Origin of the sequence: Streptomyces sp. NPDC002588, from assembly GCF_040295925.1 — a bacterium.
In the GTDB taxonomy this organism is placed as follows: domain Bacteria; phylum Actinomycetota; class Actinomycetes; order Streptomycetales; family Streptomycetaceae; genus Streptomyces.
In genome coordinates, this window is sequence record NZ_JBEOWF010000057.1 from 1 (window position 1) to 55,944 (window position 55,944).

Annotated in this window: 56 protein-coding genes and 1 pseudogene; 32 read left to right on the forward strand and 25 right to left on the reverse strand. The window is 70.0% G+C overall.

What is annotated here, in order from left to right:
- Positions 1-90: 90 nt before the first annotated feature.
- Both ABT057_RS42530 and ABT057_RS42535 read right to left on the reverse strand, forming a co-directional pair.
- The gene (locus ABT057_RS42530) at positions 91-498 is read right to left on the reverse strand and encodes a hypothetical protein (RefSeq protein ID WP_352349521.1); all 408 of its coding nucleotides are present in this window, start codon (positions 496-498) and stop codon (positions 91-93) included.
- A gap of 108 nt (positions 499-606) precedes the next feature.
- The gene (locus tag ABT057_RS42535) at positions 607-1,629 is read right to left on the reverse strand and encodes an aldo/keto reductase (protein WP_352349523.1); all 1,023 of its coding nucleotides are present in this window, start codon (positions 1,627-1,629) and stop codon (positions 607-609) included.
- Between the two features lie 184 nt (positions 1,630-1,813).
- On the opposite strand from ABT057_RS42535, the gene ABT057_RS42540 reads away from it, so the two are divergent.
- Complete coding sequence (locus ABT057_RS42540) at positions 1,814-2,656, forward strand: helix-turn-helix transcriptional regulator (RefSeq protein ID WP_352349525.1); 843 nt, start codon at positions 1,814-1,816, stop codon at positions 2,654-2,656.
- A gap of 95 nt (positions 2,657-2,751) precedes the next feature.
- Here the strand turns inward: ABT057_RS42540 and ABT057_RS42545 are convergent.
- Positions 2,752-3,006, reverse strand: a pseudogene (locus tag ABT057_RS42545) (IS5/IS1182 family transposase); the annotation flags it as partial.
- A 51-nt stretch (positions 3,007-3,057) separates the two neighbouring features.
- Positions 3,058-3,633, reverse strand: a complete 576-nt coding sequence (locus ABT057_RS42550) for a TetR/AcrR family transcriptional regulator (protein WP_352349527.1) — start codon at positions 3,631-3,633, stop codon at positions 3,058-3,060.
- A 93-nt stretch (positions 3,634-3,726) separates the two neighbouring features.
- On the opposite strand from ABT057_RS42550, the gene ABT057_RS42555 reads away from it, so the two are divergent.
- On the forward strand, positions 3,727-4,359 hold the full coding sequence (locus tag ABT057_RS42555; protein ID WP_352349529.1) for an NAD(P)-dependent oxidoreductase: 633 nt from the start codon (positions 3,727-3,729) through the stop codon (positions 4,357-4,359).
- Between the two features lie 954 nt (positions 4,360-5,313).
- Here the strand turns inward: ABT057_RS42555 and ABT057_RS42560 are convergent.
- The gene (locus tag ABT057_RS42560; RefSeq protein ID WP_352349531.1) at positions 5,314-8,142 is read right to left on the reverse strand and encodes an AfsR/SARP family transcriptional regulator; all 2,829 of its coding nucleotides are present in this window, start codon (positions 8,140-8,142) and stop codon (positions 5,314-5,316) included.
- A gap of 307 nt (positions 8,143-8,449) precedes the next feature.
- On the opposite strand from ABT057_RS42560, the gene ABT057_RS42565 reads away from it, so the two are divergent.
- The 6 genes from ABT057_RS42565 (at position 8,450) to ABT057_RS49310 (ending at position 12,821) form a co-directional block, all read left to right on the forward strand.
- The gene (locus ABT057_RS42565; RefSeq protein WP_352349533.1) at positions 8,450-8,989 is read left to right on the forward strand and encodes an RICIN domain-containing protein; all 540 of its coding nucleotides are present in this window, start codon (positions 8,450-8,452) and stop codon (positions 8,987-8,989) included.
- 203 nt (positions 8,990-9,192) lie between these two features.
- Positions 9,193-9,525: a hypothetical protein gene (locus ABT057_RS42570; protein WP_352349535.1), complete on the forward strand. Its 333-nt coding sequence runs from the start codon at positions 9,193-9,195 to the stop codon at positions 9,523-9,525.
- Between the two features lie 250 nt (positions 9,526-9,775).
- Entirely contained in the window at positions 9,776-10,444 is a 669-nt protein-coding gene (locus tag ABT057_RS42575; protein ID WP_352349651.1) for an IclR family transcriptional regulator, read from the forward strand.
- Between the two features lie 227 nt (positions 10,445-10,671).
- Complete coding sequence (locus ABT057_RS42580; protein WP_352349653.1) at positions 10,672-11,145, forward strand: 2'-5' RNA ligase family protein; 474 nt, start codon at positions 10,672-10,674, stop codon at positions 11,143-11,145.
- 351 nt (positions 11,146-11,496) lie between these two features.
- On the forward strand, positions 11,497-12,225 hold the full coding sequence (locus ABT057_RS42585) for a DUF4145 domain-containing protein (RefSeq protein WP_352349537.1): 729 nt from the start codon (positions 11,497-11,499) through the stop codon (positions 12,223-12,225).
- A gap of 74 nt (positions 12,226-12,299) precedes the next feature.
- Positions 12,300-12,821: a hypothetical protein gene (locus ABT057_RS49310; RefSeq protein ID WP_502974063.1), complete on the forward strand. Its 522-nt coding sequence runs from the start codon at positions 12,300-12,302 to the stop codon at positions 12,819-12,821.
- Between the two features lie 55 nt (positions 12,822-12,876).
- Here ABT057_RS49310 and ABT057_RS42595 read toward each other — a convergent pair whose 3' ends face one another.
- The 6 genes from ABT057_RS42595 to ABT057_RS42620 all read right to left on the reverse strand — a co-directional run bounded on the left by ABT057_RS42595 (position 12,877) and on the right by ABT057_RS42620 (position 18,421).
- Positions 12,877-13,731, reverse strand: a complete 855-nt coding sequence (locus ABT057_RS42595) for an alpha/beta hydrolase (protein ID WP_352349539.1) — start codon at positions 13,729-13,731, stop codon at positions 12,877-12,879.
- Between the two features lie 142 nt (positions 13,732-13,873).
- Entirely contained in the window at positions 13,874-14,686 is an 813-nt protein-coding gene (locus ABT057_RS42600; protein ID WP_352349541.1) for a helix-turn-helix domain-containing protein, read from the reverse strand.
- Between the two features lie 9 nt (positions 14,687-14,695).
- The gene (locus ABT057_RS42605) at positions 14,696-15,724 is read right to left on the reverse strand and encodes an SDR family oxidoreductase (protein ID WP_352349543.1); all 1,029 of its coding nucleotides are present in this window, start codon (positions 15,722-15,724) and stop codon (positions 14,696-14,698) included.
- Positions 15,725-16,133: 409 nt separating this feature from the next.
- Positions 16,134-16,913, reverse strand: a complete 780-nt coding sequence (locus tag ABT057_RS42610) for an SDR family NAD(P)-dependent oxidoreductase (protein WP_352349545.1) — start codon at positions 16,911-16,913, stop codon at positions 16,134-16,136.
- Positions 16,914-16,927: 14 nt separating this feature from the next.
- Complete coding sequence (locus ABT057_RS42615) at positions 16,928-17,539, reverse strand: nuclear transport factor 2 family protein (protein WP_352349547.1); 612 nt, start codon at positions 17,537-17,539, stop codon at positions 16,928-16,930.
- A 36-nt stretch (positions 17,540-17,575) separates the two neighbouring features.
- Positions 17,576-18,421: an NAD(P)-dependent oxidoreductase gene (locus tag ABT057_RS42620; RefSeq protein WP_352349549.1), complete on the reverse strand. Its 846-nt coding sequence runs from the start codon at positions 18,419-18,421 to the stop codon at positions 17,576-17,578.
- Positions 18,422-18,633: 212 nt separating this feature from the next.
- Between ABT057_RS42620 and ABT057_RS42625 the strand changes: the two genes are divergently transcribed.
- Complete coding sequence (locus ABT057_RS42625; RefSeq protein ID WP_352349551.1) at positions 18,634-18,978, forward strand: hypothetical protein; 345 nt, start codon at positions 18,634-18,636, stop codon at positions 18,976-18,978.
- A gap of 430 nt (positions 18,979-19,408) precedes the next feature.
- Here the strand turns inward: ABT057_RS42625 and ABT057_RS42630 are convergent, their stop codons facing one another.
- The 7 genes from ABT057_RS42630 to ABT057_RS42660 form a co-directional block, all read right to left on the reverse strand.
- Positions 19,409-19,675: a hypothetical protein gene (locus ABT057_RS42630; protein ID WP_352349553.1), complete on the reverse strand. Its 267-nt coding sequence runs from the start codon at positions 19,673-19,675 to the stop codon at positions 19,409-19,411.
- Between the two features lie 44 nt (positions 19,676-19,719).
- Positions 19,720-19,905 carry a hypothetical protein gene (locus tag ABT057_RS42635; protein ID WP_352349555.1) on the reverse strand — a complete coding sequence of 62 codons (186 nt, stop codon included), beginning with the start codon at positions 19,903-19,905 and terminating at the stop codon, positions 19,720-19,722.
- Positions 19,906-19,997: 92 nt separating this feature from the next.
- Entirely contained in the window at positions 19,998-21,269 is a 1,272-nt protein-coding gene (locus tag ABT057_RS42640; RefSeq protein ID WP_352349557.1) for an Nramp family divalent metal transporter, read from the reverse strand.
- Between the two features lie 154 nt (positions 21,270-21,423).
- Positions 21,424-22,152 (reverse strand): GntR family transcriptional regulator, encoded by a 729-nt coding sequence (locus ABT057_RS42645; RefSeq protein ID WP_352349559.1) that lies wholly within the window; start codon positions 22,150-22,152, stop codon positions 21,424-21,426.
- Positions 22,153-22,199: 47 nt separating this feature from the next.
- Complete coding sequence (locus ABT057_RS42650) at positions 22,200-22,907, reverse strand: alpha/beta hydrolase (protein WP_352349561.1); 708 nt, start codon at positions 22,905-22,907, stop codon at positions 22,200-22,202.
- A gap of 1 nt (position 22,908) precedes the next feature.
- Positions 22,909-23,985 carry a maleylacetate reductase gene (locus tag ABT057_RS42655; RefSeq protein WP_352349563.1) on the reverse strand — a complete coding sequence of 359 codons (1,077 nt, stop codon included), beginning with the start codon at positions 23,983-23,985 and terminating at the stop codon, positions 22,909-22,911.
- 90 nt (positions 23,986-24,075) lie between these two features.
- Complete coding sequence (locus ABT057_RS42660) at positions 24,076-25,032, reverse strand: VOC family protein (RefSeq protein ID WP_352349565.1); 957 nt, start codon at positions 25,030-25,032, stop codon at positions 24,076-24,078.
- A 190-nt stretch (positions 25,033-25,222) separates the two neighbouring features.
- On the opposite strand from ABT057_RS42660, the gene ABT057_RS42665 reads away from it, so the two are divergent.
- From ABT057_RS42665 to ABT057_RS42710, 10 genes are read left to right on the forward strand one after another with little or no spacing between them, the layout of a single operon-like run.
- The gene (locus tag ABT057_RS42665) at positions 25,223-26,053 is read left to right on the forward strand and encodes an N-acyl homoserine lactonase family protein (RefSeq protein ID WP_352349567.1); all 831 of its coding nucleotides are present in this window, start codon (positions 25,223-25,225) and stop codon (positions 26,051-26,053) included.
- Positions 26,050-26,979, forward strand: a complete 930-nt coding sequence (locus tag ABT057_RS42670) for an NAD(P)-dependent oxidoreductase (RefSeq protein WP_352349569.1) — start codon at positions 26,050-26,052, stop codon at positions 26,977-26,979. Before ABT057_RS42665 ends, ABT057_RS42670 begins: the two co-directional genes overlap by 4 nt.
- Positions 26,976-27,374, forward strand: coding sequence for a cupin domain-containing protein (locus tag ABT057_RS42675; RefSeq protein ID WP_352349571.1), 399 nt, complete (start codon positions 26,976-26,978; stop codon positions 27,372-27,374). Before ABT057_RS42670 ends, ABT057_RS42675 begins: the two co-directional genes overlap by 4 nt.
- 6 nt (positions 27,375-27,380) lie before the next feature.
- Entirely contained in the window at positions 27,381-27,818 is a 438-nt protein-coding gene (gene pcaC / locus ABT057_RS42680) for a 4-carboxymuconolactone decarboxylase (protein WP_352349573.1), read from the forward strand.
- On the forward strand, positions 27,811-28,722 hold the full coding sequence (locus tag ABT057_RS42685) for an NAD(P)-dependent oxidoreductase (protein WP_352349575.1): 912 nt from the start codon (positions 27,811-27,813) through the stop codon (positions 28,720-28,722). The genes pcaC and ABT057_RS42685 overlap by 8 nt, the downstream gene beginning before the upstream one ends.
- A 2-nt stretch (positions 28,723-28,724) precedes the next feature.
- Positions 28,725-29,471, forward strand: a complete 747-nt coding sequence (locus tag ABT057_RS42690; RefSeq protein ID WP_352349577.1) for a carboxymuconolactone decarboxylase family protein — start codon at positions 28,725-28,727, stop codon at positions 29,469-29,471.
- Positions 29,472-29,500: 29 nt separating this feature from the next.
- On the forward strand, positions 29,501-30,355 hold the full coding sequence (locus ABT057_RS42695) for an SDR family NAD(P)-dependent oxidoreductase (RefSeq protein ID WP_352349579.1): 855 nt from the start codon (positions 29,501-29,503) through the stop codon (positions 30,353-30,355).
- Positions 30,352-31,440 carry a zinc-binding dehydrogenase gene (locus tag ABT057_RS42700; RefSeq protein WP_352349581.1) on the forward strand — a complete coding sequence of 363 codons (1,089 nt, stop codon included), beginning with the start codon at positions 30,352-30,354 and terminating at the stop codon, positions 31,438-31,440. The genes ABT057_RS42695 and ABT057_RS42700 overlap by 4 nt, the downstream gene beginning before the upstream one ends.
- Before the next feature lie 21 nt (positions 31,441-31,461).
- Entirely contained in the window at positions 31,462-32,568 is a 1,107-nt protein-coding gene (locus ABT057_RS42705; protein ID WP_352349583.1) for a zinc-binding dehydrogenase, read from the forward strand.
- A 46-nt stretch (positions 32,569-32,614) separates the two neighbouring features.
- Positions 32,615-33,343: a GntR family transcriptional regulator gene (locus ABT057_RS42710; protein ID WP_352349585.1), complete on the forward strand. Its 729-nt coding sequence runs from the start codon at positions 32,615-32,617 to the stop codon at positions 33,341-33,343.
- A 14-nt stretch (positions 33,344-33,357) separates the two neighbouring features.
- On the opposite strand, the gene ABT057_RS42715 is transcribed toward ABT057_RS42710, so the two are convergent.
- A complete protein-coding gene (locus ABT057_RS42715; protein WP_352349587.1) occupies positions 33,358-33,768 on the reverse strand; it encodes a nuclear transport factor 2 family protein in 411 nt (136 codons plus the stop codon).
- Positions 33,769-33,808: 40 nt separating this feature from the next.
- Positions 33,809-35,050: an acyl-CoA dehydrogenase family protein gene (locus ABT057_RS42720; protein ID WP_352349589.1), complete on the reverse strand. Its 1,242-nt coding sequence runs from the start codon at positions 35,048-35,050 to the stop codon at positions 33,809-33,811.
- 209 nt (positions 35,051-35,259) lie between these two features.
- Between ABT057_RS42720 and ABT057_RS42725 the strand changes: the two genes are divergently transcribed.
- From ABT057_RS42725 to ABT057_RS42745, 5 genes are read left to right on the forward strand one after another with little or no spacing between them, the layout of a single operon-like run.
- Positions 35,260-36,426, forward strand: coding sequence for a flavin reductase (locus ABT057_RS42725; protein ID WP_352349591.1), 1,167 nt, complete (start codon positions 35,260-35,262; stop codon positions 36,424-36,426).
- 30 nt (positions 36,427-36,456) lie between these two features.
- Positions 36,457-37,698: an acyl-CoA dehydrogenase family protein gene (locus tag ABT057_RS42730; protein WP_352349593.1), complete on the forward strand. Its 1,242-nt coding sequence runs from the start codon at positions 36,457-36,459 to the stop codon at positions 37,696-37,698.
- 58 nt (positions 37,699-37,756) lie between these two features.
- Positions 37,757-38,764 (forward strand): alpha/beta fold hydrolase, encoded by a 1,008-nt coding sequence (locus ABT057_RS42735; RefSeq protein WP_352349595.1) that lies wholly within the window; start codon positions 37,757-37,759, stop codon positions 38,762-38,764.
- Positions 38,761-40,338, forward strand: a complete 1,578-nt coding sequence (locus tag ABT057_RS42740; protein ID WP_352349597.1) for an FAD-binding oxidoreductase — start codon at positions 38,761-38,763, stop codon at positions 40,336-40,338. The genes ABT057_RS42735 and ABT057_RS42740 overlap by 4 nt, the downstream gene beginning before the upstream one ends.
- Complete coding sequence (locus tag ABT057_RS42745; RefSeq protein ID WP_352349599.1) at positions 40,335-41,156, forward strand: SDR family NAD(P)-dependent oxidoreductase; 822 nt, start codon at positions 40,335-40,337, stop codon at positions 41,154-41,156. Before ABT057_RS42740 ends, ABT057_RS42745 begins: the two co-directional genes overlap by 4 nt.
- A gap of 71 nt (positions 41,157-41,227) precedes the next feature.
- Here ABT057_RS42745 and ABT057_RS42750 read toward each other — a convergent pair whose 3' ends face one another.
- Together ABT057_RS42750 and ABT057_RS42755 are read right to left on the reverse strand one after the other, a co-directional pair.
- Positions 41,228-42,829, reverse strand: coding sequence for an FAD-binding oxidoreductase (locus ABT057_RS42750; protein WP_352349601.1), 1,602 nt, complete (start codon positions 42,827-42,829; stop codon positions 41,228-41,230).
- Positions 42,826-43,764, reverse strand: coding sequence for an NAD(P)H-binding protein (locus tag ABT057_RS42755; RefSeq protein WP_352349603.1), 939 nt, complete (start codon positions 43,762-43,764; stop codon positions 42,826-42,828). The genes ABT057_RS42750 and ABT057_RS42755 overlap by 4 nt, the downstream gene beginning before the upstream one ends.
- Before the next feature lie 255 nt (positions 43,765-44,019).
- Here ABT057_RS42755 and ABT057_RS42760 point away from each other — a divergent pair, with 255 nt between their 5' ends.
- The 5 genes from ABT057_RS42760 (at position 44,020) to ABT057_RS42780 (ending at position 49,760) form a co-directional block, all read left to right on the forward strand.
- On the forward strand, positions 44,020-45,561 hold the full coding sequence (locus ABT057_RS42760; RefSeq protein ID WP_352349605.1) for a sugar ABC transporter ATP-binding protein: 1,542 nt from the start codon (positions 44,020-44,022) through the stop codon (positions 45,559-45,561).
- Positions 45,558-46,535 (forward strand): ABC transporter permease, encoded by a 978-nt coding sequence (locus tag ABT057_RS42765; RefSeq protein WP_352349607.1) that lies wholly within the window; start codon positions 45,558-45,560, stop codon positions 46,533-46,535. Before ABT057_RS42760 ends, ABT057_RS42765 begins: the two co-directional genes overlap by 4 nt.
- 2 nt (positions 46,536-46,537) lie before the next feature.
- On the forward strand, positions 46,538-47,581 hold the full coding sequence (locus tag ABT057_RS42770) for an ABC transporter permease (protein ID WP_352349609.1): 1,044 nt from the start codon (positions 46,538-46,540) through the stop codon (positions 47,579-47,581).
- A 99-nt stretch (positions 47,582-47,680) separates the two neighbouring features.
- Complete coding sequence (locus ABT057_RS42775; RefSeq protein WP_352349611.1) at positions 47,681-48,967, forward strand: substrate-binding domain-containing protein; 1,287 nt, start codon at positions 47,681-47,683, stop codon at positions 48,965-48,967.
- A gap of 13 nt (positions 48,968-48,980) precedes the next feature.
- A complete protein-coding gene (locus ABT057_RS42780; RefSeq protein WP_352349613.1) occupies positions 48,981-49,760 on the forward strand; it encodes an SDR family NAD(P)-dependent oxidoreductase in 780 nt (259 codons plus the stop codon).
- 30 nt (positions 49,761-49,790) lie between these two features.
- On the opposite strand, the gene ABT057_RS42785 is transcribed toward ABT057_RS42780, so the two are convergent.
- Complete coding sequence (locus ABT057_RS42785) at positions 49,791-50,540, reverse strand: GntR family transcriptional regulator (RefSeq protein WP_352349615.1); 750 nt, start codon at positions 50,538-50,540, stop codon at positions 49,791-49,793.
- 530 nt (positions 50,541-51,070) lie between these two features.
- Between ABT057_RS42785 and ABT057_RS42790 the strand changes: the two genes are divergently transcribed.
- Both ABT057_RS42790 and ABT057_RS42795 read left to right on the forward strand, forming a co-directional pair.
- Positions 51,071-51,547 (forward strand): hypothetical protein, encoded by a 477-nt coding sequence (locus ABT057_RS42790; RefSeq protein ID WP_352349617.1) that lies wholly within the window; start codon positions 51,071-51,073, stop codon positions 51,545-51,547.
- 377 nt (positions 51,548-51,924) lie between these two features.
- A complete protein-coding gene (locus ABT057_RS42795; RefSeq protein WP_352349619.1) occupies positions 51,925-52,305 on the forward strand; it encodes a transposase in 381 nt (126 codons plus the stop codon).
- Between the two features lie 172 nt (positions 52,306-52,477).
- Here ABT057_RS42795 and ABT057_RS42800 read toward each other — a convergent pair whose 3' ends face one another.
- Positions 52,478-53,929 (reverse strand): MFS transporter, encoded by a 1,452-nt coding sequence (locus ABT057_RS42800; RefSeq protein WP_352349621.1) that lies wholly within the window; start codon positions 53,927-53,929, stop codon positions 52,478-52,480.
- A gap of 222 nt (positions 53,930-54,151) precedes the next feature.
- Positions 54,152-54,913 (reverse strand): SDR family NAD(P)-dependent oxidoreductase, encoded by a 762-nt coding sequence (locus ABT057_RS42805; protein WP_352349623.1) that lies wholly within the window; start codon positions 54,911-54,913, stop codon positions 54,152-54,154.
- A 165-nt stretch (positions 54,914-55,078) separates the two neighbouring features.
- Between ABT057_RS42805 and ABT057_RS42810 the strand changes: the two genes are divergently transcribed.
- A complete protein-coding gene (locus ABT057_RS42810; protein WP_352349625.1) occupies positions 55,079-55,657 on the forward strand; it encodes a TetR/AcrR family transcriptional regulator in 579 nt (192 codons plus the stop codon).
- The last annotated feature ends 287 nt before the right edge of the window (positions 55,658-55,944 follow it).

Genomic DNA, 55,944 nt, shown 5'->3' on the forward strand with positions numbered 1-55,944 from the left:
CGGCGGTGGGGGCCCCTCCCGCTCGAGCGAAGTCGAGAGTGGGGGAGCGTGCCGGGCGTCGCGACGGGGCGAACGTTGCCTGCCGCGGCACTAGTTCCGGTGGAAGGCGTCGCCGCCCGTTGCGTGGTCGCGAAACTCGTCCAAGGCGATTCCGGTCACTGTGAGATCGGCGAAGGCGGACAGCAACGGAGCTCCCTCAGGTGCGTCGTTCGCGTCCTTCCACAGCTGGTCGGAGGCACGCAACTGCTCCTTGTACAGGTCCCTTATGCGGCCCACGTCGTAGGACTGTCGCATTGCGATGCTCGTCTCGCGTGCGTCCTCGGCGCTCAGGCGGTTGATGTCGTCGTGAGAGAGAGGCCGGCCTGCATGCTCAATAGCCGCGCCGAGGCGCTTCATCTCGTGAAGGACGTGCAGATGGCGGTCGTACCGCACCCTTGCGAGGTGCTCAGGCGCATAGTCCCGACCGTTGATCGAGCACTCGAGTTCGAGTTCGCGCATGGTTCTGCCTTTCTCGGGAGCCGCCGATCGGTCCGGGGGGCCCTGCTCGGCACGGCGGAGCAGCGGCTCCCGAAGGCGTCGGCGGCCCTGCTGTCGGTGGTGGGACGGTCAGGCGGCGGTGCGTTCGCCGGCGGGGCGTCGGCGGAGGCGGGTCTGCTGGAGAGCGGGCGGCAGGTAGGCCTGGTCGAGCGTGCCGACGTCGCTGCCGGGCGGGACGATCTCGTCGATCCGGTCCAGGATGTCGTCGGTGAGTGCGACGTCGGCGCCGGAGAGGAGGTCTTCGAGGTGGCTCATCGTGCGCGGCCCGATGATCGCGCTGGTCACGCCGGGATGGGCGATCGTGAACGCCATGGCGAGGTGGGTCAGTGGCAGTCCCGCTTCCTCGGCTAGTGAGATGAACTGCTCGACGGTGTCGAGGCGGCGTTCGTCGTTGAGGTGCTGGAAGAAGCCGGCGCGGCGGAGTTCGTTCTGCCCGCCCTTGCGGACGCGTCCAGTGAGCAGTCCCTGCCCGAGGGGACCCCACACCAGCGTGCCCATCCCGTAGCGCTGCGCCGTCGGCAGCACCTCGCGTTCGATGCCGCGGTTGAGCAGCGAGTACGGCGGCTGCTCGGTGTGGAAGCGTTCCAGCCCGCGCCGCTCGGCGGCCCATTGGGCTTCGACGATGTCGGACGCCGGCATCGTGGACGTCCCGATCGCCCGGACCTTCCCGCTGTGGATCAGGTCGGAGAGTGCGGACAGTGTTTCCTCGATGTCAGTGGTGGGATCAGGCCGGTGGATCTGGTAGAGGTCGATGTGGTCGGTCCCCAGGCGGCGCAGCGAGTTCTCGACCGCGGTCACGATCCAGCGCCGCGAGGCGCCCTGCTGATTGGGGTCGTCGCCCATCGGCATGCTCACCTTGGTCGCCAGGACGACACTGTCCCGGCGCCCCTTGAGTGCCCTGCCGACGACTTCCTCGGAGTCGCGGTAGGCATCGGCGGTGTCGATGAGATTGATTCCCGCGTCCAGCGCCTTGTGGATGATGCGGGCCGAGTCGTCGGGGTCGGGGTTGCCGACCGACGTGGCGAACATCAAAGCGCCGAGCGCATAAGGGCTGACCTTGATGCCGGTGCGGCCGAGCGTGCGGTACTGCATGCGAACCTTGCCTTTCCTCGCAAAAGTGTCCGGTGCTCGTCTCGTCGCAACCTGCGGGAGGACACCGCCGGTGCGCCGAGCCGGCCTCCAGCCTGTGACGGTGCGGGAGTCGGCGGAAGAGACGCCCTTATCCGGGGACGGGCGGTCCCTGGCTGCGCCCGGCCGTTCCGGGCATGGTTGACGAGTGGACAGAACCGAACTGGGCGACTTCCTGCGCCACTGCCGTACCCGCCTCGCCCCCGCCGACGTGGGGCTGTCGCAGGGCGCGCGGCGCCGCACCCCTGGACTGCGCCGCGAAGAGGTGGCACAACTGGCGGGCATGTCCAGCGACCACTACACACGGCTGGAGCAGGCCAGGGGCTCGCGCCCGTCCCGCCAGATGCTCGCCGCCGTCGCCCGCGCGCTGCGGCTGTCCGGCGACGAACGCGACCACCTCTTCCATCTGGCCGGCGAGGAACCCCCACGGGGCAGGCCGGCCACCGAGCATGTCCGCCCCGGCCTGCTCCTCGTCCTCGACCGGCTGACCGACACTCCCGCCCAGTTGGTGAGCGACCGCGGCGACATCCTCGCGCAGAACGCGATGGCCAAGGCGCTCCACGGTGACGCGTCCGCCCGCCCCGAGGCGGAGCGCAACGTCGCCTGGCGCTACTTCACGGACCCGTCCGCGCGGGAACTCTTCCCGGCCGAGGACCGTGACCGCGCCGCCCGCGCGGCGGTGGCGGATCTGCGCGCCACACTCGCCCGCCGCCCGGACGACGCGCGGCTGGCGGGGCTCGTACGCCGGCTCCGCGCCCGCAGCGAGGAGTTCGCGGCGCTGTGGGCCACCCACGATGTCGCCGTGCGCCGTACCGACGTCAAGCGCTTCCTGCATCCGGTCGTCGGCCTGCTGGAGTTGGACTGCGAGGTACTGCTCAGCCCGGAGCACGACCAGCGGCTGATCGTCTACACCGCCCGCCCGGGCAGCGAGTCCCACGAGCGGCTGGAACTGCTACGCGTGGTCGGCCTCCAGGACCTGACCCGCAGCTGAACCACTACGCCGGCTCCGCCGACGCCCACAGCAGCGACACAGCCCCGGCCCCCGCGGCCGGCCGCCAGCACGGCCCCCGCCATGGCGGCCTCCCCACGTCGGGCCATGACGCGGGTCCTTGCCCAGTACACGCGCGAGGCCGCGGAGGCGGGCCGGTGCTCGTAGTCGCGCACGAGCCGCCGGTGCAGTATCAAGATCCCGTAGGTCTGCTCCACGCTCCACCGCTTCGGCTGCGGCACGAAGCCGGCATCCCGCGGGTTCCGCTCGACGATCACATCGATCCCGAGTGAGGCGCCGTGGTCGACCACGGCCGTCTTGAATCCCCGGTCGACCAGTGCCTTGCGGACCGTGACTGCATGCTCGGAGACCCGGTCGCGAACCCTCGGTGACGGTGTCTCGGGTTACAGCAGCGGTCTGACAACCGCCCGGGCGAGGGCCTCGGCGTGGGAGCGTGGGGCGGCGTCAGCGTCCGTGCCCTGGGCGTAGTAGCGCAGGAACGCCTCCTGGAAGCACGCGCCGATCAGCAGGGCCGCGGACGAATCCGGGTCTGCGCCCCCGGCGATGCGCCCGAGGTCTTGCTCGGCCCGCAGGTAGGCGGCGAAGCCGGAGACCGCTTTCTCGGGGCCGCCGCCGTGCCGACTCATAGCCACCCGGTGGGCCGCCATACGCTCCGGGTCCGCCAGGAGCGCGCCCAGCATCGGGATCGACCGCTGGTAGAAGTCCAGAACCGCGTGGGCAAGTTCGGCGAGGTTCTCCTCGATGTCGCCCTCGCCCGGGCGGACCGAGACGCGGGACAGGCCGGGCACTCGTTCCTCGAGGACGGCGAGCAGCAGCCGCTCCTTGTCCCCGAAGTACTTGTACAGGGTGGGCTCCGACACGCCTGTTGCCTGCGCAATCTCCTTGGTCGTGGCGTGCACGACGCCGCGGGTCCGCAGGATTTCCGCAGCCGCGTCGAGGATCCGCTCCCGTGTGCTCATGGCCTTCCTCCCTTCGCCGTTTGACAGGTTAGTGAACACTAGCGCACTCTGTGGGCTAGTGTTCACTAACCTCGTTTGGACTGGAGGGTCAGCATGCGTATCACCGTTGTCGGCGCCACTGGTGGCACAGGGAAGCACCTCGTGCGGCAAGCGCTGGACACTGGTCATCACGTCACCGCGGTCGTGCGGAACGCGGCCCGACTGCGGCAGGTCGGCCAACCGCGGCTCGACGTCGTGACCGCCGACGTCATGGATCCCGAGGCGATTGCGGAGGCGGTGGCCGGACAGGACGCCGTCGTATCGACCCTGGGCCCCCGAGCCAAGGGCGATACCTCGGTGTGCAGCGACGGCGCTCGCGCAATCATCACCGCGATGCGGGCCACCGGCACCCGCCGCCTGATCGTCGTCACGGCGAGCGGCCACATCGTCGACGACGGTGACGGGCCGTTCACCCGGACCGTGGTCAAGCCCATGCTGCGGCGGTACCTGCGGGACGGTTTCGCCGACTTCGCCCGTACCGACCAAGCCGTCCAGTCCAGCGGCCTGGACTGGACGATCATGCGACCGCCGCGCCTCACCGACGGCAAAGCCCGCCCCTACCGCACCGCCATCGATCGCAACGTGCGCGGGGGCATCACCCTCGCCCGGGCCGACCTCGCCCACGCCATCCTCGCCACGCTGACCGACCCGGCCACCTCTGGCCACACCATCGCCCTGGGATACTGACCAGGAACCAGCGGCCTGCTGCCCCCGAAGCGCCTGCGACGACCGCATCATCGCGCGCGTCGACAGAGCAACTGGTGCGCCCTTCACCGAGCATGGCCGTCCGGCCGATTCCCTCCTGCGCAAGCGGACACGTTGCTGCCGGGACTCCCCGGAACGACTCTCAGCCGCTTCTGGCAACTCTTTGAAGCCGTCGACAACACCCTCACCTGACTCGCGGTTGCCAGCTCGGCCTCCGGAGCCATCTGGAGACGACCCCCACACCCGGGCGTGATGCGTACGGGCAGAACGGCAGGGGGGAGAGGTTCCGTATCGCAGCTGGGCGGCGGCGCAAGGTGGGTGCGGTACGGCAGATCGGCGGACGGATCGCTCCGGAGCACCGCAACGGTGTTATGAGCCAGGTCGTCGCCTCCCGGTCTCCGTGCCCGGTGTGAGGGTCGGGCAAGCTGCGCGTCACCACGAACTGCCAGGAGTGCGAGGTGTGCCGACAGGCGAAAGAGGGCTCTCCTGCCGCATGTGTGGGTGCCTTGACCTGGGGGAGCCGTTCGAAAAGGTCGCAGATGCCCTCGGTCTTCAGTGCGGTCTGGTCGTGCTGCTGGGGTCGTGTCCCCGGTCGTGGTGTAGCCGATCACGGTCCGCCGCTTCCGCTGTGGAGCCGTCCGGTACGTGCCGCTGCCGGCCGTCGCGCGATCACCGCCGGTCCCGGACCGGCGAGCTTCAACAGGACCTCCGGCGAGGACGATTCGGGCCGCAACCTGGAGATTCCGTCAGCTTGATCGGCTACACCGCTCGGCGGGACGCCATCCGTGCCGGCGGCCGGGCCGGATACCAGTCGCGCGTCCAGCAGCGTCGTGACCAGGCGGTAGCCGTCGTCGGCACCCCAGCTGAAGACGCTCAGTGACACACTCGCCACACCTCGCACCGGCGTCACCCCGAGGCGTACGAATGGCTGCCGTTCTATACGGGCGGTGCGAGGGGAACGCCGACCGGGTACCGGTCGAGGTTGTGGAGGAGTTTGGCGCGCAGCGGGGCCGCCTTGGGGTGGCCGAGTTCGTTGAAGATGCTCAGGGCTTGGTTCCAGGCTTTGTGGGCGGCGGTGGGGTTGGCGGCGGTGTGTTGGGTGTCGCCGCAGTCGGCGAGGCTGGTGGCTTCGTGGTAGCGGTCGCCGGTTTCGCGGAACAGGTGTATGGCTTGGCGGTAGCAGTCGAGGGCTTGTCCGTACTGGCCGAGGTGGTGGTGGATGTAGCCGAGGCTGTCCCAGGCGTAGGCCTGGCCATCGAGGTCTTGGGTCTCTTCGGCCAGGGCAAGGGCCTGTCGGCAATGAGTGAGGGCCTGCCAGTGGTTGCCGAGTCTGGCGTGATAGCGGCCGATGTGGTTGAGGGCTATGGCCTGTCCGCCCGGGTTGTCGGCGGTCCGGTAGTGCGTGAGGGCCTGGTGGGCGTGGCCGAGTGCCTGATGGTAGTGGCCCTGGTTCAGGGAGATCCGGCTGAGTTCCTGGTGGATGCGGGCCTGGCCGGCGTGGTCGCCGAGTTGGCTGAACAGGTCCAGCGCGATCGCGTAGTGGGTGTGGGCGTCGTCGGGGTGGTCGAGCCGGGACTGGATGAATCCGAGTCCGCGGTGGGCGTGGGCCTGTCCGATGCGGTCGTTCTGGCGTTGTGCGGCGTCCAGGGCGGCGGTCTGGGCCGCGGCCAGCGCGGGCCAGTTTCCTTGGCGGTCGAGGAAGGTGGTGAGGGTTGCGGCGAGTTGCCAGACGTGGGTGTCGAAGCCGGTGGGGGTCTGCTTGAGGGCGGACAGGAGTACGGGGTGCTCGGCGGTGAGCCAGGTGAGTGCCTGGTGGTGGTCGGTGGGTTCCTCGGGGAAGGCGCCGGGCCGGGCCGGGGCAAGAGCGATGGGGTCTCGTGTGCAGGTCAGCAGCGAGTCGGCAGTGTGGGCGGTGTGCAGGTAGTGGTCGAGCATCCGGTGTGCCGCCGATCGCCGGGTTGTGTCGCTGTCGTGCGTGGTGACCAGTTCGGTGGCGTAGGCACGGAGCAGGTCGTGGAAGATGTACCGGCCCGGGGTGTGCTCGGTGAGCAGGTTGCCGCGGGTCAGCTCGGTCACCAGAGCGCGGGCGCGGACCTGCGGCACACCGGCCAGGGCGGCGACTGCAGGCAGGGCGGTGTCGGGTCCGGGGTGGAGGCCGAGGAGCCGGAAGAGCCGGGCGGCGTCGGTGTTCAGTGCTTGGTAGGACCAGGAGAACACGGATCGTACCTGGGTGGCCGGGTCCCCGCCGTCCAGGGCGTCTAGGCAGCTGTCAGCTTCGCGCAGTTCTTGCGCGAGGGTGGTGAGCGGGATGCGGGGCTGGGCGGCGGCGCGCGCTGCCACGATCGCCAGCGCCAGCGGCAGTCCGGCGCACCGGGTGACGATCTCGTTTGCGGCGGCGGGTTCGGCGGCCGTGCGGTGGGGGCCGAGACGGCCGGTCAGCAGGTCCCGGGCCTGGCCGGGGGTGAGCAGGTCCACGGACAGCAGGTGGGCGCCCTCGGTCGCGGCCAGGCCGGTAAGACGGTTGCGGCTGGTGACCAGTGCCAGACAGCCGGGGGCGCCGGGCAGCAGCGGGCGGACCTGTTCGGCGTCGCGCGCGTTGTCCAGCACCACCAGCACCCGTCGGCCGGCCAGCAGACTCCGGTACAGGCCCACCTGCGCTTCCAGGGCGTTCGGGATGCGGGCCGGAGGCACTCCGAAGGCGTCCAGGAAGCCCCGTACCGCCTCGGCCGGGCCCAGCACCAAACCGCCGGCGTCGAATCCGCGCAGGTTCACATACAACTGCCCGTCGGGGAAGGCTTCCCGTACCCGGTGAGCCCAGTGCACGGCCAGTGCGGTCTTGCCCACCCCGGCGGTGCCCGACACAGCCGATATGACCACCGCGGCAGGCGGCACCGGACCGGCCTCGGCGCACAGGAGGTCGTCGAGCTGGGCGAGTTCACTGTCGCGGCCGGTGAAGGCCGCGACGGACAGCGGCAGTTGAGCGGGGACCGTGCGCTGCATCGCCTGTGTTCCGGGCAGCGGGGCGAGGGCGGTGTCCTGCCGCAGGACGGCGGTCTGGATGTCCCGCAGCGCCGGCCCGGGGCCGGTGCCCAGTTCCCGGGCCAGCTGGCCGCGGATGCGGTGGTAGTGCTCGAGGGCTTCGGCGGAACGGCCGCTGCGGTGCAGTGCGAGCATCAGCTGGCCGGCCAGACGTTCGTCCAGCGGGTGCGCCGTGGCGCGGGCCGACAGCTCGGGCAGCAGCGCGGCGTGCTGTCCCAGGCGTAATCGCAGGTCGTTCAGATCCAGTTGGGCCGCGATCTGTTCCTGGACCAGTGTGTCGCGCAGGGCGTTGATCCAGGGAGTGTCCAGGGTGGCGAAGGGCTCCGCGCGCCACAGTCGCAAGGCCTGTTCGAACAGGGCCGCGGCGCGGGTGTCGTCGTCGGTGGCGCGGGCCTGTGCGACCAGGCGGCGGAAGGAGTGCATGTCCACAGTCACGGTGCCGGCGGTGGTCAGGACGTAGCCGCCCCGCTGCCGCGCGATGACCGCCTCGCCGGTGGCGGCCAGGGCCTGTCTCAGCCGCGAGAGGTAGCTGTGCAAGGTGGTACGGGCCTGACGGGGAGGATGGTCCCCCCAGACCTGGTCGATCAGCTGATCGGTCGTCACCGGATGGTCGACGTCCACCAGCAGCACCGCCAGCACACCCCGCTGGCGGGTATGGCCCAACACCACGGGTCGGCCGTCGACGAAAGCCTCGACGCTGCCCAGCACACCGAATTCCACCGTCATCCTGACCGCACTCCCCGAGGCTGGACACCGCACACCTGTTCTTACCCGCTCCGGATGGCCGATTCAACGATTGTCCAATGTTTGTCCCTGACCGGCCTGCCACCTTGGTGCGAGACAGCAAGTGCTCCGGAGGAATCATCTCGCTCGGCTGCCAAGCCGGGGCGCCCGCACAGTTCCATCCCGGACCGGTGGAGAAGTATCGACCCGATTCCATCGGAATGCGGGCGATCAACTCGAAGCGGGGTTTCCTTCCCACCGAAAGGAACCAGAAATGATTGCAGGGAAGATGCGAAGCGGAATGGCTGTCATGACGGGGGCTTTCTTGATCGGCGCTGGCACAGTTGCCGCCGCGACGGGGGCCAGTGCCACCGTCCCGGCCTCGGGGTCCACAGTGGAGGCCTCCGCCCGTGTCGCGGCTCCCGCAGCCGCGACCAGCTACCACGAGATCGTGAATCTCGCCTACAACCAGTGCATTGAAGCGCCAGGAGGGGCCCTCAACGTAAGACTCCGGCTGGCCGACTGCAACGGCTCCAGCACCCAGAAGTGGGCGTTCGTGGCGGCGTCCACGGCGAACACCTACTACATCGTCAACCAGGCCGGCGGCTACTGCATGGAAGTCAACAACGGCACTGCCGACCCCGGAGAGACCGTCGACGTGTACACCTGCAACGGGACGGCTTCCGAGCGATGGGTGCAGAGTTTCCGCGTCGTCAACGCGGTTGTCTATCAACAGTTCACGCACGAGGGAACCACTATGTGCCTCGACACGGTCAGCGGTCCCGGCAGCCAACTCATGCAGTGGAACTGCGACCCGAACAACGACGCGCAGACCTGGCTCGTGAAGTAGTCATCGCCGACGCCAGGCGGGATACGCACCGCACGCAGTTCCTGATGGTCAAGGCTGTCGAGCGTGGTTGCCCACGACGTCATGGGTTCGGGCGCCGTTGATCCGGGACCTGTTGGGGTGCCCGCGCTACTCCCGACCGGCCTGAAGGCGTCGGGATCCTTCGCGCAGCCCTCCTGGAAGGCGGTGAGGGTGGGCCACCACAGTTGGCGGGCGCCGACGAGGCGGCGATGGACCGTCAGCAGGTCACCCTGGTCCGGATCGACGAGGCCACCGCGCGGCTGCGCTTCAAGCTTCCGCTCTGCGCGGCCCCCGCTACGGGGAGGCAGTGGGCCTGGCACGTCCTGGACATCCGCCTGCCCGCCACCGTCGACAACGATGCGGTGCTGCACACCCCGACCCTGCGCCCCACCTGCACGGGCCGCATCGTCGTCGGCCTGCCCCGCTCGCGCCCGGCACCCGCCCTCAAGGCCACCAGTCACACCGTGGGGACCGAGGCGGGTGGGACGGACGGGGAGTCGGATTCGGCGTCCGGCTAACGACGGGGCGGTCTCCCGGCCGGGCGGCGACGGCGGTGGGACACGAGCGGGCGCGGACCCCGCTGTGGACACGGTGACGGGAGCCGTCCGCTTGTTGATCGCATATCAGTACGTATTAGGGGGAGCGGAGTTGAACGAGGGACGTGGAGCGACAGCACCGAAGAGCGGGGCGTTGTCGGCGGGCCGGCCGAATTGGCTTTCCTGGCCCGACTCCCGTGCGGTGTCCTCGCCGGATGTCGGCCGGCGGGGTGTGCTCGATGGCGCTTTCAGGCTCTTGGGGGCGGTGAAGCGGGCCGGCGAGGCGGGGCTCACCACGCTGGCCTCGGAGAGCGGGCTGCCCAAGACAACCGCGTACCGGCTGCTGGAGCAACTGGTCGAGCTCGGGGCGGTGGAGCGGTGCAGTGCCGGTTACCACATGGGGCCGCGGACGTTCCAGCTCGGGCAGGGATGGCAGCCGCATCGCAGGCTGTGGTCCGCCGCGCGGGAACCGGTCCGTCGACTGGTGGGTGCCACGGGCGCGACAGTGGGGATCAATGTGCTGCGGGACGGACAGACCTTGGTGGTCGCCTCCGTGCCGGGCCAGGCCGGGGCCCTCACTCCACCGCAGAACAGCCTGACCTGGCCCTGGTTCACGGCGGCGGGCAAGGTGCTGGTGGCGGGGATGCGTCCGGCCCTGCCGCCGGACGCGCTCCCCGCGTCCTGGCCGCGGGAGGCGGCCGCCATCCGGGAACGTGGTGTCGCCTTCGACCGGGAGGAAGTGGCGGCGGGCGTGTGCTGCGTGGCGGTGCCGTTGTACGACGACGGAGCCCCGGTGGCATCACTGTCCGTCATCGTCGATCCCTCGCACCGCCTGGAACGGCTCGCCGACATCGCCCAGTTGACCGGTAGGGCGATCAGTGCCGGGCTGCACGGACGGTAGACCGCGGTCGGCCACGAACCCGGCCGTCGCCCGGGGCGAGCAGGCTCGCCGACCCGTCAGGTGGGCAGCCCCTGGTGAGCCGCGACGGTCAGGACTCCCGAGATCCGAACGGCTCAATAATCGGACGGGTGGCGTGTCGCTGGGTGGCAGGATGCCGTGTCGTGGCAGATGACAGCTCCGGTACTTTTCAGGCAGGCCAAACGGGACTCATAGTGAAGAGCCCGGAGGTGGAATGTGCGGTCCGTGGATGGCGTGAACGGCTTGATCCCTCAGCGCAAGCCGGTGTTCCAGCACATGTGACCGTGCTCTTCCCGTTCCTCGAAGAGAGCCGCATAGACGCTCTCGTCTACTCGGCCATCGCCGACACCCTGAACAGCCACCGGGCCTTCGACCTGCGATTCGAGAGGTGCGGACATCTCCCCGAGGTCCTGTATCTCGTCCCGGAACCGGACACGCAGTTGCGGCAGCTCACCCAAGCGATCGCTGATCGGTGGCCAGAGAATCCGCCGTATGGTGGCCAGTTCGCCGAAGTGATCCCGCATCTCACCATTGCCCAGGGTAAAGGGCCCGCCGTTCTGGAGGAGGTCGAAGCCGACGTCCTGGGCAATCTCCCCATCACTGCTCATGTCTCGTCGGTCGAACTGATCGTTCACGACGGCACGAAGTGGCAGGAACGGGCGTCCTTCGCACTCCGAAAATGACGAAGTGGAACGGTGCCTCTCGTCAGTGCGGTGCGCTTCGCTGTCCGCCATGGATCTCACGCAAGCGACCGTCAACGATCTGCTGGCCCAACTCGGCCCGGGCGACGGCTGCATCTACCTGCCCAGCTACCCGGACCCGCGGGAAGCTGACCGACCTCCTCGCCGACAGGTACGGCGCCCCGCGCGCCCTTGTCCTCGACGGCTTCACCGATCCGACAGTTGATGAGTCTCGGGGCGCGGCTCTCCTCGCCCCTTCGAGGACTGGGCCGTGAGTGTTGTCCGGCTGCGCGAGCAGCGCCCGTTGCGGAATCGGCTGGTCATCGCCGTGAGCGAGGCGGGAGGATGTGGCGCATGGCTTCCTCAAACGTGTTCGCGGAACAGCTGAAAATCCAATCCCTAGGACAACGCCGTGCCTTCTGCCCGCATCAGGAATGTGCGGTCGGCGTTGCCATGACACTGAGGGACCGACGCACGGTTCACCCGCACGTCTCCGGCAATCTGGGCGTCACGAGCACCGGCCTTTTCGTGTGTGAGGAACTTTGGACCTGCGACCTGTGTAGCCGGGCGATTGTCGAGCTCGTTGGGTACGAGGGGCTGACTCCGGGTGGGTCGGTTGCGGATGCCGATGCTTCCGAGGAGAGATGGCGTCGCCAGCTGTGGCCGGAGCCGGCGCCACGCGAACTTTCCCCTGACGCCCCGGAGATGGTGCGCACCCTGTACGCCGAGGCGTCGAGGGCCGAGAACGCTCACGGCTTCCGTCTGGCCGGGGTCGGCTACCGGGCGGTGGTCGAGGAGATCTGCAAGGACCAGGGTGCGACCGCGTACAACCTGCACGGAAAGATCAAGGAACTGGCCGACCGGGGCCTGCCACAGGACGTTGTGGATGCGATGCACGAGGCCCGCGTAGTCGGCAACGACAGTGTCCACCACAACGTCGAGTACGCGGCCGACGAAATTGCCGACCTTGCGGAGATCATCGCGGAGGCCGTCGAGATCCTCTACGTCGAGCCGGCGAAGCGTAAGCGCATGGCCGCCGCCCGCAAGGCCCGTAGCGACGCGGCCAAGGCACCGCGGCCGTGACCCCGTGGACTCCGGACACGCTCCCCATGTCCAGGTTCCACGGGAGCGGTCAAATCCGTTGAACGGGGCGGCTCATGTCAGACAGTCAGAATGCAGTCGAACCGGTCACCCGCAGAAGCTACGCCCAGGACTGGGCGAGCTGGACGAAGTTCTGCGCCGCCTCCGGGGTGCCCGTGCTCGCTGTCACCCCGGGCACCCTGGTGATGTTCGTCGAGTGGCTGTGGACCCAGCCCGGCGGGAAGAAGGGGATCTTCACCGCGCCGTCGACCATCGACCGACGGATCTCCGGCACCGTGGTGTCCGCCCGCGCCGCCCACGACGTGCAGATGGAGGACGGCGTCGCCCGGCTCGCGCGCAACCGCGTCAAGCAGCCGGCGAAGGAGATGGAGGAGAACGGGGAGACCCGCGGCCGGGGCCGGGCCCCGCCGCTGCTCGTCGAGCACCTGGTGAAGATGACATGGCCGGCGGCGATCCTGCTCTCGTACTCGCCCTGCTCGTCAACCACGGGCAGGAAGTGCTCTACATACCGGGCCGCGTGGTCAACCGGGGCAGCGACGGCTACCGAGGCGAGGGCAAACGCCATACCCAGGCCGTGATCGTCCTTGCCCGCCGCAGGGTCAACGTCCTGTGGGCTCTGATCCGGGACAGCCCTTAGTTCGGGCGATCATCGGACCGCCACAGCCAGCGCAAGGCATCGGGTAGCAGGACGCCACCATGGTTGGGGCTGTGGCCGCCATCACCCAGGACGAGGCGGAAGTCGTAGCCGGCTTCTGCGAGCGCTGCGGCGACCCGCAAGTTGGAGGCCAGCCAGTTCGCTTCGGGCTCGTTCCAGCGCAGGTCACGATGGCCCGCCTGCAGGAAAATCCGCAGCGGCTTGCGGGGAGCGCGGGGAATGACTTCGGGGTACGGGTTGCCGTCCGGCATCTGCGCGAAGCTGGACAGGTACCCGATGACGCGGCGGAACCTGTCCGGGCGTAGCCACGCCGCGGTGAAGGCGCAGTTGCCGCCGCTGCTGCCACCGCAGATGCCCCACTGATTCGGGTCCTCGGCGATCGAGTAGTGCTTCCTGACCTCGGGGATGATCTCGTTCAGGAGGAAGCCGGCATACGAACCGTCGTATGCGTCGTACTCGGTGTTGCGGTTCTTCGGATCCTCAGCGTCGGGGAAGACGCCAGGGTCGACGAACACGCCGATGGTGACCGGGATGTCCCCGCGGTGGACGAGGTTGTCCAGGACTATCGCGCCGCGGACCTCCCCTCCGGGGTCCAGGTACCACCATCCGTCCTGGAACACCATCAGCGACGCCGGTTCGGCGGGGTCGTACCGCGCGGGCACATGGACCCAGAACTTCCGTGACGTGCCCGGGTAGGTCGCGCTGTCGTTCCAGTCAAACTCGATCGTCTCCCCGACGGGCACGTCCGGCTGTGGAGCCGAGTCGGGGCCGTGGGCGTAGCGAACGTCCGACTGGTCGACCGGAATCGGCTGGTAGGGCACCTCGATCGTCACGCGGGCCAACATAGGAGAGATCGCGACCGTCTCAAAGGGGTTTAAGGACCCACCCCGGACGGCTTCACTTCTCCATTGGGAAGCCACCGCGGTCTCGGCTTCGGTGCCGGGTCCGGGCGAGGCGTGCTGTCAGTGCCCGGGTTCAGAGGCTGGTGAGCAGTTGCAGGCGCTCGGCGCTGGGTGAGCCCTGGTCGGCGTGGTAGACGACGAGGAGCTGCTGTGCCTCTGGCCTGAGGAGCTTCTCATAGCGCAGTTCCAGCTGCCCGACCAAGGGATGGTTGAACCGCGTGTGGCCGGCGGCGCGGCGGCGCACTTCTCGTCTGGCCCACAGCGTGCGGAAGCGTTCGCTGGCGACCGTCAGCTCGCCGATGGTCTCCAGGAGTTCGGGATCGGCGTCGTCGATGCCGAGGGTCGCGCGAAGTCCGGAGACGGCTTTGGCAGTCACGTCGTCCCACTGGGGATAGAGGCTGCGCATCTCGGGCTCGAGGAACACGGCTCGCAGAGGGTTGCTCCCCACGGCGAAGAACGGACACAGGGCCACGGCCAGGCGGTTGGCGGCGACGACGCGGCCGGCTGTCCCCTGGGCGTAGGCGGGTGTGAGAGGCCAGCTGTCGAGCAGGGGCTGGAGGTCGGCTTGGCCCGTCCGGGAGCGGGGACGGCGTCGCCGGGCCGGGGGCGTGGGGTGGGCGAGGCGGTGCAGGTAGGCGGCGGCGTCGTCGTCGAGTTGCAGCGCCGCGGCCAGGCTTTCGAGGATCTGGTCGGAGGGGTGCTGGTTGCGGCCCTGCTCCAGGCGCAGGTAGTACTCGGGGCTGATGCCGGCGAGGTGGGCGACCTCCTCCCGGCGCAGTCCCGGGACACGGCGGCGCTCTCCGGCGGGCAGGCCGGCCTGCTGGGGGCTGAGCTGTTCCCGCCGGGCCCGCAGGAAGTGGCCGAGGGTGTCCGCCATGTCGTTCATCCTTCGACGTTAGTCGGCGAGCAGGCTGAGCCGCACCAGACTGCGTGCACTCGCGACGACACTCTCCTCGTTCGAGCGCGGTGCCCAGCCCAGTTGCTCACGGGCCTTGGCGTTGCCGGCCCGGCGGACCACGCCCAGCTGCGGCACCGTCTCGCGCAGCTGCGGGCTGACCGTGGACAGCAGCCGCAGCAGCCAGGCGGGGGCCGACCGGGTGGGGGCTTTCGCGGCCGCTTCGCCCAGCCGGGAGCGAAGAGCGAGCGCGATCTGCTCGAATGAGATCGGTTCGCCGGCCAATGCCAGGTACCGCTGCCCGGCGGCAGCCGGCGAGGTCATCGCCTTGATGTGCAGGTCGGCGACGTCCCGGACGTCGACGGTGTTGGTCCAGATCGGCGGCGCGGCGCGCATGGCGCCGGTGAGCATCGCGTGGATGATGCGGATCGAGCTGGAGTAGTCGGGACCGAGTACCGGACCGAAGATCCCGACCGGGTTGATCGTGGTGAGTTCCAGGCCGTTGCCCTCGGCGGCGATGAAATCCCACGCCGCGCGCTCGGCGACAGCCTTCGACTTGACGTAGGGGGTCACGCCGGGCCCGTCCAGGCTCGTCCAGTCGGCTTCCGAGAAGACCCGGTCCGTCGGGCCGTGGCCGTAGCCGACCGCGGCGAACGAGGACGTCAGGACCACCCGCCTGACGTCGGCGTCCCGCGCGGCCCGCAGCACCCGCAGCGCACCGTCGCGGGCCGGGGCGATCAGTTCGTTCTCGTCCTTCGGACGGGAGCCGGGGAACGGCGAAGCGATGTGCAGAACATAGTCAGCCCCCTCTGCGGCCCGGTCCCAGCCGGCGTCGGAGGCCAGGTCCGCCTCGACGTAGGAGACCCCCTCCCGCCCCGGCGCCTCAGCCACGGAGAGCATCTTTTCGACGTCGGGTTGCCGCTTCAGCGAGCGCAGCGTGGTCGTGACCTTGTGCCCCGACGCCAAGAGCCGCGCGATCGTGTGGGAGCCCAGGAAGCCGGTCCCACCGGTAACGAGTACGTGTGCCATGACGACAGCATCACCGTGCACGACCGCTCGGTTCCAGATCCTGCTGTTACTGGTACCCGCGGGGACAGGCATGACGGCCGCGTCGTCAGAAGAGATCTCCAAACCGAGGGATACGGCTACTGCTCGAACTTCCGCGCACATCAGCCTCGTTCGGGTGATCGCTCCGCAGTCGGCGCATAGGAGAAGGGCCTCATAAGGAGGAGGCCGGCAGCCCTTCGTCCTCGGCGGTACGCCGGCGCAAGTGGCACGCCGCGTCGCGGTGGCAGTTCTGCATGATGACCTGCCGCAGGGCCTCGGCCTGCGGGCCGGGCCGGTGATCCGGCCCGTGGCGGAGGTGTTCGAGCAGCCGACAGACGGCAGTTCCCCTGTCGCCCGGCCCCGCATGGCCGGGGCCGGGCGAGGGTCTGGTTCAGCTGGCCCGGTAGCGGGAGGCGAGAGCGGGGCTCTGGCCGGCGAACGCGGCGAGGTCGGCCTGGAAGACGGCGTCGAGCAGGCCGGCATCCTCGACGCCGGGGGCGCAGACGACCTCGCCGAGTTCGAGGCCGCGCAGACCGGCGGTGACGACGTCCTCGGCGCTCATGCGGGGCACGACGCTCATGTCGAGGCCCTGGCGGGTGTGGAACTCGGTGGCCACCACGCCCGGGCACAGCACCTGGACCTGGACGCCGGTTTCCTCCAGTTCGGCGCTGAGGGTCTGGGACATGGCGACGAGGTGGGCCAGGCTGCCGGCGTAGACGGCGCGGCGGGGCATGACGGACTTGTCGGCGGGGCCGCTGAAGGCGATCATCCCGGCCACGTTGATGATTTGTCCCTCGCCGCGTTCCTGCATGCCGGCGACGGCGGCGCGGGTGAGCATGGTCGGTGCGACGACCTTGACGTGGACGAGCTCGCGGGCCTTGTCGGCGGGCAGCTGGGCCAGCGGCATGTAGTGAGCCACGCCTGCGTTGTTGACGAGCATGGTCAGCGGCTCGGTGCCGCAGATGTCGGCGACGGTGTCGACGCCGATGTCGGTGGACAGGTCCGCGGCGACGGTGCGGACCTTGACATCGGGGTGGGCGGTGGCGAACTCCTCCAGGCGGTCCTTGTTGCGGCCGACGACGATCAGGTCGTAGCCGTCGGCGGCGAGGCGTTCGGCGAAGGCCTTGCCGATGCCGGAGGTGGCGCCGGTGACGAGGGCGAGCTTGCTCATGGGAGTGTTTCCTTTCAGAGGGTGGCCGAAGCGGCCGGGGTGGGGTCCTGGCGGAGCCAGGCGTGTTCGGCGCGGTACTGGGCTGCGACGGCCTCGGGCCGGTCGTCGCCGAGGTGGTGGTCGCCGACCGGGTAGCCCTTGCGGTTCAGGTACCAGGCCAGGAACCGGTAGGAGGGCCTGTAGCGGGCCAGCTCGTCCGGGTCGACGGTGAGCCGGGCGCCCGGCAGAACGGGGACAAGGGTGTCCTTCTCGTAGACCGAGGTGATCCGGGCGATGCGCCACAGGCCGTCGGTGCCGCGCTCGGCCCGGTACTGCGAGCGGCAGGCGGAGGCCAGATCCGCCTCCGTGCCGTCGACGTCGATGCGCCACTCGATGATCAGCGGCAGTTCGGCCAGGGCCCGGTCACCGTGGACGCGGACGGCAGGCGGGCTGAGCCGGTGCACCGCGTAGTCGCCGCGCCCGGCCATGGCGCGGGTCCGGCGGACGAACTCGGCCCCGCTGCCGGTGAACCAGCTCATCTGGACCACGGAGTCGTCGGCGAAGCAGGCCGCCATCTCGTCGTACCAGCCGCGGTCCCGGCTCTGGCGTTCGCGCAGCACCAGCTGCGTCACGTCATCGGCCGACATAGGGGCCTCCTTGTATGAAGTGAAGGCGGTCGCGGTTCAGGCACTCAGGCGGTGCACGAGCTGCGTGAGCCCGTGTGCGCCGGCCAGGCCGCGCTCGGTGACCGGGGTGGAGTCGATTCCGGCCTGGCGCATGGTCTGGTCGAACAGCTGCATGTCGAGGGCCTCGACGGCGGAGAGGTGGTCGACGTTGTCGGGCCGCACCATGGTGTTCAGCAGGGACAGGGCCGCGCTGGCGGCGCTGCCCAGCTTCAGGACCTCCACCAGCCGGGCGGGGTCCAGCTCAAGCCGGGTGGCCAGTTCGACGATGTCGGCGATCGCGGCCTGGTTCATCATCAGCAGCGCGTTGTTGAACAGCTTCGCCGTCTGACCCGCCCCGGCGTCACCGAGGTGCACCATATGGCGGGAGAACGAGCGGAACACCGGCGTGCAGCGTTCGGCCGCGAACTGCGGACCGCCGACCATCACGGTCAGCCGGCGCTCCTCCGCCGCCGGGCGGCCGCCGCTGACCGGCGCGTCCAGCACCTCAACGCCGCCCTTCGCGCACAGCTCGGTCAGGCGGACGGCGTTGCCGGGCAGGCCGGTGCCATGGTTGACCACGATGGCGCCGGGACGAAGGTCTTCGAGTAGCCGATCGGCAAGCTGCAGGACGTCGTCGTCGGTGCCCACGCACAAGCAGACGATGTCGCAGGCGGCGGCCAGCTCACCGAGCGTGTCGTGCCGCTGGTGGGGGACCTCGGCGAGGCCGTCCAGGGAGGTGGGGCGCCGGGCCCAGGCGTGCAGGGGGAAGCCGGCTTCGGAGATCGCGGTGGCCATGGGCAGGCCCTGGTCACCCAGCCCGATGAACCCTACGACGGGTCGTTCAGGGAATCGTGCTCGTGTCATGCCTCCACGGTCGGCGAGGACCCTGCGACCAGCCAGTAGACCGGATTTCCTGGGAATGGCAGTACCAGGCTGGTCATCGACTCCGCCGACTACATCATCCGGCTGGAACTCCGGCGGCAGCCGTCCGGCTCGGGTCGGGGTGGCCGGCCCGTGCAGGGCCGTCCGGAACACCTCGGTGAACAGTGCCGGGTGGCGATCGCCATCATGGGGATATGACCAACCCGAACATGGCCACCGGCAGTATCTGGCGGCTCCACCACGGCGACCAGGAGATCGCCCGGTTGACCGTGACCGGCGCCGACATGCCCTGGACTCACGCCGAGGTCGAGACACTTCCTGGCTTCGAAGACTTCCGGCTCCTCTTCACTGAGCAGGAGCGGGCTGTCGACGAGGAGGACTGGGAGCGGGCCGACGCCTGCTACACCCAGATCCGCAGTGCGCTTACCCTGACGTTTCCCGACGGCAGCCGGGTTGCTGAGTTCATGCTGCACATCCACGACGACGGCACTGCCGGCTGGCGCTGGCACGACGAGCCCTTCGACGCGGAGAACCAGTGAAGCGCCGCGTTCGCTGCTCTGGGACGAGGAAGCCGTCTGGTTCCACTTCAAGCTGGATCCCGATGGCTACGTGATCCGTGATCCGTGATCCGTGATCCGGCAAGGCGAGTTTCAAGAGCCCGGAGACAAGGCTTTCGCCGCTGCCTCGCCGACCGAATGGCAAGAAGCCCAAAGGGCCGGTCGGTTCGCTGACTACGAGAGTGTCTACGGGTCTGACCGCGCAGTCGCCTGTCGCCGAGTGGGAGGGACCCGCCCCGCAGTGGTTGTCGGCCGACAAGTCCGAGATCGTGCGGTCGACTGCCCGCCGGCAGCTTCAGGATCGTCAGCCGTGACACCCTGTCTCGCGATCCTGACAAAGCCCTGCTCAGGCGGCGCAAACTCGCGCCGTGATCAGGAGGAGGAGGCGCCCCTACACGGCCTGCGGGTCTTGTCATCCCGCAGGTCGACGGCCCCGGGTGCGCCGGCGCAGGTGTCCTGCGGCGTCACGGTGGTGGTTCTGCACCATGATCTGGCGCAGGGCCTGGATACGAGGACCGGACGCGCGGTCTGCTCCGTGCCGATAGAGGTGTTCCAGGAGCCGGACGGCGTCGTTTCCAGTGGCAAGGATCCTGGTCTTGGGCTTGGTGGGGTTCTTGTCCTCTTCCAGTGCGGCGCGGACTGCCTCGGTGATCAGCTCCAGGCGGGTCGGGTCATACACCGCGGCCAGGACATGGGTGGAGTCGGGCGCTGAGTGGTGCGCTCCTACACCAGGCCGGCCTCCTTGAGGCGAGCCGGCGCGAGGTCGAGGAGGCGGTCAGCACGGTCGCCTTCGGCGAGACGCTCGCGGAAATCGGCCGGCACGCTATGAGGGAACCCGGCGTCATCCAGCTCCATGGCCATCGCGTGCTTGAAATGGACAACGGGCACCTCGGCAACCGCATCGGTCATCGGAAACCGCATCGGTCATCGGAACCACCCGAGCATGCCCGTTGACGACGTTGCCGCACCACGCAACTCCAAGATCCCCGACAGGGTCAAGCTCAGCCGAAGAAGACCTGCCGCAGCAGATAGACGTTGATCCCGGAGATGAGCAGAGCCGCCACCCATCCCATGAACGTCGTCACGGGCCGGTTGACCAGATCGCCCATCAGATCCCTGCGACGGCTGATCAGAACCAGCGGGATCAGGGCGAAGGGGATACCGAACGAGAGCACCACCTGAGACATCAGCAGGATGCTGTCCGGCGACACGCCGAGCGCGAGGACGGCCAGCGCGGGTGCCATGGTGATGGCCCTCCGGAGGAACAGCGGTATCCGCAGGCGCAGGAAGCCCTCCATGATGACCTGCCCCGAGTAGGTGCCCACACCCGACGAGGAGAGGCCGGAGGCCAGCAGGGCGGCGGCGAAGGCCAGCGCGGCGCCACCGCCGACGAGTTGGGCGAAGCCATGGTGCGCGCTGGCCAGACTGCCGTCGAAGTCGTCGGCGGCACCGTGGAAGACGGCGGCCGCGACACAGAGCATGGCGAGGTTGATCAGCCCGGCCAGGCTCAGGCCCAGCGTGGTGTCGACGCGCAACGTGCGCAGGGCGCGCCTGCGTTCGGCCGGCCCTTCCGGCCGCTGCCGCTGTGCGGTCAGGGCGGAGTGCAGGTAGATGACGTGCGGCATGACCGTCGCGCCGATGATGCCGATGGCCAGCACGACCGAGTCGGTGCCGTGGAAGACCGGCCGCATCCCCGAGGCCAGCTCCGAGGGGGACTGGCCGCCGGACGCGACGACGGTGTACGCGAAGCCCAGGGCGATCACGCCGAGCAGGAAGACGATCGCCAGCTCGAACGGCCGGTAGCCCCGCCGCTGGAGAGCCAGGATCGCGAAGCTCGTTACGGCCGTGATCAGCGCGGCAGGCAGCATGGGCACGCCGAAGAGCAGGTAGAGGCCGATCGCCGCCCCCACGAACTCCGCGAGGTCGGTGGCCATGGCCACGACCTCGGCCTGCGCCCAGAGCCCCACGACGACCGGGCGGCGGAAACTGTCCCGGCAGAGTGTCGGCAGGTCACGTCCGGTGGCCAGGCCCGTCTTGGCGGACAGGTACTGGATGAACATCGCGACCGCACAGGCCGAGACGAGGACCCACACGAGCAGATAGCCGTGCCGGGCCCCCGCCTGGAAGTTGGTGGCGAAGTTGCCGGGATCGACATAGGCGACGGCGGCGACGAACGCGGGGCCGTAGAAGGCGAGCCGGCGACGCCGGACTGCTCGGCGGAGGGCGGGGGCCGGTGCGAGGGCCGGGGCTGCTACTGGGGTACCGGTGCTCATCAGGGGCTCCTGCGAGTCGGGAAGGGGTGAGGGGTACGCCGACCGGCGCTGAACGACCGCCCCACTACGTCAGACGGTCTGTACGTATGATTGTCATACAAGAATGAAGGTCATGGCAATGGGCAGGAGGGAGAGCCTCATGAGGTGGGCCCGTTCAGTCCCGTGCGGTGCCGGGCTCGTAGGTGCCCAGGGCGGCCAGCGCCCGGAAGCCCGCCTCGTAGGAGCGGGTCACATGGTCGAAGCAGGCCTGGACGGCTCGTTCGGCGTCACGGTCGGCCAGGGCCTCGTAGATGGCGCGCAGCTCGGCTCCGGCGACACGCGCACGGCCCGGCGAGCACAGCGAGGCGCACATCAGCACGATGATCCGCGCTCGCAGTTTGACAAGGGCATCCAGTGTGACCATCACGCCGGAGGCGCGCAGCAGCAGGCCGTAGAAGTTGTCCCTGGCCTGCAGCAGGGCGGAGGGGTCCGGCGGAAGTTCCGCCAGCTCCTCGAACTCCAGCAGGGTGCCGTGCAGTGCCCGGATCTGGGAGTCGGAGGCCTGTGCGACGAAGCGGCGTACCGTGACCTCCTCCAGGGCGCGCCGGACCTCGTCGATCTCGGTGGCCTCCTCCGGAGAGGGCACACATACGGCACAGCCCTCGTCGAGGGGGGTCAGCCACCCCTGCTCGGAGAGCTCGCGAAGGGCCTGGAGCACCGCGCTCCGTGAGACGCCGGTGCGCACCATGACAAGGTTGACGTCGAGGGGCTGCCCGGGCGTCAGCCGCGACCAGCAGATGTCCTCGCGCACCGTCCGCAGGACGCGCTGGCGGGAGTCGGCCATCACCGCGGCCGACTCCAGGCGCGACTGGGGCTTCCTTGCCCACGAACCTTCGTGCTCCACGGCAGCGAGGCTACGGCCAGCTCGTCATACAATCAATGGCTCGTGTCTCACGATTTCGGCGGATCCGCCACCATCTCGACCCGTTCCAGCAGGCGCGTGCGCAGCATACGCCGCAGCCGCACGACCGAGTCCTCGTTGAGATGGTGCAGGGGATCGTCGTACGTGGTGTACTCGATCCTCGCGCCCAGGGAGGCCAGGGCACCGGCCGTCTGTTCGGTGCGGGCGAGCGGGACGAACTCGTCCCGCTCCGCGCACAACAGCACGATTTCGGTGCCGGGCAGGCCGGTTCCCGGTACCGCGGACCACTGCCTGGCCTCCGGCCCCAGGTGCCCCCCGGTGTGCAGGAACGCCCCGGCGCACGACGGCTGGTCCCGCAGCAGGTACTCGGAGAGCAGGCAGGCGCCCTGGGAGAAGCCGAACAGGACCACGTCCCGGGATGCCCAGCCCGCTCGGGCGAGGTCTGCGAGGTGGGTCCGTACCGTGTCGAGCGCGTGGTCCAGGCGTGGCTGGTTCTCCGACAGGGGGGCCATGAAGCCGGACGGGTACCAGGTGTCGTGGTCCGCTCCGGGGATCACCCAGGTCACGCCGGGAAGGTTCACGCGCTCGTACTGCTCGACCATGAAACCCGGGCCCTGTCCCCGTCCGTGCACCGCGTAGACCACCAGCCCGGCATCGGCGAGGGGAGCGCCGCGCAGCAGCGGGGGACCGGCGAGGTGCGGGTTGCCGGGCACGGTGGTGAAGGGTGTCGTGGCCATTTCAGGTCGCCTCGCTGTCCTGTGGGGGTTTTCCGGCCCACGCCCGGGTGAGCAGGTCGGTCAGGTCCTCGGCGCCGGCCGGGACGGGGTTGTTCGCCGGCACGTACGGCAGGATCAGCCGGACCGCCTCGGGGATGTCCTCACGCCGCAGCCCGTGGTCGGCCAGAGCGCGCGGGGCGTCGAGTTCCTCGCGCAGCGCGTTCAGCCCGGCCACCGGTGTGGCACTGTCCAGCGCTGCGGCGATCCGGCGCGCCGCATCCGGCGCGCCCGGCGCGTTGAGCTCCAGTACGTACGGCAGCACGGTGGCGTGGGTCTGTGCGTGCGGCAGGTCGTACGCGCCGCCCAGCACATGGCAGATCTTGTGGTGGAGCCCCGATCCGGCGGAGGCGAAGGCCACCCCGGACAGGTAGCAGCCGTACAGCGTGGCGTCCCGGCCGTCGATGTCGTCCGGTTCCCGGACGATCCGGCGCAGCCCGCCGGCCACGGCCCGCAGGCCCTCCATCGCGAAGGCCTGGTTGACGGGGTTGGTGCGCGGGGCCCACATGGAGTCGACGCAGTGGGCGATCGCGTTGAGCCCGGAGGCCACCGACAGGCCGATGGGCAGCGAGAGGGTGAGTTCCGAGTCGTACACCACGGCGACCGGAAGGACCACGTCGTCCGCGCCGGTGGTTTTGCGGGAGGCCTCTGTGAGCCCCCAGACGTTCGTGGCCTCGGAGCCCGCGTACGTCGTGGGGACGGCGACGATCGGCAGGCGGGTGGTGAGGGCGACCGCCTTGGCCAGTCCGGTCGTGGACCCGCCGCCCACGCAGACCACCAGGTCCGCGCCGCTCTCCTTGGCCGCGGCCCGGGCTGCCTCGGCCTGCTCCACGGGGACGTGGGGCCGTACGTCGTCGTGCCGCAGTACGACCGGTAGGCCCGCGGTGATCCGGTCGGCGATGCCGGCCTCGGCCGGGGCGGCGATCACCATGACGCCGCGGGCGCCCAGCCGGTCGACCTCGGCGGCGACGTGGTGTGCCGCGCGGCCGTACCCGAAGAGGACGCGCTGGCCCAGTGTGATGTTCTCGAAGGTGAGGCTCACTGTTGTGTTCCTGGTGGGGAGGGTCGGGGACCCGGGCGTGGTGGACGCGCCCGGGCCCTGGGCGATCGCGGGGAGCGGCTACGTGGAACGTCAGTCGGTCGTGACCGGCTCCAGGCGCGACAGGATGCTCTCCCGCTCGTTCTCGAACTGCGGCGGCAGCATGAAGTTCTTGCCGAGCTCCTCCGGGGACTCGTCGCAGTCCCAGCCGCCCGCGTCGTCGGTGACCGCCAGCTCGAACAGGGCGCCGCCCGGGGTCCGCACGTAGTGGGACTTGAAGTAGGTGCGGTCCTTGAGCTCGGAGATGTCGGTGTAGCCGGCGCCCTCGATCTCGAACTTCACCGCGGACTGGTTCTCCAGGGTGTCGAGGTTCCAGGCGAAGTGGTGGTACGTGCCGGCGCCGAAGTGCCAGGTGCCCTGGTCGTCGGAGCGGTTCCCGCGCAGCTCGACGAAGTTGCCGTAGCTCTGTGTGCCGACCTGGAAGGAGGCGAGGTCGCCCTCCTCCGAGACCTTGCCCTGGGAGAAGAAGGCGTCGTTGCCGAAGTCGACCATGCGGTCCTGGTCGTACACGTGCAGGCCGATGCCGTGGATCCCGTGGACCGCGGCCTCGGCGGCCACGCCGTTGCCGGTGAAGCCCTCGCGGGGGTCGTCCTCGTTGCCCACCAGGACGTATTCGATACCGGACGGGTGGTTGAAGGCGACCCGGCCGCGGCCCAGGGCCTCGGAGCGGGTGGCCTCGATGTCGTGCTGCCCCAGCCGCTTCACCCAGTAGTCGAGGGAGTCCGCCGGGACGGAGAGGAGAACCTCGCGTGCCTGGTTGGTGCCGCGCTTGCCGTACACCCCTGCCTGCGCCCACGGGAACGTGGTGACCACGGAGGAAGGGTCGCCGTTGGCGTTGGAGTAGTAGAAGTGGTAGATCGGCGCGGAACCGTCGTACAGCACGGTCTTCTTGATGAAGCGCATGCCCAGGACTCGCGTGTGGAAGTCCACGTCCTCCTGCGCGTGACCCACGGAGAGTGTCACGTGATGGGAGCCGACGAGATACGTCATTGCTCGGTTCTCCTTGTCTGCGGAAGCTGGCCGTATGATTGTCATACGATATGACGGCCATATGTCAAGGGGAGTGTGGGGAAACCGGCACAGCTCATCGAGGGGTTTCGCTTGGGCGGCCCGTTGTCAGGGGTGCCTGATCTGCGCTAACGTGCCGACAAACATTGTCGGACAATCATACGGGGTTACCGTGAGTCAATCGCTCGCTGACGACACGTACGAGGTCCTCATCGTGCGTTACGCGTCCCGTACGACCACGCGCGGCCTGGTCTTCCTCAACCACCACCTGTACGGCGAACCGGACGGTCCGATCGGGATGGACTACTACGTCTGGATCGTGCGCAACGAGTGGCGCACGATCGTCGTCGACACCGGGTACAGCGACCTCGGCGGGCACAACCGGCAGCGGGGCCACCTCATCCATCCCCGGGAGGCGTTCCGTCGGCTGGGCGTGGAGCCGGCCGAGTCCACCGTGGTCCTCACCCACGCGCACTACGACCACGCGGGCAACGTCGACCTGTTCGCGGACTCCAAGGTGATCGTGCCGCGCACGGAGTTCGACTTCTGGACCGGCGACTGCGCACGGCGCTTCCAGTTCCACCACACCGTCGAAGAGACCGAGATCGACCATCTGCGGACCGTGCACGAGCAGGGCCGCATGGTGTTCCACCGCGGACACCAGGAGATCGCGCCCGGGGTGGAGCTGATCGAGCTGGGCGGCCACTCGCCGGGCCAGGCGATCCTCACGGTCAGGACGAACGAGGGCCTGGTCCTTCTCGCCTCCGACGCCACGCACTACTACGAGGAACTGGAACGCGACCTGCCGTTCCTCGTGGTCGCCGACCTGGAGGCGATGTACCGGGGCTTCGACTACATGAACGGACTCATCGCGGACCGCGACGCGATCCTCGTCCCCGGCCACGACCCGGCCGTACTCGACCGCCACCGGCGACTCGACGGCCCGATGGGGGAGTTCACCGCGGTGATCGGCGGTCCGCGAAGCGAAGGAGCAGCAGCATGACCAGCACCACAGCGCCGCCGGTGGGCTTCATCGGCCTGGGCAACATGGGCGGGCGGATGGCCCGCCGTCTGGTGGACGCCGGATACGAGATCCTCGGCCACGACACCCGCCCGGAGAACGTCACCGCGTGCGGCGCCACCCCCGCCGTGTCCGTCGCCGAGGTGACGCGGCGGTGCGACGTCGTCCTTCTCTCCCTGCCCGAGAGCAAGGTCGTCGAGGCGGTCGTCCTGGGGGAGGACGGTGTGCTGGCAGGCGCCCGGGAGGGCCAGGCCGTCGTGGATCTCAGCACCTCGGCGCCCGCCTCCACCGTGCGTCTGCACGGCGAACTCGGCCAGCGGGGCACCACGTTGCTCGACGCCGGGATCTCCGGCGGCGCGGCGGCGGCCGAGAAGGGCACGCTCACCCTCATGGTCGGCGGGGACGCCGCCACTCTCGGCCGGGTGCGCCCGCTGCTCGACGCCTTCTCCGCCGACGTCTTCCACTGTGGAGCCGTCGGCGCGGGCCACACGGCCAAGCTTCTCAACAACTTCCTCAACGCGATCGCCCTGTCCGCGACCGCCGAGGTGATGGTCGCGGGGCGCAAGGCGGGGCTCGACCTCCAGGTCCTCCTCGATGTGCTCAACACCAGCTCGGGCGTGAACTTCGCGACCCGCAACCGCTTCCCGAAGATCATCCACGGCGACTACCTCAAGGGCGGCCTGACCAACGCCCTGATGATGAAGGACGTCCTCGCCTACGTCGACCTCGTCACCGGACTCGGTGTCGCCAGCCCCAACTCCGCCGCCCCGCTGGCCTCCTTCGGCCTCGCCCTCCAGCTGGGCTACGCGCAGGACATCAGCAACACCGTCGTCGACGCGATCGGCGATGTCTCCGGGCGCGTCCGCGTCCACGACGGCGCGTACGACGCCGGAAAGGACAAGCCGTGAAGCTGATCCACGGAACCACCCAGCACGGCGCCGGCACCAAGACCGGCTCGCGGTTCACCGGCACGGTGCACGCCCACCTCACCATGCCCGCCACCGACGGCGTGACCATCAACACCGTCAACTTCGCACCGGGCGCCCGCACCTACTGGCACACCCACGAGCACGGCCAGATCCTCCAGGTGCTCGCCGGGAGCGGCTTCGTCGCGACCGAGCAGGACGGCGTCCGCCCGCTGCGGGCCGGGGACACCGTGTGGTGCCCGCCGGGGGAGCGGCACTGGCACGGCGCCGCCCCCGACTCCTTCATGACCCACACGGCCATCTCGCTCGGGACCACCTCCTGGGCCGAGGAGGTCGCCGCCGAGCAGTACACCGCCCCCGTCACAGCAGAGGACTGAACGCCCATGACCACCGAGACGACCGAACCCCTGACGACCGACAGCAGCCCCCGCGACACCACCCACCGCGACACCTACGAGGCCGGACTCGCCATCCGCAAGGCGGTGCTCGGCGCCGAACACGTCGAGCGCTCGCTGGCCGGAGTCAGCGACTTCGCGCGGCCGATGCAGGAGCTGGTCACCGAGTACTGCTGGGGCGCCGTGTGGAGCCGCCCCGGACTCGAACGGCGCACCCGCAGCCTGGTCAATCTCGCCATGCTGACCGCCCTGGGCCGCAACCACGAGCTCGGAGTCCACGTCAAGGGAGCCCTCACCAACGGGGTGACCACCGAGGAGATCCAGGAAGTACTCCTCCAGACGGCCATCTACGTCGGTGTCCCGGCGGCACTGGAGTCCTTCCGGGTCGCCGAGCAGGTGATCGGTGAGGTCAAGGGCGATGACTGAACACACCGAGGCGCTCCCCCCGGTTGCCTTCGTCGGACTGGGCAACATGGGCGGACCGATGTCGGCCCGCCTGGTCCGCGCCGGCTACGCCGTGACCGGCTTCGACCCGGTCCCGGAGGCCCGTGCCGCGCTGGCCGCCGCGGGCGGCCGCAGTGCCGAGACCGCGGCCGAAGCCGTCCGCAAGGCCGATGTCGTCGTCCTCATGCTCCCCAGCAGCACGGTCGTCGAGGCGGTCCTCGGTGACCCGGACGTCGTGGTGGCGCTGGAGGCGGGCAGCACGGTCGTGGACATGAGCTCCTCCGACCCGATGTCCACCCGGCGTCTCGCCACGAGCCTCGCCGCACGAGGCGTCACCCTCGTCGACGCACCCGTCTCGGGCGGGGTCAAGGGCGCCGTGAACGGCCGGCTCACGATCATGGTGGGCGGTGCCGAGGACGACGTCGAGCGGCTGTCCCCCCTGTTCGCGGGGCTGGGCACGGCCCGGCGCGCCGGCGAGGTGGGCGCCGGGCACGCGCTCAAGGCCATCAACAACCTGCTGTCCGCCACCCATCTGCTCGCCACGGCCGAGGGTGTCCTCGCCGGTGAGCGGTTCGGGCTCGACCCGGCGGTCATGGTCGAACTGATCAACTCCTCCAGCGGCCGCAGCGGTTCGACGGACAACAAGTTCCCGAACTTCGTGCTGCCGGGCACCTACGACTCCGGCTTCGGCCTGAGGCTCATGGTCAAGGACATGCGCATCGCCGTCGACCTGGCCCGCGAGCTCGGCGTCGCGAGCCCGCTCGCCGACAGCGCCGTTGCCCTCTGGGAGCGCGCGCTCGCGGCCCTGCCCGACACCGCGGACCACACCGAGATCGCCCGCTGGGCCTTCGCGGCCGCCGCCGACCGAGAGCCGGTGACGGGATGAGCATGCCGACCGAAAGTGAACTCCGGGACGCGGTCGCCGAGTTGCACGGTGCCTGGGACGAGCAGTGGCAGGCCGTACTCGAACTCGCGCCCCAACTGCTCGCGGCGTACGTCCGGCTGGCCGGCGTACCCCAGCGCAAGGGCCACCTCGACCCCAAGACCCGTGAACTGATCTACCTGGCCGTGGACGCGGCCGTCACCCATCTGTACGCACCCGGCGTACGCCGCCACATCCGCCGGGCCCTCGAACTCGGCGCCACCCCGGGTGAGATCACCGAGGTCATCGAGTTGACGACGACGGTGGGCATCCACGCGATGAACATCGGCGTGCCGCTGCTCGCCGAACTCCTCCAGGAACGCGGACTGCGCGACGGCCCAGGTGAACTCGACGCGTATCAGAAGGAGTTGAAGGAGCGGTTCACCGGCAACCGCGGCTACTGGCACCCGTTCTGGGACGAGATCCTCGAACTCGACCCGGAGATGTTCGAGGCCTACACCGACTTCTCCTCGGTGTCCTGGCAGCACGGCTCTCTGGAGCCCAAGGTCAAGGAATTCGTCTACACGGCCTTCGACTGTGCCTGCACCCACCTCTATGTGAAGGGGTGGAAGGCGCACATGGACAACGCGCTCGGCTACGGGGCCACCGTCGGTGAGCTGCTGGAGGTCATGGAGATCGCCGCCGTCATGGGTATGCAGAGCGCGCTCCAGGCGCTGCCCGTGCTGCGCGAGGAACAAGCCCGAACCCGATGACGGACACGACAGACGTGAGGCGGAAGAAGATGACACTACGCGGACTGGCCGGGAAGGTCGCCGTCGTCACCGGGGCCGCCGGCGGGCTCGGCCGGGCCACGGTGGAACGGCTCGTCGAAGAGGGCGTGAAGGTCGTCGCCGTCGACCTCGACGCGGAGGCCGCCAAGGAGGTCGCCGCCGCGGTCGGCGGCGAGACCGTCGCCGTCGGGGCGGACGTGACCACCGAGGACGGCGTCGACACCTATGTGCGGGCCGCCGTCGACGCCTTCGGGCGGGTGGACCTGCACCATCTCAACGCCGGCATCGCCGGTTCCCTCGCCGACCTCGTCGACGTGAGCGTCGAGGAGTGGGAGAAGGTGATGGCCGTCAACCTGCGGGGCCCGTTCCTCGGGGTGCGGGCGGCGTTCCGCCACTACCTGGAGCGCGGCAGCGTCGGCGCGATCGTCGTCACCGCCTCGATCGCCGGGCTGCGCGGCAGCAACGACCTGCTGGCGTACACCACGTCCAAGCACGGCACGGTGGGGCTCGTCCACGGCGCCGCCGTCTACGGCGGACCCATCGGGGTACGGGTGAACGCCGTGGCACCGGGCATCGTGCCCACGCCGATCTTCGGCGAGGCCGGGATGGCCGACATGCGCCGCCGCGCGGGCACCTCGCCGCTGCGGCGGGCGGGCCGGCCGGAGGAGGTGGCCGCGACGGTCGCGTTCCTGCTCAGCGAAGAGTCGAGCTATGTCACCGGCGAGATCTTCTCCGTCGACGGCGGCGCCAGCGTGCAGAACACCAACCGGCGGGGCGGCGGTGCGGGGCTCTGGGACGTCGCGGTGACGGACGGGGCGATCCTCGAACGCCACCGCGGGGCGGCGGAAGGGGAGTCCGGACGATGACGACCATGCGGGCCGCCCTGCTGCGCGGCTTCGAAGTCCCCTTCAGCGTCGAGGAGGTGGAGCTGCTCGACCTCGCGCCGACCCGGGTGCTGGTCCGCACGAAGGCGACGCCGTTCTGCTCCACCGACGTGACCAGCTTCCACGGGCGTCTCGGCAAGGTCCCCCCGACGATCCTGGGCCACGCGTCGGTCGGCGAGGTGATCGAGGTCGGGGGCCGGGTGCGCGGCATCGAGGTGGGGCAGCGGGTCGTCGTCCCCGGCACACCCGAGTGCGGCGACTGCTTCTACTGCGGCATCGGCCGCCCCGACCAGTGCTCCGAACTGTTCGATCTGGGCGGTGTCTACCCCGATGTGGCCCGCACCGCCGACGGCCTCCTGGTGAACGCGGCCGGGTGCGTGGGCGGATACGCCGAGATCATGAACGTCTCGCAGAACCAGGTCTTCCCCGTCGACACGGACCTGCCGTGGGAGGTGCTCTCCCTCCTCGGGTGCGGTGTGACGACGGGGGTGGGGGCCGTCCTGAACGTCGCCCGGGTCCGGCCCGACGAGGCGGTGGCCGTGGTGGGAGCGGGCCACCTGGGACTGTGGGCGGTCCAGGCCGCACGCCTGGCCGGGGCCCGCGAGGTGGTCGTGGTGGATCCCAGGGAGGACCGCCGTGGTGTGGCGCTGAAAGTGGGGGCCACGACGGCCGTCACTCCCGAGGAGGCCCTGGAAGCCGTACGAGACGTGACCCGGGGACGAGGAGCCGACAAGGTCATCGAGGCCGCCGGCCCCCCGGCCGCCCAACGGCTGGCCCTGGAGATCTCCCGGCGGGCCGGCACCGTGGTGCTCTCCGGCCTCAAGGACGCGGCCGGGGAGGTCACGTTCGCGCAGATCCCGCTCGCCGTCCAGAGCCGGCAGGTGCTCAGCACGCAGAACGGCAACGTCCGTATGCGGCGCGACCTCCCGGCCTACGTCCGCCTGCTCGAACGGGGCGCGCTCGACCCGGCGCCGGTCATCACCTCGACCTACCGCCTCGACGACATCGACACCGCGCTCCAGCGGTCCGAACGGCTCGAGGACCTCTCGGGCGTGTTCGTCTTCTGATCAGGCAGGGAGTGAGCCGGGATGAGAGCAGCTGTGCTGGAGGCCTTCGGCGCCCCCATGCCGGTGCGGGAACTGGACCTGCGGGATCTCTTCGCGCACGAAGTGCTGGTACGGACGGTCGCCGCGCCGTTCTGCTCCACCGACTGGCTGGGCTGGCGCGCGATGCGGGGCAGGACCCCGCCGGTGGTGCTCGGCCACACGGCGCTGGGTGTGGTCGAGCGGTGCGGAAGTCCCGGCGGGACCCGCGGTTACGGCGTCGGTGACTTGGTGGTCGTCGCCGGTACCCCGCAGTGCGACGAGTGCTTCTACTGCGGGATCGGCCGTCCTGACCAGTGCGCCCTCCTCTTCGAGAGCCCTGAACCCGTCATCGCCGCCGACCACACGGGCCGGCCGGTGCGTGCGGCAGGTGGCGTCGGGGCGTACGCCGAGCTGATCGTCGCCGATCGGAGGCAGGTCTGGCGCGTGGACAGTTCACTGCCCGCAGCCCAACTGAGCCTGCTGGGCTGCGGGATCACCACCGGTCACGGTGCGATCGTGAACGTGGCGCGGGTCCGGCCGGGCGAGTCCGTGGCGGTCGTCGGTCTGGGGCACCTGGGGTTGTGGTGCGTACAGGCGGCGCGGGTCGCGGGGGCCGGCCGGATCATCGGCGTGGACCCGGTGCCCGGGCGTCGCGCGACGGCTGCCGCGCTCGGAGCGACCGACGTCGTGGACCCGGCCGTACACGACCCGGTCGAACAGGTGCGGTGCCTCAGCGAGGGGCGCGGTGCGGACGTGGTCGTCGAAGCGGCGGGGCCCGAACTCGCGGTGCAACAGGCGGTCGCCATGTCCAGGAGGGCCGGGACCGTCGTGCTCACGGGTGTGCAGTGGACGGAAGGCAGGATCTCCCTGCCGCAGAACGCCCTCGCGATCCACGGCCGGCGGATCCTCTCCTGCCAGAACGGACAGAGCGTGATGTCCCGCGACCTTCGCCGCTGTACGGATCTCCTGGAGAGCGGCGAGTACGACGCCCGGCCGATCGTGACGGCGGAGTACACCCTCGACCGCATCGACGAGGCGCTGTACGCGGCGGGTGAGTTCCGCGATCTCAGCGGGGTCGTCACAGACTTCCGCTCAACTTCCGTCCGGTAGAGTTGTATGACGCTCGTACCATCATTCGATACGTAGGGGTGGGACCATGTCAGCGGCCGCGAAGCCATCGACCTCGAACGCGAACTCGCTCGCGTCGGCCTGGACCACCAGTCCCGTCGGCCGTGTCGCCGCGCCGCTGCGCGAGCAGGTCGTCACCGCGTTGCGTGAGGCGATCCTCGACTTCCGTCTGGAGCCGGGCAGGCGTCTCGTCGAGCGGGAGCTCGTCGAGCAGCTCGACGTCTCCCGCACCACCGTCCGCGAGGCGCTGAGGGAGCTGACCTCAGAGGGACTGATCAAGGTCGTGCCCCAGAAGGGAGCCGTCGTCGCGGCACCCACCCATGACGAGGCGCGCGATCTCTACGACGTCCGATGCGCCCTGGAGACCCTGCTGGTGCGACGGTTCGTCGAGAAGGCGCCTCGCTCCAAGGTGTACGCCCTCGAAGCGGCGGCGGAGCACTTCGCCGAGGTCGCCTCGCAGGAGAACGTCGAACCGCGCGAGGTCCTCGAGGCGCGCCACGCGTTCAACGCAGTCCTGTACGACGGGGTCGGCAGCGAGGTCCTGAGGCAGCTCGTGGACGGTGTGCAGGCCAAGGTGCGCGTCCTGGTGGTGAAGGGCATGTCGAGGAACCACTCCGAAGCGATCCAGGAACTGCGCGACATCGTCGCGGCGGTCCGGGAACGGGACGCGGACACGGCGGTCGAGGTCTACACCGGCCACATGCGGCGTGTCGCCGACAACGCCTTGAAAGGACTGAAGGGGATACAGGAGCGGTAGCCCCTGTATCCCTTTCACTCGGAGGTGACGGCCTCGAACGACCGCGCCGTGTGCTGGGTGTCCATGTACTCGCGGACGGTTCTGACCCGGTCGCCGACGACCTCGTACACATTGGCGTAGCGGTTGTCGTAGCGACTTCCGTCACGGAAGGACCCGCTGCCCACGGCCTCGGCGACGACCCAGGTCCCTTCCCCGACGAGGTGCGTGATCCTGAGCCGTGGGCCGTTCGCGTCGAAGAGGGCGAGCATCCGAGGCAGGACCGTCAGCATGGTCTCGCCGTCCATCGGCTCGCCGGCGCCCGGCAGGTCGTAGGCCTGGATCGTGTAGCCGAAGTCCGGCGTGATCAGGTCTTTGACACGCTCCCAGTCCTGCTCGTTCAGCGCGTCGACGAAGGCCCGGACGACGTTCTTGGGGTCAGTGGCCATCTCGGCTTCCTTTCTTCAGCAGGGGTGTGCGCCGGCCGCCTCAGAACGTCAGCGGCTGTCCGAAGTGGAAGCGGGACACCGATCCGTAGGTGACGTCCCACTTGGCGGCGATATGGGTCTTGAACATCGCCACGTCCCGGTAGTACTTCTCCATCGGCGAGCCCAGTCGTGCCGAGCTGGACCCGGCGGTGGAGAAGGCGAGGTCGACCGCCTGGTTGGCGAGCCGGGCGCCCTGCAGGATGACACCGCGCAGCCGGGCGTCGTCCTCGGGCGTGAACTCCTGGCGGGTGCGTTCCCAGCGTCGTCCCAGCTCGGTGTACTGGCGCATCGCGCCGAGCAGCAGGGTCTCGCCGGCGTCGATCTGGGCGAGCATCTTGCCGTACCAGCGGTGGAACTCCGCGGAGTCGGTGCGCGGCATCATCGGCGGGAAGCTCGTCGGGCGGGCGGTCATCAGCTCGTCGAAGGCGTCGAAGGCGGCCCAGGCGGCGCCGATCTGGGTGGCGACGAGCTCGCAGTTGAAGAAGGCGAGGGTCCGGCCCAGGTACATCGGATTGCCGTGCAGCCGGTAGCCGGTCGTGCCGTGCTGGCCCAGCGTGTGGTCCTTGAAGTCGTAGACCACGCTGAGGTGTTCGGGCACCAGGGCGTCCTCGACCCGGAGGGAGTTCGAGCTGGATGCCCGCATGCCGAGGACCCGGTCCGCGCCCCAGTCGTCGAGGATCTCGTAGCCGGATCGCGGGACGATGTACGCGCGCAGGCCGAGCGGCTCGTCCTGCTCGGTGAAGGTCGGGGCGACGAGCATCGCGTGGGTGCTCCACATCGAGCCCGAGCAGTAGTCCCAGGTGCCGGAGAGCCGGTAGCCGTGTGTGGTGCGGACCGCCCGGCCGCGCGGGATGGTGCGGCCGGGCGCGATGACGTCCCCCGCGAAGAGCTCCTCCTGGGCCTGCTCGGGGAAGAAGGACGCGATGTGCCAGGCGTGTCCGGCGCCGAGCACGAAGGACCAGCCGACGCCCGGGTCGCCACGTGAGATCTCGACGGCGACCCGGAGGAAGTCCTCCAGGGGAAGTTCCAGGCCGCCGTACCGCTTCGGGTGGAGCATCCGGTAGAAGCCGGCGTCGAGAAGCTGCTTGTGGATCGCCTCCGCATAGCCGCCGAGCGCTTCGTGCTCCGCCTGCGCGGCCCGCAGGACCGGGCGGAGCCTGGTCGCCACCTCGAGGAGATGGTCGACCGTGCCCTCCACCGCAGACGGGGGCGCGGAGTCGGCGGCGTACAGGCTTGCGCTCATCAGGCTCTCCTCTCGACACGTAACTTTGTATGACGATATTATAGGCAGGCAGAGAACGGCGCTAGATGCTACCCCTGGTCGACGGGATCGCTCAGGTGGTAGCCGGTCGGCACCCTCTTTACCTCATTGTGCGATCGTCATACAGTCCCCATCGATGTGTCCGTCCCTGTGCCCGTCGATGTGCCGGGACCTCAGAGGAGTTGGTTGTGATGTCCACGCCGTCCCCCGTCACCCCGCCGGACTCCCGCCCGGTCACCGCGCGGGAGTTCCGTGATGTCATCGGGCGATTCGCCACCGGCGTCACCGTCATCACGACCGAGTACGACGGCACCCGCTACGGCAGTACCGCCAGCGCGGTCAGTTCCCTCACCGACGACCCGCCGATGCTGCTGATCTGCCTCAACCGGAACTCGGCCACCGCCGCGGCGGTGCGCGACAGCGCCACCTTCGCGGTGAACGTCCTCGCCGAGGACCACGTGGACCTGGCGACCCGCTTCGCCTCCCGCGTCCCGGACAAGTACGACGGCGTCCCCACCGAGACCGCGTCGAACGGCTCACCCCTCCTGGTCGGCGCCATCGCGCACCTCATCTGCCGGGTCGCCGAGCAGGTCGAGGCCGGCACCCACTATGTGTTCCTCGCCCATGTCGAGGAGGCGATGTCCAACCCCGGCCATCCGCTCGCGTACTTCCGCGGCCGCTTCGGCAGGATGCAGACGGCGCCGGAGGCCTCCGTGCTGCGCGAGGTCCGCGCCCGGGTGCTCGACGCCGGCAGCGATGTCGAGGAGGTCATCGACACCGGCCGCTGGGCCGAGGAGTTCGGGATCGACGCGGGCCGCGTCCACCGCGCCCTGGTCGCCCTGGCCGACGAGGGCCTCGTCCGGCGCCAGGCGGGGGAGTACCTCATCACGCCCGTCCCCGACTCGATCATCGACGAGGTGTACAAGGCCAAGCTCGCCATCGAGACTGGCGTCGCGGAACTGACCGTGGGCCACACGACCGCCGAGCAGCTGGGCCGGCTGCGTGAGCTGATGGAGAACACCCTCGGTTTCGTCAAGGACGGCCGGTTCACCGACCCCGAGGGCTGGGTGCGCGCCAACGAGCGCTTCCACGAGTACATGGTCGAACTCGCCGGCTCCGCGATCCTCCTCGACACCTACCGCCGGCTCTGCCTGCCGGGGCTCAACCTGCGCGCCCTCGACACGGCCAGCTACGCCTCCAGCTCCCTCCTCGACGACCACCGCCGCCTCGTCGAGGGGTACGAGGCGGGCGACCTGGCCCAGGTCTCCGCCGTCCTGCGCCAGCACGCACAGCGTCCGCTCGAGATGCGCCACGAGGACCGGCTGCGCCGCGCCGCCGACGTGAACCCCGTCGGCTGAACCCGGCTACGAACCCGTTTAGGAGATGTGATGACCACAGCACACGCCACCGCGCAGCCCGGCCTGGACGCGCCCTCGGACGAGGAACTCGTCGGGCGGGCCCGGGCCATGCGCGAGGAACTGCTCGCCCGCCAGGAGGAGGCCGAGCGACTGACCCACCTTCCCGCCGACATCCACGAGCAGTTCGTCACGAACCGCTTCTACGACATGTTCGTACCGAAGATGTACGGCGGCCTCGAGGTCTCGCCCAGGACGTTCTTCGAGGTCTGCAAGGAACTCGCCCGCGGTGACATGGGCAGCGCCTGGTGTTTCGCACTGGCCGCGAACCACGCCCTGCACGTCGCCTCCTGGTACCCCGAGCAGGTCCAGGACCGGGCGTTCGGCAACCACGACTTCCGGGCCGCTTCGGTCTCCGCGCCCACGGTCAGGGCGAAGAGGACCGAAGGCGGTTACGTCCTCGACGGCGTGGTCGACTACTGCTCCGGCATCCCCCACTCCACCTGGTACCTCGGCCAGTGCATGGTCGAGCAGGCGGACGGCTCGGCCCCCGTGATGGGAATGTTCCTGGCCCCCGAGGACACCTTCGAACGCCTGCACAACTGGGGCGAGTCGACCGGCCTCAAGGCCACCGGCTCCGAGAGCATCCGCTTCACCGACGCCTTCGTCGCGGCCGACCTCGTCGTCGAGGACGCCAACATGATCGACATCCCGGTGAAGGACGGCACGGTCGGCTCCCAGCTGCACGGCAACCCCATGTACGCCGGCCGTGGCCTGCTCACCTTCACCGTCTCCCTGGCCAGCCTGGCCGTGGGCGGGCTCTACCACGCCCTCGACGAGTTCGAACGCCTCATGCGCACCCGCAAGACCCCGCTCCCGCCCGTCCAGCTCCGGCTGTACGACGTCGACTACCAGCGCCACTACGGCGCCGCCTGGACGAAGATCAGGACCGCCGAACTGGCACTGGACGGCGTCATCGCCCAGCACGCCGAGTACTGCCGGGCCACGGTCGACGGCAGCCGTGAGTACACCTTCATCGACGACTGGAGCCTGGCCTGCGTGGTCCGCGAGATCATCATCCAGCTCTGGGAGACCCTCGAACACGACCTGCTGCGCGTCGTCGGGTCCGGGTCCATGCGGCAGGGCGAGCGGTTCGACCGGATCTTCCGCGACATGAGCTCGCTCCTCACCCACCGCAACCCCATGCTGCGCGAGCAGGCGTTCCGCAACACCGCCAACCTGCTCCTGGAGATCCCGCCGCCCGAAGCCCGCTGACCCTCGACTCCCCCTTCCCTCCTCCCCGTCGGGCCGCCGTGAGACAGGACGACCGAGCATGACCGACATACCGCCCCACCTCGACGACCGGGTCGAGCCGATCACCCTGCGCACCGGCTTCTTCTGGATCCCGGGCGAGCAGATCACCACCCCGCACGGCACCCTCCCGCGCGGCCCGCTCTACGTCGAATGGCTGGCACCCGCCGAGGTCACCCGCCCCCACCCGCTCGTCCTCGTCCATGGAGGCGGCGGCCAGGGCACCGACTGGCTGGGCACCCCGGACGGCCGGCAGGGCTGGGCCTACGACCTCGTACGCGCCGGTTACGCCGTGTACGTCGTCGACCGCCCCGGACATGGCCGCTCGCCGCACCACCCGGACGGACTGGGCCCGGTGGCCCCGCCGCTGCCGCTGGAGTTCGCGAGCTTCCTGTTCGCGCCCCCGGAGGCCGCCGAGTCCCACACCCAGTGGCCCTGGGACCGCGCCCTCGACGGCCCCGAGTTCCAGCAGCTCACCTCGGCGATGGGCTTCTTCCTGGCCGACTTCGCCGAGGGCCAGCGCCTGGACGGGGAGCGCATCGCCGCCCTGCTGGACCGGATCGGCCCGGCGGTACTGGTCACCCACTCGGCCGGCAGCCCGGGCGGCTGGCTCGCCGCGAACCGACGCCCCGGCCTGGTCGAGGCCATCGTCGCGATCGAACCGATGGGACCGCCGTACGCCGACTTCCCCGGCCTCGGCGAGATCACCTACGGCCTGACGTACGCCGAGCTCACCACCGAGCCGGCCATCGACTCCCCGGACCGGCTGAAGGCCGACCCCGCGGGCCACCGCATCCCCGGTCTCAGCGGAACCCCGGTCGCCGTCGTCACCGGCAGCGCGTCCGGCAGCGCCGCCCAGTCACCGCCCCTGGTCGACTTCCTGTGCGCGGTGGGCGCGGACGCCGAACTGCTCCCGCTGGCCGACACCGGCATCGTCGGCAACGGCCACGGGCTGATCCTCGAGGCCAACTCCGCGGAGACGGTCAAGCCGGTCATCGCCTGGCTGGACGGACTGGAGACATCGCGATGACGACCACCCCGTACGAACACCCGGACCTGCCGGAAGAGGCGGTGCGCCGCCTGACCGAAGCGGTCGGCGAGGACGCCGTCCTGCTGACCGACGCCGAACGCGACACCTACCGCGACCCCTACTGGTTCCAGGGCGACCGCACCTACGACTCCTCCGCCGTCGTCTTCCCCACCTCCACCGAACAGGTGCGGGACGTCGTACGCATTGCGAACGAGTACCGCATCCCCGTGTGGACCTCCTCCCAGGGCCGCAACAACGGCTACGGCGGCCCCTCGCCCCGCGTCCGCGGCTCCCTCCTGATCAGCTTCCGCCGGATGAACCGGGTCCTGGAGATCAACCGCGAACTGGCCTATGCCGTTGTCGAGCCGGGCGTGCGCTGGTTCGACCTGTACGAGGCCCTGGAGGCCTCCGGCAACGGCGACCTGTGGTGCTCGATCCCCGACCTCGGCTGGGGCAGCGTCATCGGCAACTCCCTCGACAACGGCGTCACCTACGGCCCGAACGGCTCCGACTTCCAGAAGCTGTGCGGGATGGAGGTGGTCCTCGCGGACGGCGAGGTGTTGCGCACCGGCATGGGCGCCATCCCCGACAACCCCTCCTGGCACGTCTACCAGCGGGGCCTCGGCCCGGTCCTCGACCCGCTGTTCATCCAGTCCAACTACGGCGTCGTCACCCGCGCGGGCGTCTGGCTCCAGCGCCGCCCGGAGGCGTACGCGCCGCTCTACCTCACCGTCCCCCGGGACGACCAGCTCGCCCAGGCCGTCGACATCATCCGCGAACTCCGCCTCGACGGAGTGCTCCGCGGGGTGCCGAACCTGCAGAACACCATCACCATGGCGGCCCAGTTCCCCGAACTGCTGGGCGAGTTCATGGGCGCCGAGGGTCCGGCGAGCGAGGAGGCCCTGGACGGCCTCGCCGCCCGCACCGGCATCGGACGCTGGGGACTGCGCACCGCCCTCTGGGGGGACGGACCCGTCGTCGAACACCACCTCGGCCGCATCCGTGAGGCGTGGTCGGCCATCGAGGGCGCGCGCGTCGACCACCACCGCACCTTCCTGCGCGACGAGTGGGGCGAGCTGACCACCTTCATGGAGAAGGTCCAGGCGGGCATCCCGAGCATGGACCTGATGGAGGTCATCCCGGAGTTCGTCGGACACATCGGCTTCTCGCCGGTGGTCCCGCTCACCGGCGGCGAGGTGCGCCGCGTCGTGGACGTGATCCAGCGGCTGGTCACCGACCGGGCCGGGACGAACTTCGTCTGTGCGATCTTCCCGATCAACGACCGCAGCGGCATCGTCGTCAGCAGCATCAGCTTCGACACCCGCGACGAGAAACAGGTACGCGCGGCGGTCGACACCGCGAAGATGCTGGTGAGCGAGGTGGGGGCGCTCGGATACGGCGAGTACCGCGCCCACCTGGACTTCATGGACCTGGCGGCCGACCAGTACTCCTTCAACGACCACGCCTACCGGCGCTTCGTCGAGCGGATCAAGGACGCGGTGGACCCCAACGGCATCCTGTCCCCGGGCCGGCACGGTGTCTGGCCCGCCGCCTACCGGGAGGCCGGCTCATGACCGTGATCGAGGACGTGACCGGGCTCGTCGCCGTCGTCACCGGCGGGGCGTCGGGCATCGGCAGGGGCATCGCGCAGCGGCTGGTGGAGCGCGGGGCCCAGGTGGTGATCGCCGACATCGAGGAAGGCCCCCTGGAAGCGGCCGCCGAGGAGATCGGGGCGGTGGGGATACGCACCGACGTCACCGACGCGGCGAGTGTGCAGGCGCTGGCCGATCAGGTCGTGGAGCGGTTCGGCAAGGTGCACCTGGTGTTCAACAACGCCGGAGTGGCCCCCGAGTCGCGCATCGCGGACATGACCCTCGCGGACTGGAGGTGGATCCTCGACGTCAACCTCGACGGTGTCGTCCACGGTGTCCACGCCTTCCTGCCCCTGCTGAAGCGGCACGGCGAACCGGCGTACCTCGTGAACACGTCCTCCATGGGCGGCTTCGTCGCCGACATGCCGGGCCTGGGGGCGTACGCCACGACGAAGTTCGCGGTCATGGGACTCACCGAGGCATTGGCGCACGAGCTGCGGCGGGAGGGCTCGAACGTGGGCGCCGCCGTGCTCGCGCCCGGGACGGTCCGCAGCAACATCGCCCGCAGCCTGCGCACCAGGCCCTCGGGGCCGGAGGGCAGCGCCCTCGTGCAGAACGACATCTCCGAGGACCCGGAGCTGGCGCAGCTGCGCTGGCTGGACCCGGTGGACGTGGGCGATGTCGTCCTGGCCGGCCTGGCACGTGGCGAGACCCACATCGTCACGCACCCGGAGTGGTACCCGATGGTCGGAGAACGTGCGGCGCGCATAGAAGCAGCTTTCGGGAGAGCGGCTGACTGACCGCACGGGCACGCCTGGAGGCCCCGGCTCGAAACGAGCCGGGGCCTCCAGGCATGTGCCCGTCGGGGACCTCAGTCGCGGTCCGCCAGATGGCGCAGCCGCTCAGGCCAGATCCCGTGCCGACCCGGCGACAGGATCCCGTTCGGATCCACCGCGTCCTTGAGCGTCTCGCAGAACCGTCGATAGGCGTGGTCATTGAAGGAGTACTGCGCCGACGCCAGGTCCATGAAGTCCAGGTGGGCGCGGTACTCGCCATAGCCCCGCTTGCCGGCCTCGGCGACCAGCACCTTCACCGCGTCGTACGCCCGCCGGCACTGCTCGGCGTCCCGGTAGTCGTAGTTGAGCCCGGTCACGTACAGCGCCGTGCGCTCATTGATGATCAGCAGACCCCCGGCCACGTTCACCCCGACCTGCTCCCGCACGATCCGGTCGAAGAGGTCGACCACCTCCCGCACATCACTCCCGACCAGCGGGATCGCGGGGGAGAAGCCGATGTGCGCGACCCCTTCCGGGATGGCCTCCAGCAGTTCGACGCCGGGCAGACCACCCTGGCACTTGTCGGGGATCGTACGGATCTCGTCGTACTCGTCGGGCCCGTACGTCCGCTCGAACAGCACCTGCCCGCCCGGAATCGCGCTCCACGCCGTCCGGATCTTCGCCAACTGGTGCTCCACCACAGGGCCGTCGCCCCACAGTGCCCCGCGCAACGCCCACCGGCCGAGCCCGGTCGCGTCGGCCATCTCGTCCAGGGTCTCCTCGCTGAAGGCCCCCTCGGCACCCGCGAACCGCCCCATCACGTCGGGGAACTGGGCCGCCAGCGTCACGGTGTTGTACATGCTCGGCACCCCGCGCAGCGTGCCGTCCAGCCGGAGCCGGCGGATGATGTCGACGGCCTGCTCCAGATGCTCGTCCCGCGGCACCGTGAGGAAGAACGGCGCGTACGCCTCCGGGCGAGGCATCAGCCAGTAGCCCATCCGCGTCACGATGCCGAAGTTGGACTGCACGAACAGACCGTCGAGGACCGGCCCGAGGCCGCGCTTGTACGTGTGCCAGGACTTGTTGTCCGGGATGGCGCCCATCCCCGTACGCAGCAACTCCCCGTTGGCCAGGACCACTTCCATGCCGCACGGTGCCATGAAGTCGGCACCGTAGGGCTGGTAGGTGATCCCGCAGTCGAGGGAGTTGCCGATGACGCTGCCCCAGCCGAGGTCGGGGACGGTCACCATCAGGTCCTCGTTGCCCGACTCCTTCAGCGCGTCGTACAGGTCGAACCAGCGCACGCCCGGTTCGACCACCGCGTACGCCAGGTCGCGGTTGATCTCCAGGACGCGGTTCATCCGGGTCAGGCTGACCACGACGGTCGCCTTCAGCCGGGGCGAGGAGCCGCCGTAGCCGTAGTTGCGGCCCTGCGAGGAGGTCCAGATCGGCACCCCGAACTCGTTCGCGATCCGCACGACCGCCTGCACCTCCTCGGTGCTGCGCGGCAGCAGGACGGCGGCCGGGTCGTAGGTGTCGTCGTCGCGGTGCCAGTACTTGTCGCGGTACTGCTCGTGGAAGCGGCCCTCGCCGAGGACGACCCCTTCCTCGCCGAGTACGTCGACGAAGCGCCGCAGTGCCTTCTCGCCGAGGTAGGTGCCGTCGTCGACGGCGTCGGTGCTCGTGTCGCTGCTCATCGCGCGGCCTCCACAACGGCTCCGGCGGTCGGCCAGGTCGCCGCCGCCTCCTCCAGCACCGACCGCATCGAGCGCGGCGCCCGCCCGGCCAGCGTCTGGACCGTGTCGCTGAGGGAGGCCATGTGCCCGAGGCGGATCGCTCGGCTGAACGACACCATGTCGTCGCTGTTCCACGGGATGGGGGAGGAGGCGATCGCTTCCGCGTCGTACTCCCGGGGCACGCCCATGGAGTCGAAGACGGCGTACTGCTCCTCGTCGGTGATCGGCACGTAGGCGACCTCCGTGCCGCTGATTTCCGAGATCAGCGCGCATACTTGACGGTACGTCAGCTGCTGGGGGCCGGTGACCTCGTAGGCCCGGTCGTCCTCGCCGCGGCCGAGCAGCGCGCCGACGGCGGCGGCCGCGCAGTCGTCCCTCGACACGAAGCCGACCGTGCCCTCGCCCCATGCGCCGACCATCTGCCCCATGGCGACCGCGCCCGGAGCGATGAAGTAGGCGACCGCCTGCGCGTACTGGGAGTCGCGCAGGGTGTTCCAGCGCAGTCCCGACTCGCGCAGCATGGCCTCGGTCGCGCGGTGCTCGGTACAGACGACGGCGTCGTTCTCCTCGATGCCCGCGCCGACGATCGACGTGTAGGCGAGGTACTGGACACCGGCCTGCCGGGCCGCCTCGATCGCGTTGCGGTGGAACCCGATCCGTGAGCCGACCTGGGCGGTGGAGACCAGCAGCATCCGCTGGGCCCCCGCGAAGGCGGCCTCGAGGCTGTCCGGCTCGGCGAAGTCGGCGTACCGCACATGGACGCCACGGTCGACGAAGGACTGGAGCTTGCCGGGCGCCCGCGTCGTCAGGATGACCTGGTCGGCGGGGACCGACTCCAGCAGCAGCTCCGCCGCGGTCTGGGCCAGCCCTCCGCCGGCACCGGTGATGAGGTACACGTGCACTCCTTGTGTGCTCGCCGCCCCGGCCCGCCCGGGTGTCGGTTTCGGCAACCGTACTCTTTGTATGACGAGACGACAATCATGTGATTGCAGGTTACGGTCCGCTCGCCTTTGCTCAAACTCCTGGCAATTCCCCTCTGGACTCCGGTTTCACCGCGCGCTACGGTCCTCCTCGCAGCCGATGCATTGTATGACCAGACGACAATCACACAGTCTGGCTCGGTCTCCAGTCACTCAAGTCAGGAGGGGTCAGTGTCGACCCACCCGCTCACAGCTGAGCCGGAAGCCGTACTGGCGGTCGACGGCCTACGGAAGCACTTCGGTCCGACGGTCGCCCTCCAGAACGCCGGCCTCCGCCTGTTCCCGGGCGAAGTGCACGCTCTCGTGGGGGAGAACGGCTCCGGGAAGAGCACCCTGGTCAAGATCCTCAGCGGAGTGCACCGCCCGGACACCGGCTCCATGACGGCCGGCGGCCGGACCTTCGCCCCGCGTACCCCGGCCCAGGCGCTGCGCGCGGGTGTCGACACCGTGTTCCAGGAGGTGCTCGGCGTCGAGAACCGTAGCGTCCTGGACAATCTGTGGCTGGGCGCGGACCGTCTGCTGCGCCCCGTGACACGGGACCCGGGCCGTCGTGAGAGGGCGGCGGAAGTCCTCGCCGCGCTGCTCGTCACGCCTCCTCCGCTCGACGCCCCCTTCGGCTCGCTCCAGCTCAGCGACCGCCAGGCCTGCGGCATCGCCCGGTCGCTGCTGCGCGAGCCCAAGGTGCTGATCCTCGACGAGGCGACCTCCGCCCTGGACCACGACACCCGCACCCGGCTGTTCACCCTGGTGAAGGAACGCGCGGCACACGGCATGAGCGTCGTCCTCATCACGCACCGGATGGACGAGATCCGCGAGATCGGCGACCGCGTCACCGTGCTCCGCTCGGGCCGCACGGTGGGCACCCTCGGAGCCGACTGGGAGCACGACGAGATGATCCGGCTGATGACCGGTGGCGCCCACCTGGTCCCGCCCTCGGACAGCGTGGTGACCACCGCCTCCGACACGGCCGAACGCCCCGTCGTGCTGCGCGTCACGGGCGCTCGGCTGCGGCCGGACGCCCACCCCTGCACCGCCGAGTTCCGCCGCGGCGAGATCGTCGGCCTCGCCGGCCTGGAGGGCCACGGCCAGGACGAGTTCCTCCGGCTCCTCGTAGGGCAGGGCGACACCCATGGCGTCGTACGGACCGAGGCGGACGGCGAGCGACGGGTGACCGATCCTCGGAAGGCCCGTGAACTGGGCATCGCCTATGTCGCCCGGGACCGGCGCGGCGAGTCGATCCTGCCGTGGATGTCCATCCTGGACAACTTCGCCATCGCCACCGCCGAACGGGACGTACGCAAAGGGCTGCTGTCCGAGCGCGCCGCCGAGCGGCGGTTCGCCCACTACGTGGAGCGGCTCGGCATCAGGTTCGGCCGCTCGTCGGACGCCATCACCACGCTCAGCGGCGGCAACCAGCAGAAGGTGGTCATCGCCCGCTGGCTGGCCGCCGGCCCTGAGGTCCTGCTGCTCAACGACCCTACGAGGGGAATCGACGTGGGAGCCAAACGCGACCTCTACCGGCTGCTGCGCGAGCTGACCGGACAGGGGCTGACCGTCGTCATGCTGTCCTCGGAGGTCGACGAGCACGTCGAGCTGATGGACCGCGTCCTGGTGTTCCGCGAGGGCTCCCTCGCCACCGAACTCGCCCGGACGGACCTGGACCGCGAACGTCTCGTCGACGCCTTCTTCGGCGGAGCGGCGGTGACCGCATGAGTACCGTCGCCCAGCGGACCCCCGCGATCCGCCGCGACCGGGGCTCTCGCTTCGCCCGCCACACCCACCTCTTCGCGCTCGTCCTGGCGGCCACGCTCCTCATCGCCAACCTCGCGCTGCAGCCCCGCTTCGGCGTCACCGCCCAGCTGGCCGCCCTGGCCCCGCTCGGTATCGCCGCCATGGCGAGCGTCCCCTCGATCATGAGCGGACGCGGCGGCATCGACCTGTCGGTCAGCCCGCTGATGACCCTGAGCGGACTGCTCTACGCGACCCAGCTCCAGCCGGCCGGCCTCGGCGGTTACGTCGCTCTGCCGCTGCTGATGGCGGTGGGCGCCCTGGCCGGCACCGTCACCGGTCTTCTCATCGTCGTCGGCCGGCTCCAGCCGATCGTCGTCACCCTCGCGATGTTCTTCGTCCTCACCGGCCTCGACCTCAAACTGTCCCCCAGCCCGACCACCGTCTCGGGCACCTGGATGGCCGGTTTCGCGGGGTCCATGGGGCCCGTCCCGGGCGGACTCGTCGCACTGGCGGTCCCCGTGGCCGTCTGGCTGCTGGTCACCAGGCTGACCACCTACGGGAGCCTCCTGCGCGCGGTCGGCGGCAACGACGTCACGGCGTTCACCAGCGGTGTGCCCGTCGGCGCGGTGCGGGTGCTCGCCTACGCGCTCGGCGGCGCGATGGCCGCGGTCGGGGGCCTGGTCCTCATCGGCCTCGCGTCCACGGCCGATGCCGGCACCAGCACCGCGTACACCCTCATCGCGATCGCCGCCGTGTCGCTGGGCGGCCTCCCGCTCCAGGGCGGGGGCGGCGGAATCGCCAACGCGCTCGTCGGCGCCGCCGCCATCTACCTGCTGCAGAGCCTTCTCGGAGTGCTCCAGGTGTCACAGACCTGGCTGCAGGTGATCTACGGGGCCCTGCTCATCGGCGCGGTGCTCTTCGGCGCGATCGCGGCCCGCGAACCGAAGGAAGGCTGACGATGACCACCCAAGGCGCGCTCGACACCGCCCCCCTCGCCCCGGGCAGCACGGCATCCCCGCCCCCGCAGGACCCCTCCGCGGCACAGCGTCTCCTCTCCCTCCAGCGACGGTTCCCGCTCGTCCAGCTGCTGCTGACCGTGGCCGTGCTCGGCTGGGGAGCGGCCGCCATGCCGGGCTTCCTCGCACCGACGAGCCTGCGGTCGGTCCTCGTGCTCTGCGCGCTCACCGGCCTGGCCTCGATCGGTCAGACGCTCGTCGTCCTCATCAGGGGGATCGACCTGTCCCTCGCCGGGTTCATCGTGGCCGGCGCGGTCACCGTCACCCAGTTCGGCGACGTCCCCGGAGTGCCGCTGCCGGTGATGCTCGCCGTCGCCGTCGCCTGCGGCGGCGCGATGGGCGGGCTCGTCGGCTATCTGTGCCACCGCTTCACCGTCCACCCGATCATCGTCACGCTCGCCGCCGGCTCGATCGCCGTAGGAGTCACCGCGGTCCTCAGCGGCGGCGGCACCGGCGCGGGCGCGCCGGGCTGGGTGACCCGGCTCAGCGCCCCCATGTCGTCCACGTTCGGCATTCCGCTGCCGCCCGTCGTGGTCATCTGGGCGCTCGCCGTCGCCGCCGTCTCCGTGCTGCTGCACCGCACCCGGCCAGGCCGACGCCTGCTGGCCACGGGCGCGAGCCCGGTGGCCGCGGACCTCGCGCACATCAGCACCCGCAAGGTCTGGATCACGGTGTACGCCGTCTCGGCGGCCCTCGCGGTCCTGGCCGGTGTCGTCCTGGCAGGCTTCGCCGGCAATGTCGACAACCGGCTCGGCAACCCCTACCTCTTCCAGAGCATCGCGGCGGTCGTCCTCGGCGGCACCGCGTTCGGCGGTCCCGGCAGCTACACGCGCACCACCGTCGGTGTACTCCTGCTGACCACCGTCTCCACCGTGCTGGTCGGTCTCGGCTTCCAGGAGGCCGACCAGCAGATCCTCAACGGCATCGTCATCCTCGCCGCGATGGCGGTCTACGGCCGTGAGCGCAGACTCCGCGACCAGGTCTGACCCGACCTCCGGCTGCCCTCTCCCCTCCCGGCGATCCCGGGACGCTCCCGCGCACCACCCACCTCCCCGGACACCGGAACCGCCAAGAAAGGCACCCCCATGATCAGATCCACCCACCGACGGACCCGTACGCGCGTCGTGGCGTCGTCCACCGGGATCGTCCTGACCGCTCTGCTCACCGGCTGCGGCGGCTCGGGCGGTACGGTCGCCGCCGGGGCGAGCAACGGTGCGACGGACACCGCGGGGAAGGCGTCCGCCGCCTGCGGCCAGGTGCCGACCATCGCGCCCAAGGACCCCGACGGCGCCGTCAAGGCGCTGCCCGCGGATCTGCAGAAGGCGTACAACGCCTACGGCGAGGAGGTTCTCGCGAGCGCCTGGCAGCACAAGAAGGCCCTCGGGCGCGCCGCCAAGGTCGGCTTCTCCTACCTGCCGGCCTCCAACGCCTACGCCGCCGCCGTCGTCAAGCAGATGGAGACCAGCTTCGCCGCGGCCAAGGCCGACGGCCTGGTCAAGGGCAAGCTCGTCAAACGGATCATGACAGACCCGGCGACCATGACCCCGGCCGAGCAGATCCGCGGCTACAACGAGCTGGTCGACTCCGGCGTCGACATCATCTACATCACGCCGCTCTCCGGCGACGCGATGGTCTCGGCGGTCGACGCGGCCGGCAAGAAGGGCGTGGTCACGGTCGCGCTCAGCTCGACCATCCGGTCCAAGTACGCCGTCAACGTGGCCGAGAACGCCTACCTGAACATCGCCCAGCCGACGGCCCTGGTCGCGAAGCAGCTCCAGGGCAAGGGCAATGTGGTGATCGTCCGCGGCTTCCAGGGACTGTCGACGGAGACGATCGGCTATCAGGCAGCGAAGGACGTCCTCGCAGCCTGCCCCGACATGAAGGTGCTCGGCGAGGTCAACGGCGCCTTCGTGCCGCCGGTGGCCAAGGCCGAGCTGCTGAAGTTCCTCTCCAGCCACCCGCAGCGGATCGACATGGTGGCGCAGCTCGGCCTCATGGGCTCCGGTGTCTACGCCGCCTTCGACTCGACCGGACGGGACATCCCCAAGGTGGTCGACGCCGGCGCGTCCGCCTCCTCGCTCGCGTCCTGGAAGAAGCTCGAGACCGCGGACGGCTACGAGACCGCCGGCGCGGGCGGCAACGGCACCCAGGAGGCGAAGGCATGGTTCACCGTCGGGATGATGGTGATGGCGGGAGACGGCCCGAAGGTCGGCACGATCACCCGTGAACCGTCGGTGATCACCAAGGCGAACCTGGCCGACTATCTGCCCGTGGGCGCGAAGGTGAGCGACCTCGGCGAGGTCGAGGACGGCGAGGGATGGATGCCGCAGTCGTACCTCGACCAGTTCTTCGACAACCCCTCGCAGAGCTGAGGACCGGGCGCGGATGAGCGTGACATCGAGTGGTGGCCGCCGGCAGTGCGCCGGCGGCCGGCTCGCCGGGAAGGCCGCCCTGGTCACCGGCGCGGGCTCGGGCATCGGGCTGGCCACGGTCCGCCGGTTCGCCGAGGAGGGCGCGCGCGTCCTCGCCGTGGACCTCGACGCCGGGCGGACGGCCCACGCGGTGGCCGACTGCGAGGGTGCGGTCGCGGCCGCCGCCGACGTACGGGACAGCGGCCAGGTGGACGCCGCCTACGACCGTGCCCTCGCCGAGTTCGGCCGGATCGACGTCGCGGTGAACGCCGCCGGTGTCGCCGGGGCGCAGGCGGACCTCTGCGACCTGACCGACGAGGACTTCGCGGACGTCGTCGCGGTGAACCTGACCGGTACCTTCTACTCCGTGCGGGCCGCCGTGCGCCTGATGCGCCGAGGCTCCCCGGCGGGCGGCAGCATCGTCAACGTGTCCAGCGTGGGCGCGCTCGCCAACTTCCCCCTGCCGGCGATGTACCCGGCGTCCAAGGCGGGTGTGCTGGGGCTGACCCGTGCGGTCGCGGCGCTCGTGGCGACCGACGGGATCCGGGTCAACGCGGTGGCGCCGGGGGCGACGGACACGCCGATGCTGCCGCAGGACGAACACGTCCGCCGCGCGGTCGTCGATCTGGGGGTGCAGCGCCGGGCGGCCTCCGCGGAGGAGATCGCACACACGATCTTGTTCCTCGCGAGCGACGAGGCGGCGTTCTACACGGGCCAGACGCTCTCACCGAACGGCGGGTACGTCATGCGGTGAACGGCGTCGGGAAGCCGCGAAGGCGTCGGCTCAGAGCGAGGCGCTGCTGAACGGCAGCCCGCTGGTGGCTGACAGCCCCTCCAGTCCCGCCCGCTTCGCCTGCTCGATGTGGTGGTTGCACGCACGCACGGCGGCCTCGGCGTTGCGCGCCTCGACCGCCTCGATCACGGTGCGCAACTCCTGCACGCTCCGTGCGGTGCGGCCGGGCTGGGCCAGAGACGTGGCCCGGAGCAGGCTGAGGCGGGCCTGGACACCGCTCAGCGTGGCGTGGACCGAGCGGTTGCCGCAGCCGCGCAGCAGCGCGTCGTAGAACTGGTCCTTCGCCTTGAGGATCCGCAGGGTGTTGCCGCCGTCGCCGCCCGCGGCCTCGGCCAGCTGCTCGAACGCGGCGCGCAGCTCCGCCACCTGCTCGTCCGACGCGACTTCGGTGAACCGGCGCACAGCGAGCGCCTCCAGGGCGGCACGCAGCTCGTAGAGCTCCAGCGCCTCCTGGGGCGAGGGCACCACGACGACGGCGCCCTTCTGCGGGATCGTCTTGACCAGGCCCTCGGCCGCCAGCTCGCGCAGTACCTCGCGGATCGTGGTGCGCGAGACACCGATCTCCTCGACCAGTTCGCGCTCGATCAGCCGCTGACCGGGCGCGTAGTGGAAGCTGAGGATGGCCTGACGCAGCACGTCGAGCACCTGCTGACGCAGAGGTGCGGCGACCCGGCCCACTTTGGCGGCCAGATCGACGGATTCGGCGGAGCTGCGGGGTGCTGAGTTGCCTGATACGGTCACGCGATCAGGATACGGTAAGGCGATCGTACAACCCAAGGGTGGACTGGTCCGCAGCGGAGAATTTCGGCCACGGACTCGGAATGTTCAAGCCTGTGACACATGGATGGCACCTGGATCGCCCATGCGCGGGCTGGACGCCCCGGGTCGGACCCCATGGGGAGCTAGCGATTGTATGACAGGCGTCCATGTGCGGTACGCCGACTTCGCCGAGCCGGAGAGCCTGGTGGCGGCCTTCCCCGCCGAAGCCGACTCCGCCAGCTTCGCCAGGAAGCAGCAGCTGGCGCCGCGGCCAGCCCCCTGCCCCAGTTCGGCGCGCCTGGGCGATCACATGGTTCTGCGGCCGGGGGAGGTGGCGGTCCTTCGGGTGACAGCGCGCGCCTGTGTGATCCAATGTCCGCGGAGCCGGGACCTCTCGATCGGAGCACGAAGGCATGTCGACGGTTATACCTTTTCCCGATAACTGGAGGCCGCTGTTCAGCAGTTGGGAAGAGCTCCGGCACGGCTACCATGCCGGCGACAAGGATGAGACGGTGCGCGACTGCGCCCGCCGGCTCGACACGACGGCGTCAGGGCCTGGGTCGGGGGCGGGGGACGATCCCGGTCTGTTCTGGACGCTGGGCCTGTTGATGCTCGTCCCCTACGTGGCCTTCGGCAATCCCGGTCCGGGAGTCGAGGACGAGGTCATCGCCGTACTGAGCCGGGTCGCCCGTGGTGGTGACGGCAGGGCGTGCACGCACAGCTGGCATCCGTACGAGGCCGGCGTGGACGATGTGCTCGAGCACCTTCCCGCCGGCCTGGAGGTGCTGAGCTACCCGGTGGACCAGGCTGTCGAGGAACTGCTTCCCGAGGATCTGCTTCCCGCTGACTACCTGGATGAACTCGAGGACGATGAGGCCGAACCCGCGAACCTCTCCGGGCCCGAGATCCTCGCCCGCTGGCAGTGCCCGCGCACCGCGCCGGGATTCGCCCGCGCGGCCCTCGACTACCTGGGTGCAACCGTCCGCTGAGGGCGACGGCTCCTCGGGCATGAGGGGGTGAGCGGTCGGGTGGTCCCGGACCTCCGGCCTGTGCACGGCCGCCTTCACCACGTCGGGCTCTGCACCGGTGGCGGTCTCGTGATCGACGCGCCGGACTGCCGTCAGCACGTGAATTCCGAGCCCTGTGCCGAAGCAGGGCATCGGGGAGGAACCCGGCCGGGCGGCACGACTCGTGGCTTGCAGGTTTGCAAAGAGACGACGGTGTCCAGGTGATTTGTCGTCAATGCGTCGGTCGCCACTCTTTTTTCGACCGTGGCTCTCGTGCGGCACCACCGTCAGAACCGCACACCGCGACTCGCCTCGCTCCCGGCAGGGCCGGGCCGGGCCGGTTCCGAGACGAGGACCTCATGCAGGCCAAGCCAGTACTGGCTGATCACACCCTCGCACTGGAACTTGAACACGTAACGAGGCCGGGCAGGAACACCAAGCTCCTGGGCCAATTCCCGCGCAGCAGCCTCCTCGTGGGAGTGAAGGGCACGGTCAACGAGTTCGCCCACGGACACGGCATGCGGCACTGCCGCTACCGAGGGCAGCGAAAGGCCCACATCCAGCACGTCCTGACGGCCATCGCCGTCAACATCGAGCGCCTCAGCGGACTGCCACTGGCCGAGGAAACACCCACGCCCCGCCGACCGACTGCCTTCCAGAACTATCTCGACCAGCGCGAGATACACCGGCTGAAGTCCTGGCGAACCCTGGGCAGTTGCCTGTTCCTGAGGCCGACATGACAGAGCTGCGGTTGTGATTGGGCGGTGAACGGCTCGTTGGATCTGGCCGCCTGGCCGCCTGGCCGCCTGGCCGCCTGGCCGCCTGGCCGCCTGGCCGCCTGACCCGTGGGCGGGCGGACGGCGGCGAGCCGGCTTCCCACGATGGTGGGAAGCCGGCTCGCCGGGTGGTGCTTCAGTTGGTTTTGGCGTGGGCCGGTCGGTGGGAGCTCAGGATGAGGGCTGCCAGGGTGGAGGCCAGGAGCGTGAATGCGGCGGTGGTCAGGAATGCGGCGCGGGCGCCGGGGACGAACTGGCCGGGGACGGCTCCGGCGGCGTAGACCGAGACGACGACGGCGAGTCCGATGGCGCCGCCCAGCTGCTGGACCGTCTGGAGCAGGCCGGAGGCCGATCCGGCGTGCTGCGGCTCGACCCCGCCCATCACCAGGGAGGCGGCCGGCATGAAGGTCAGTCCGGCAGAGATGCCGTTGATCAGCAGGGGGCCGAGGACCGCGGTGACGTAGCCGCTGGTCGTGTCGATGTTGCTGAGCCAGACGTAGCTGGCGGTCAGGCCGAGGGTGCCAGTGATCAGCAGCGGCTTCTGTCCGAAGCGGGCCACCAGCTTGGGGGCGATCCGTGCCATGGCGAAGATGCCCAGCGTCATCGGCAAGAACGCGGCACCGGCAGCGATGGGGCCGAAGTGCAGCACCCGCTGGACGTACTGCACGACCAGGAAGAACGTGGCGATCTGGGAGCCGAAGACCAGGGTCGTCACGGCCAGAGCGCCCAGGCGGCGTCGGTCGCGCAGCAGGGCGGGCACCAGCATCGGGTGGGCGACGCGGTGTTCGGTCATGGCCAGGGCGGCCAGGAGCACGACGCCGACTGTGAGAGAGCCGATGGTCTGGGCGGAGGCCCAGCCGTGCTCGGGTGCGCCGATCAGTGCCCAGACGATTGCCACGGCCGCGCCGGTGGCGCTAAGTGCGCCGACGAGGTCGAAGCGGCCGGGATGGCGCGGGGTTTCGGCAACGAACCGCGGGGCGAGGGCGAGCACGGCGATACCGATGGGGACGTTGATGAACAGGGTCCAGCGCCAGGATCCGACTTCGGTGACCACACCGCCCAGGAGGAGGCCGAGGGTGCTTCCGCCGATACCGACGGCGGCGAACAGGGCCAGGGCCCGGTTGCGTGCAGCGTCGTCGCGGGCGCTGGTGGTGACCAGGGCGAGCACGCCAGGTGCGGCGAGGGCCGCTCCGATGCCCTGCGCCGCGCGGGCGGCGATCAGCAGGGCGGCGCTCTGGGCGAAGCCGCCGAGCAGGGAGGAGGCGGTGAAGACGCTCAGGCCGATGAGGAAGACGCGCCGTCGGCCGTAGGTGTCTCCGAGCCGGCCGCCCGTCAGCATCAGGCCGCCGAAGGCGAGGGCGTAGGCGTTGACGATCCAGGACAGGGAGGACGGGCCGAGGCCGAGGCCGGTGCCGACGCTGGGCAGGGCCACGTTGACGATGGTGCCGTCGAGGGTGAGCATCAGCTGCCCGACCAGCACGATCATGATGCCGAACGCCGCGCGGCGGCTGCTGCGCTGCGGAGTGGCAGGCGATTGGGCGGACGAAGTCGGCGGTATGGCGGCAGGGATGCGCTGCGTTGTGGACATGGCGGGGTCCTGTTCTGGCCCTCGGGGGCCGACAGAGTGTGAGCGGTGTGCGGGGCGGCCTCGGGCCTGGCCCCGGAAGGGAGGGTGGGGGTGGTGATCGCGGGCGTTTGCGGGCCGGCGGGAGGGACCCGGTCGAAACCGGGCCCGTGAAAGGGATGGCGGCCGGGGTGACGCGCGCCCGGCGGGCCTGGTTGCCGGGCGCGCGCGTCACGGCTTGGCTGCTCAGACCTGGGCCATGCCGCCGTCGGCGAAGAGCTCGACACCGGTGATGAAGCTGGAGGCGTCGCTGGAGAGGAAGGCCACGGCCTTTCCCATCTCGCGGGGGTCGGCGATCCGGCCGGTGGGGTTTCCCTCGCCCATCTTCTGGACCGCGGCGGCAACCGCGTCGGCGCCCTGCGCCATGCCGAGGGCGCGGCGCAGGGATTCGGTGTCCACGGCGCCGGGGCTAAGGACGTTCATGCGGATACCGGTGCCCTTGATGTCCTGGATCCAGGACCGGATGAAGGCGCGCACGGCGGCCTTGGCGCCGCCGTACAGGCCCATGCCGGCCGGGGGCTGGATGGAGGCGGTCGAGCCGATGATGACGACCGTGCCGCCGACCGGCAGCAGCGGGATCGCCGGCTGGACGGTGAACAGGACGCCCTTGGCGTTGACGTTGAAGGTCTTCTCGAACTGTTCCTCGGTGATCGCGCCGAGCGGGGCGTGGGCGCCGATGCCGGCGTTGGCCACGACCGCGTCGAGGCGTCCGTGGCGCGCGATGACCTCCTGGTACATCGCCTCCATGTCGGCGAGCTTGGTGACGTCGGCGACGATGCCCGAACAGTTCGGGCCGACCGTGGCGACCGCCTCGTCCAGCGGCTTCTGCTGCAGGTCGGTGATGACCACGCGGGCGCCCTGGTCCACGAATTCCTGGGCGATCCCCAGGCCGACGCCGGACGCGCCGCCGGTGACCACGGCGACCTTGCCTTCGAGCGGGAGGCTCATCGTTTTCTCCTCTGAATGATTCGCCCGCACCCTGCGGACGACGGCGGTACGTGCTCTACACTCGTAAGTGGAGGCGCCGCCGGTTCTTTGACTATAAGCGGAGGCGTCTCCACTTAGCAAGAGTGGAGGCACCTCCACTTACTTCTGACGAGGAAGGGCCCTCCCGTGACTGCAGACACCGGGCGACCGCTGCGGGCCGACGCGCGGCGCAACCGGGAGAAGATCCTCTCCGCGGCCGTGCGCGTCTTCGCCGAAGAAGGGCTGGAGGCGCACCTTGAGCGCATCGCCAAGGAGGCGGGCGTGGGCTCGGGCACTCTCTACCGGAACTTCCCCACTCGGGAGGCGCTGATCGAGGCCGCCTACCGCAACGAGCTGAGCCGGCTGTGTGAGGCCGCTTCCGAACTCCTGGCGGCCATGCCGCCACGCGAGGCGCTCCGCGCCTGGATGGGGCGCTTCATCGACTACGCCACCGCGAAACTGGGGATGGCCGAGGCCCTCCGCGCCGTCGTCGACTCCGGCGTCAACCCCTACGCCCACAGCAGCGAGCTGATCATGACCGCCCTCACCTCGCTCATGGACGCCGCGACCGCCGCTGGGACCATACGGTCGGACGTCAGCCCGGCCGTCATGTTTGCCGCCCTCACCGGCGTCGCCCTCGCCTCGGGAAAGCCCGAGGAGCGCGAGCAGGCCGAACGCCTCCTCGACCTCACCCTCGACGGACTCAGGTATGGCACGGCGGACTGATGCCGCCCCGGAAGGCCGACGGGCTCGCCTCCGTGCGAGCCCGCGGCCGGGCCGGCGCGCGCCGGCCGAAGCTCACCGAGGACGAGGCCGCGCTCGCCAAACGGCTCTACGACGAGCGGAAGGAAACCGTCCAGCAGACCGCTGACATGTTCGGCGTGCTCCCGGTCGACGGTCTACGACACCTCGACAAGACCAAGATCGTGCTTAGCCGGCCGAAGAAAACGGCGGTCAGGGTTCTCACCGGCAGGAACTTGAGAACGATCAGTCCCGGGTGGCCTCGCGGGAGG

Coding starts and splice junctions, on each gene's coding strand:
- ABT057_RS42530 (WP_352349521.1), bottom strand. CDS start 498: ATGCGCGAACTCGAACTCGAGTGCTCGATCAACGGTCGGGACTATGCG.
- ABT057_RS42535 (WP_352349523.1), bottom strand. CDS start 1,629: ATGCAGTACCGCACGCTCGGCCGCACCGGCATCAAGGTCAGCCCTTAT.
- ABT057_RS42550 (WP_352349527.1), bottom strand. CDS start 3,633: ATGAGCACACGGGAGCGGATCCTCGACGCGGCTGCGGAAATCCTGCGG.
- ABT057_RS42555 (WP_352349529.1), top strand. CDS start 3,727: ATGCGTATCACCGTTGTCGGCGCCACTGGTGGCACAGGGAAGCACCTC.
- ABT057_RS42560 (WP_352349531.1), bottom strand. CDS start 8,142: ATGACGGTGGAATTCGGTGTGCTGGGCAGCGTCGAGGCTTTCGTCGAC.
- ABT057_RS42565 (WP_352349533.1), top strand. CDS start 8,450: ATGACGGGGGCTTTCTTGATCGGCGCTGGCACAGTTGCCGCCGCGACG.
- ABT057_RS42585 (WP_352349537.1), top strand. CDS start 11,497: ATGGCTTCCTCAAACGTGTTCGCGGAACAGCTGAAAATCCAATCCCTA.
- ABT057_RS49310 (WP_502974063.1), top strand. CDS start 12,300: ATGTCAGACAGTCAGAATGCAGTCGAACCGGTCACCCGCAGAAGCTAC.
- ABT057_RS42600 (WP_352349541.1), bottom strand. CDS start 14,686: ATGAACGACATGGCGGACACCCTCGGCCACTTCCTGCGGGCCCGGCGG.
- ABT057_RS42605 (WP_352349543.1), bottom strand. CDS start 15,724: ATGGCACACGTACTCGTTACCGGTGGGACCGGCTTCCTGGGCTCCCAC.
- ABT057_RS42610 (WP_352349545.1), bottom strand. CDS start 16,913: ATGAGCAAGCTCGCCCTCGTCACCGGCGCCACCTCCGGCATCGGCAAG.
- ABT057_RS42615 (WP_352349547.1), bottom strand. CDS start 17,539: ATGTCGGCCGATGACGTGACGCAGCTGGTGCTGCGCGAACGCCAGAGC.
- ABT057_RS42620 (WP_352349549.1), bottom strand. CDS start 18,421: ATGACACGAGCACGATTCCCTGAACGACCCGTCGTAGGGTTCATCGGG.
- ABT057_RS42625 (WP_352349551.1), top strand. CDS start 18,634: ATGACCAACCCGAACATGGCCACCGGCAGTATCTGGCGGCTCCACCAC.
- ABT057_RS42635 (WP_352349555.1), bottom strand. CDS start 19,905: ATGACCGATGCGGTTGCCGAGGTGCCCGTTGTCCATTTCAAGCACGCG.
- ABT057_RS42640 (WP_352349557.1), bottom strand. CDS start 21,269: ATGAGCACCGGTACCCCAGTAGCAGCCCCGGCCCTCGCACCGGCCCCC.
- ABT057_RS42650 (WP_352349561.1), bottom strand. CDS start 22,907: ATGGCCACGACACCCTTCACCACCGTGCCCGGCAACCCGCACCTCGCC.
- ABT057_RS42660 (WP_352349565.1), bottom strand. CDS start 25,032: ATGACGTATCTCGTCGGCTCCCATCACGTGACACTCTCCGTGGGTCAC.
- ABT057_RS42670 (WP_352349569.1), top strand. CDS start 26,050: ATGACCAGCACCACAGCGCCGCCGGTGGGCTTCATCGGCCTGGGCAAC.
- pcaC (WP_352349573.1), top strand. CDS start 27,381: ATGACCACCGAGACGACCGAACCCCTGACGACCGACAGCAGCCCCCGC.
- ABT057_RS42685 (WP_352349575.1), top strand. CDS start 27,811: ATGACTGAACACACCGAGGCGCTCCCCCCGGTTGCCTTCGTCGGACTG.
- ABT057_RS42690 (WP_352349577.1), top strand. CDS start 28,725: ATGCCGACCGAAAGTGAACTCCGGGACGCGGTCGCCGAGTTGCACGGT.
- ABT057_RS42695 (WP_352349579.1), top strand. CDS start 29,501: ATGACACTACGCGGACTGGCCGGGAAGGTCGCCGTCGTCACCGGGGCC.
- ABT057_RS42700 (WP_352349581.1), top strand. CDS start 30,352: ATGACGACCATGCGGGCCGCCCTGCTGCGCGGCTTCGAAGTCCCCTTC.
- ABT057_RS42705 (WP_352349583.1), top strand. CDS start 31,462: ATGAGAGCAGCTGTGCTGGAGGCCTTCGGCGCCCCCATGCCGGTGCGG.
- ABT057_RS42710 (WP_352349585.1), top strand. CDS start 32,615: ATGTCAGCGGCCGCGAAGCCATCGACCTCGAACGCGAACTCGCTCGCG.
- ABT057_RS42715 (WP_352349587.1), bottom strand. CDS start 33,768: ATGGCCACTGACCCCAAGAACGTCGTCCGGGCCTTCGTCGACGCGCTG.
- ABT057_RS42720 (WP_352349589.1), bottom strand. CDS start 35,050: ATGAGCGCAAGCCTGTACGCCGCCGACTCCGCGCCCCCGTCTGCGGTG.
- ABT057_RS42725 (WP_352349591.1), top strand. CDS start 35,260: ATGTCCACGCCGTCCCCCGTCACCCCGCCGGACTCCCGCCCGGTCACC.
- ABT057_RS42730 (WP_352349593.1), top strand. CDS start 36,457: ATGACCACAGCACACGCCACCGCGCAGCCCGGCCTGGACGCGCCCTCG.
- ABT057_RS42735 (WP_352349595.1), top strand. CDS start 37,757: ATGACCGACATACCGCCCCACCTCGACGACCGGGTCGAGCCGATCACC.
- ABT057_RS42740 (WP_352349597.1), top strand. CDS start 38,761: ATGACGACCACCCCGTACGAACACCCGGACCTGCCGGAAGAGGCGGTG.
- ABT057_RS42745 (WP_352349599.1), top strand. CDS start 40,335: ATGACCGTGATCGAGGACGTGACCGGGCTCGTCGCCGTCGTCACCGGC.
- ABT057_RS42750 (WP_352349601.1), bottom strand. CDS start 42,829: ATGAGCAGCGACACGAGCACCGACGCCGTCGACGACGGCACCTACCTC.
- ABT057_RS42765 (WP_352349607.1), top strand. CDS start 45,558: ATGAGTACCGTCGCCCAGCGGACCCCCGCGATCCGCCGCGACCGGGGC.
- ABT057_RS42770 (WP_352349609.1), top strand. CDS start 46,538: ATGACCACCCAAGGCGCGCTCGACACCGCCCCCCTCGCCCCGGGCAGC.
- ABT057_RS42775 (WP_352349611.1), top strand. CDS start 47,681: ATGATCAGATCCACCCACCGACGGACCCGTACGCGCGTCGTGGCGTCG.
- ABT057_RS42780 (WP_352349613.1), top strand. CDS start 48,981: ATGAGCGTGACATCGAGTGGTGGCCGCCGGCAGTGCGCCGGCGGCCGG.
- ABT057_RS42795 (WP_352349619.1), top strand. CDS start 51,925: ATGCAGGCCAAGCCAGTACTGGCTGATCACACCCTCGCACTGGAACTT.
- ABT057_RS42800 (WP_352349621.1), bottom strand. CDS start 53,929: ATGTCCACAACGCAGCGCATCCCTGCCGCCATACCGCCGACTTCGTCC.
- ABT057_RS42805 (WP_352349623.1), bottom strand. CDS start 54,913: ATGAGCCTCCCGCTCGAAGGCAAGGTCGCCGTGGTCACCGGCGGCGCG.